Source organism: Vibrio sp. RC586 (genome assembly GCF_000176715.1).
GTDB lineage: Bacteria > Pseudomonadota > Gammaproteobacteria > Enterobacterales > Vibrionaceae > Vibrio.
This window is the reverse complement of the sequence record NZ_ADBD01000013.1, coordinates 748,654-806,324: the sequence shown is the minus strand read 5'-3', so window position 1 is coordinate 806,324 and position 57,671 is coordinate 748,654. Positions and strand designations below refer to the sequence as shown.

General features: G+C 47.8%; 52 protein-coding genes and 1 pseudogene (2 of these 53 only partly in view). 30 read left to right on the top strand and 23 right to left on the bottom strand.

The window, feature by feature from the left end:
- Nucleotides 1-797, top strand: partial view of a beta-galactosidase gene (locus tag VOA_RS01860; protein ID WP_001243586.1) — the 3' portion only. The gene continues 2,278 nt to the left of window position 1, outside the view; 797 of the gene's 3,075 nt are visible here — the last part of the coding sequence; the start codon falls outside the window, past its left edge; the stop codon is at nt 795-797.
- A gap of 11 nt (nt 798-808) precedes the next feature.
- On the opposite strand, the gene VOA_RS01865 is transcribed toward VOA_RS01860, so the two are convergent.
- Nucleotides 809-1,816 (bottom strand): substrate-binding domain-containing protein, encoded by a 1,008-nt coding sequence (locus VOA_RS01865; protein ID WP_000201013.1) that lies wholly within the window; start codon nt 1,814-1,816, stop codon nt 809-811.
- Between the two features lie 158 nt (nt 1,817-1,974).
- Here VOA_RS01865 and VOA_RS01870 point away from each other — a divergent pair, with 158 nt between their 5' ends.
- Nucleotides 1,975-2,319, top strand: a complete 345-nt coding sequence (locus VOA_RS01870) for a tRNA-binding protein (protein WP_000376455.1) — start codon at nt 1,975-1,977, stop codon at nt 2,317-2,319.
- Here the strand turns inward: VOA_RS01870 and VOA_RS01875 are convergent.
- The 3 genes from VOA_RS01875 to VOA_RS01885 all read right to left on the bottom strand — a co-directional run bounded on the left by VOA_RS01875 (nt 2,316) and on the right by VOA_RS01885 (nt 5,386).
- Nucleotides 2,316-2,867: a gamma-glutamylcyclotransferase family protein gene (locus VOA_RS01875; protein ID WP_000275211.1), complete on the bottom strand. Its 552-nt coding sequence runs from the start codon at nt 2,865-2,867 to the stop codon at nt 2,316-2,318. The two genes, VOA_RS01870 and VOA_RS01875, sit on opposite strands and share 4 nt — an antisense overlap.
- 19 nt (nt 2,868-2,886) lie before the next feature.
- A complete protein-coding gene (locus tag VOA_RS01880; RefSeq protein WP_000394863.1) occupies nt 2,887-3,828 on the bottom strand; it encodes a zinc transporter ZntB in 942 nt (313 codons plus the stop codon).
- A 106-nt stretch (nt 3,829-3,934) separates the two neighbouring features.
- Nucleotides 3,935-5,386 carry a RimK family protein gene (locus tag VOA_RS01885; protein WP_001285009.1) on the bottom strand — a complete coding sequence of 484 codons (1,452 nt, stop codon included), beginning with the start codon at nt 5,384-5,386 and terminating at the stop codon, nt 3,935-3,937.
- 79 nt (nt 5,387-5,465) lie between these two features.
- On the opposite strand from VOA_RS01885, the gene VOA_RS01890 reads away from it, so the two are divergent.
- Both VOA_RS01890 and VOA_RS01895 read left to right on the top strand, forming a co-directional pair.
- The gene (locus VOA_RS01890) at nt 5,466-6,557 is read left to right on the top strand and encodes a GNAT family N-acetyltransferase/peptidase C39 family protein (RefSeq protein WP_000354937.1); all 1,092 of its coding nucleotides are present in this window, start codon (nt 5,466-5,468) and stop codon (nt 6,555-6,557) included.
- Nucleotides 6,558-6,720: 163 nt separating this feature from the next.
- On the top strand, nt 6,721-7,905 hold the full coding sequence (locus tag VOA_RS01895) for an NnrS family protein (RefSeq protein ID WP_000608173.1): 1,185 nt from the start codon (nt 6,721-6,723) through the stop codon (nt 7,903-7,905).
- A gap of 80 nt (nt 7,906-7,985) precedes the next feature.
- Here VOA_RS01895 and dapD read toward each other — a convergent pair whose 3' ends face one another.
- From dapD to VOA_RS01910, 3 genes are all read right to left on the bottom strand, one after another.
- Complete coding sequence (gene dapD / locus VOA_RS01900) at nt 7,986-9,017, bottom strand: 2,3,4,5-tetrahydropyridine-2,6-dicarboxylate N-succinyltransferase (protein ID WP_000323004.1); 1,032 nt, start codon at nt 9,015-9,017, stop codon at nt 7,986-7,988.
- 397 nt (nt 9,018-9,414) lie between these two features.
- Nucleotides 9,415-9,723, bottom strand: coding sequence for a YebG family protein (locus tag VOA_RS01905; protein WP_000268538.1), 309 nt, complete (start codon nt 9,721-9,723; stop codon nt 9,415-9,417).
- Between the two features lie 115 nt (nt 9,724-9,838).
- Nucleotides 9,839-10,753 (bottom strand): LysR family transcriptional regulator, encoded by a 915-nt coding sequence (locus tag VOA_RS01910; RefSeq protein ID WP_000146404.1) that lies wholly within the window; start codon nt 10,751-10,753, stop codon nt 9,839-9,841.
- A gap of 110 nt (nt 10,754-10,863) precedes the next feature.
- Here VOA_RS01910 and VOA_RS01915 point away from each other — a divergent pair, with 110 nt between their 5' ends.
- On the top strand, nt 10,864-11,838 hold the full coding sequence (locus VOA_RS01915) for a TDT family transporter (RefSeq protein ID WP_000617206.1): 975 nt from the start codon (nt 10,864-10,866) through the stop codon (nt 11,836-11,838).
- 34 nt (nt 11,839-11,872) lie between these two features.
- On the opposite strand, the gene VOA_RS01920 is transcribed toward VOA_RS01915, so the two are convergent.
- Together VOA_RS01920 and VOA_RS01925 are read right to left on the bottom strand one after the other, a co-directional pair.
- Nucleotides 11,873-12,607, bottom strand: a complete 735-nt coding sequence (locus tag VOA_RS01920; protein ID WP_001190949.1) for an MBL fold metallo-hydrolase — start codon at nt 12,605-12,607, stop codon at nt 11,873-11,875.
- Nucleotides 12,608-12,610: 3 nt separating this feature from the next.
- Nucleotides 12,611-13,207 carry a hypothetical protein gene (locus tag VOA_RS01925; RefSeq protein WP_000227852.1) on the bottom strand — a complete coding sequence of 199 codons (597 nt, stop codon included), beginning with the start codon at nt 13,205-13,207 and terminating at the stop codon, nt 12,611-12,613.
- 166 nt (nt 13,208-13,373) lie between these two features.
- On the opposite strand from VOA_RS01925, the gene recC reads away from it, so the two are divergent.
- The 3 genes from recC (at nt 13,374) to recD (ending at nt 22,828) form a co-directional block, all read left to right on the top strand.
- Nucleotides 13,374-16,820, top strand: a complete 3,447-nt coding sequence (gene recC, locus VOA_RS01930; RefSeq protein ID WP_000495616.1) for an exodeoxyribonuclease V subunit gamma — start codon at nt 13,374-13,376, stop codon at nt 16,818-16,820.
- Nucleotides 16,821-17,084: 264 nt separating this feature from the next.
- A complete protein-coding gene (recB, locus tag VOA_RS01935) occupies nt 17,085-20,711 on the top strand; it encodes an exodeoxyribonuclease V subunit beta (protein WP_001271598.1) in 3,627 nt (1,208 codons plus the stop codon).
- Nucleotides 20,708-22,828, top strand: a complete 2,121-nt coding sequence (gene recD / locus VOA_RS01940) for an exodeoxyribonuclease V subunit alpha (protein ID WP_000971708.1) — start codon at nt 20,708-20,710, stop codon at nt 22,826-22,828. The genes recB and recD overlap by 4 nt, the downstream gene beginning before the upstream one ends.
- 29 nt (nt 22,829-22,857) lie before the next feature.
- Here the strand turns inward: recD and VOA_RS01945 are convergent, their stop codons facing one another.
- On the bottom strand, nt 22,858-23,043 hold the full coding sequence (locus tag VOA_RS01945) for a hypothetical protein (RefSeq protein ID WP_000859479.1): 186 nt from the start codon (nt 23,041-23,043) through the stop codon (nt 22,858-22,860).
- A gap of 232 nt (nt 23,044-23,275) precedes the next feature.
- On the bottom strand, nt 23,276-24,613 hold the full coding sequence (gene argA / locus VOA_RS01950) for an amino-acid N-acetyltransferase (RefSeq protein WP_000702680.1): 1,338 nt from the start codon (nt 24,611-24,613) through the stop codon (nt 23,276-23,278).
- Nucleotides 24,614-24,815: 202 nt separating this feature from the next.
- Here argA and VOA_RS01955 point away from each other — a divergent pair, with 202 nt between their 5' ends.
- From VOA_RS01955 to csdE, 4 genes are all read left to right on the top strand, one after another.
- On the top strand, nt 24,816-25,232 hold the full coding sequence (locus tag VOA_RS01955; RefSeq protein WP_000237548.1) for a DUF2850 domain-containing protein: 417 nt from the start codon (nt 24,816-24,818) through the stop codon (nt 25,230-25,232).
- 70 nt (nt 25,233-25,302) lie between these two features.
- On the top strand, nt 25,303-26,409 hold the full coding sequence (mltA, locus tag VOA_RS01960) for a murein transglycosylase A (RefSeq protein WP_000044353.1): 1,107 nt from the start codon (nt 25,303-25,305) through the stop codon (nt 26,407-26,409).
- 96 nt (nt 26,410-26,505) lie between these two features.
- Complete coding sequence (tcdA, locus tag VOA_RS01965; protein WP_001208560.1) at nt 26,506-27,321, top strand: tRNA cyclic N6-threonylcarbamoyladenosine(37) synthase TcdA; 816 nt, start codon at nt 26,506-26,508, stop codon at nt 27,319-27,321.
- A 7-nt stretch (nt 27,322-27,328) separates the two neighbouring features.
- Nucleotides 27,329-27,760, top strand: coding sequence for a cysteine desulfurase sulfur acceptor subunit CsdE (gene csdE, locus VOA_RS01970; RefSeq protein WP_032468419.1), 432 nt, complete (start codon nt 27,329-27,331; stop codon nt 27,758-27,760).
- 65 nt (nt 27,761-27,825) lie between these two features.
- On the opposite strand, the gene csdA is transcribed toward csdE, so the two are convergent.
- The 4 genes from csdA to VOA_RS01990 all read right to left on the bottom strand — a co-directional run bounded on the left by csdA (nt 27,826) and on the right by VOA_RS01990 (nt 31,455).
- Nucleotides 27,826-29,037 carry a cysteine desulfurase CsdA gene (gene csdA, locus VOA_RS01975; protein ID WP_000933166.1) on the bottom strand — a complete coding sequence of 404 codons (1,212 nt, stop codon included), beginning with the start codon at nt 29,035-29,037 and terminating at the stop codon, nt 27,826-27,828.
- On the bottom strand, nt 29,024-29,629 hold the full coding sequence (locus VOA_RS01980) for a DJ-1 family glyoxalase III (protein WP_000044226.1): 606 nt from the start codon (nt 29,627-29,629) through the stop codon (nt 29,024-29,026). Before VOA_RS01980 ends, csdA begins: the two co-directional genes overlap by 14 nt.
- On the bottom strand, nt 29,626-30,516 hold the full coding sequence (gene panE / locus VOA_RS01985; protein ID WP_001028564.1) for a 2-dehydropantoate 2-reductase: 891 nt from the start codon (nt 30,514-30,516) through the stop codon (nt 29,626-29,628). Before panE ends, VOA_RS01980 begins: the two co-directional genes overlap by 4 nt.
- A gap of 138 nt (nt 30,517-30,654) precedes the next feature.
- A complete protein-coding gene (locus VOA_RS01990; RefSeq protein WP_001232275.1) occupies nt 30,655-31,455 on the bottom strand; it encodes a nucleoside-specific channel-forming Tsx family protein in 801 nt (266 codons plus the stop codon).
- Between the two features lie 327 nt (nt 31,456-31,782).
- On the opposite strand from VOA_RS01990, the gene VOA_RS01995 reads away from it, so the two are divergent.
- The 3 genes from VOA_RS01995 to VOA_RS02005 all read left to right on the top strand — a co-directional run bounded on the left by VOA_RS01995 (nt 31,783) and on the right by VOA_RS02005 (nt 33,717).
- Nucleotides 31,783-32,364 carry an LON peptidase substrate-binding domain-containing protein gene (locus VOA_RS01995; RefSeq protein WP_000391270.1) on the top strand — a complete coding sequence of 194 codons (582 nt, stop codon included), beginning with the start codon at nt 31,783-31,785 and terminating at the stop codon, nt 32,362-32,364.
- A 91-nt stretch (nt 32,365-32,455) separates the two neighbouring features.
- Nucleotides 32,456-33,040: an RNA polymerase sigma factor gene (locus VOA_RS02000; protein WP_000483033.1), complete on the top strand. Its 585-nt coding sequence runs from the start codon at nt 32,456-32,458 to the stop codon at nt 33,038-33,040.
- A complete protein-coding gene (locus VOA_RS02005; RefSeq protein ID WP_000120266.1) occupies nt 33,037-33,717 on the top strand; it encodes a ChrR family anti-sigma-E factor in 681 nt (226 codons plus the stop codon). Before VOA_RS02000 ends, VOA_RS02005 begins: the two co-directional genes overlap by 4 nt.
- 81 nt (nt 33,718-33,798) lie before the next feature.
- On the opposite strand, the gene VOA_RS02010 is transcribed toward VOA_RS02005, so the two are convergent.
- The 4 genes from VOA_RS02010 to VOA_RS02025 form a co-directional block, all read right to left on the bottom strand.
- The gene (locus VOA_RS02010) at nt 33,799-35,187 is read right to left on the bottom strand and encodes an AmpG family muropeptide MFS transporter (protein WP_000250600.1); all 1,389 of its coding nucleotides are present in this window, start codon (nt 35,185-35,187) and stop codon (nt 33,799-33,801) included.
- A gap of 69 nt (nt 35,188-35,256) precedes the next feature.
- A complete protein-coding gene (locus tag VOA_RS02015; protein WP_001140225.1) occupies nt 35,257-35,805 on the bottom strand; it encodes a peptidylprolyl isomerase in 549 nt (182 codons plus the stop codon).
- The gene (locus VOA_RS02020) at nt 35,798-36,373 is read right to left on the bottom strand and encodes a YajG family lipoprotein (protein ID WP_000737550.1); all 576 of its coding nucleotides are present in this window, start codon (nt 36,371-36,373) and stop codon (nt 35,798-35,800) included. The genes VOA_RS02015 and VOA_RS02020 overlap by 8 nt, the downstream gene beginning before the upstream one ends.
- 41 nt (nt 36,374-36,414) lie before the next feature.
- Complete coding sequence (locus VOA_RS02025; RefSeq protein WP_000845876.1) at nt 36,415-37,545, bottom strand: methyltransferase; 1,131 nt, start codon at nt 37,543-37,545, stop codon at nt 36,415-36,417.
- A 163-nt stretch (nt 37,546-37,708) separates the two neighbouring features.
- Between VOA_RS02025 and VOA_RS02030 the strand changes: the two genes are divergently transcribed.
- The 13 genes from VOA_RS02030 (at nt 37,709) to VOA_RS02090 (ending at nt 50,921) form a co-directional block, all read left to right on the top strand.
- Nucleotides 37,709-38,029 (top strand): BolA family protein, encoded by a 321-nt coding sequence (locus tag VOA_RS02030; RefSeq protein WP_000615733.1) that lies wholly within the window; start codon nt 37,709-37,711, stop codon nt 38,027-38,029.
- A 483-nt stretch (nt 38,030-38,512) separates the two neighbouring features.
- A complete protein-coding gene (locus tag VOA_RS02035; protein ID WP_050413533.1) occupies nt 38,513-39,853 on the top strand; it encodes a Na(+)-translocating NADH-quinone reductase subunit A in 1,341 nt (446 codons plus the stop codon).
- A gap of 5 nt (nt 39,854-39,858) precedes the next feature.
- Nucleotides 39,859-41,106, top strand: coding sequence for an NADH:ubiquinone reductase (Na(+)-transporting) subunit B (locus VOA_RS02040; protein ID WP_000523295.1), 1,248 nt, complete (start codon nt 39,859-39,861; stop codon nt 41,104-41,106).
- Nucleotides 41,093-41,866, top strand: a complete 774-nt coding sequence (locus tag VOA_RS02045; RefSeq protein ID WP_000157909.1) for a Na(+)-translocating NADH-quinone reductase subunit C — start codon at nt 41,093-41,095, stop codon at nt 41,864-41,866. The genes VOA_RS02040 and VOA_RS02045 overlap by 14 nt, the downstream gene beginning before the upstream one ends.
- Nucleotides 41,866-42,498 (top strand): NADH:ubiquinone reductase (Na(+)-transporting) subunit D, encoded by a 633-nt coding sequence (locus tag VOA_RS02050; RefSeq protein ID WP_000092892.1) that lies wholly within the window; start codon nt 41,866-41,868, stop codon nt 42,496-42,498. Before VOA_RS02045 ends, VOA_RS02050 begins: the two co-directional genes overlap by 1 nt.
- Nucleotides 42,499-42,505: 7 nt before the next feature.
- Nucleotides 42,506-43,102, top strand: coding sequence for an NADH:ubiquinone reductase (Na(+)-transporting) subunit E (gene nqrE / locus VOA_RS02055; protein ID WP_000401431.1), 597 nt, complete (start codon nt 42,506-42,508; stop codon nt 43,100-43,102).
- A gap of 33 nt (nt 43,103-43,135) precedes the next feature.
- Nucleotides 43,136-44,362, top strand: a complete 1,227-nt coding sequence (gene nqrF, locus VOA_RS02060) for an NADH:ubiquinone reductase (Na(+)-transporting) subunit F (protein WP_000103960.1) — start codon at nt 43,136-43,138, stop codon at nt 44,360-44,362.
- 150 nt (nt 44,363-44,512) lie between these two features.
- On the top strand, nt 44,513-45,517 hold the full coding sequence (locus VOA_RS02065) for an FAD:protein FMN transferase (protein WP_001216666.1): 1,005 nt from the start codon (nt 44,513-44,515) through the stop codon (nt 45,515-45,517).
- A gap of 16 nt (nt 45,518-45,533) precedes the next feature.
- Nucleotides 45,534-45,767, top strand: a complete 234-nt coding sequence (nqrM, locus tag VOA_RS02070) for a (Na+)-NQR maturation NqrM (protein ID WP_001091359.1) — start codon at nt 45,534-45,536, stop codon at nt 45,765-45,767.
- Between the two features lie 109 nt (nt 45,768-45,876).
- Entirely contained in the window at nt 45,877-46,956 is a 1,080-nt protein-coding gene (gene dinB, locus VOA_RS02075; RefSeq protein WP_001153982.1) for a DNA polymerase IV, read from the top strand.
- A 99-nt stretch (nt 46,957-47,055) separates the two neighbouring features.
- Nucleotides 47,056-47,826, top strand: coding sequence for a YggN family protein (locus VOA_RS02080; protein ID WP_001107551.1), 771 nt, complete (start codon nt 47,056-47,058; stop codon nt 47,824-47,826).
- 63 nt (nt 47,827-47,889) lie between these two features.
- Entirely contained in the window at nt 47,890-49,407 is a 1,518-nt protein-coding gene (locus tag VOA_RS02085) for a diguanylate cyclase (RefSeq protein ID WP_000773905.1), read from the top strand.
- A gap of 158 nt (nt 49,408-49,565) precedes the next feature.
- Nucleotides 49,566-50,921, top strand: coding sequence for a sodium-dependent transporter (locus VOA_RS02090; RefSeq protein ID WP_000079478.1), 1,356 nt, complete (start codon nt 49,566-49,568; stop codon nt 50,919-50,921).
- 65 nt (nt 50,922-50,986) lie between these two features.
- Here the strand turns inward: VOA_RS02090 and VOA_RS02095 are convergent, their stop codons facing one another.
- The 4 genes and pseudogenes from VOA_RS02095 to VOA_RS02100 all read right to left on the bottom strand — a co-directional run bounded on the left by VOA_RS02095 (nt 50,987) and on the right by VOA_RS02100 (nt 55,086).
- The gene (locus VOA_RS02095) at nt 50,987-52,075 is read right to left on the bottom strand and encodes a succinylglutamate desuccinylase/aspartoacylase family protein (RefSeq protein ID WP_009356162.1); all 1,089 of its coding nucleotides are present in this window, start codon (nt 52,073-52,075) and stop codon (nt 50,987-50,989) included.
- A pseudogene (gene rimK, locus VOA_RS0118705) lies at nt 52,035-52,939 on the bottom strand (30S ribosomal protein S6--L-glutamate ligase). The gene VOA_RS02095 and the pseudogene rimK overlap by 41 nt, the downstream one beginning before the upstream one ends.
- Nucleotides 52,936-53,379: an ATP-dependent zinc protease family protein gene (locus VOA_RS0118700; protein WP_000660267.1), complete on the bottom strand. Its 444-nt coding sequence runs from the start codon at nt 53,377-53,379 to the stop codon at nt 52,936-52,938. The pseudogene rimK and the gene VOA_RS0118700 overlap by 4 nt, the downstream one beginning before the upstream one ends.
- Nucleotides 53,380-53,613: 234 nt before the next feature.
- Nucleotides 53,614-55,086 carry an aminoacyl-histidine dipeptidase gene (locus VOA_RS02100; RefSeq protein ID WP_001288792.1) on the bottom strand — a complete coding sequence of 491 codons (1,473 nt, stop codon included), beginning with the start codon at nt 55,084-55,086 and terminating at the stop codon, nt 53,614-53,616.
- An 873-nt stretch (nt 55,087-55,959) separates the two neighbouring features.
- Between VOA_RS02100 and VOA_RS02105 the strand changes: the two genes are divergently transcribed.
- Both VOA_RS02105 and gpt read left to right on the top strand, forming a co-directional pair.
- Nucleotides 55,960-57,252, top strand: coding sequence for an NCS2 family permease (locus VOA_RS02105; protein WP_000890422.1), 1,293 nt, complete (start codon nt 55,960-55,962; stop codon nt 57,250-57,252).
- Between the two features lie 37 nt (nt 57,253-57,289).
- Nucleotides 57,290-57,671, top strand: the 5' portion of a protein-coding gene (gene gpt, locus VOA_RS02110; RefSeq protein ID WP_000037415.1) for a xanthine phosphoribosyltransferase. 83 nt of this gene lie beyond the right edge of the window; 382 of the gene's 465 nt are visible here — the first part of the coding sequence; its start codon is at nt 57,290-57,292; its stop codon lies off the right edge, out of view.

Genomic DNA, 57,671 nt, shown 5'->3' with positions numbered 1-57,671 from the left:
TATTGGAGCAGTGGTGGAAAAGTGGTCAGCCCGTATTGAGTGAGCCGCTGCGCGATAATTTTTACCGCGCGGTGCTGGATAATGATATTGGTACCAGCGAAGCGCAGCACCTTGACCCGAATAGCTGGATCGCACGTTGGCATGCGGCGGGCTTCGATAAGCTGCGTGCGGTATGTGATGATCTTCGCGTCACCACCTTGAACGAGAGTGTCGAAGTGGTGGTCGATGTCGCCCATTACCATCAGCAAGCGTTAGCACTTCGTACCCGTTGGCGTTACCAAATCTTCGGTGATGCGCAGGTAGAGCTGAATATTGAGGTGAGGGTGTGTGCCGATTTGCCGCCGCTGCCAAGAGTGGGATTAACGCTCGCATTGCCAGTGGCAGAAACCCCAGTTTCTTGGTTTGGTCGCGGGCCGCATGAGAGTTATCCAGATCGTTTACAAGCGGCGCATGTGGGACGATACACTGCCACGGTGGATGAGCTGCATACACCGTACATTTTCCCGAGCGAAAATGGTTTGCGCTGTGATACTCGCCAGCTACAAGTAGGCGCTTTGGTGGTGGAAGGGCATTTTCACTTCTCGCTCAGTCGCTACTCACAAGCGATGTTGGATAAAGCCAAACACAGCAACGAGTTGGTGGTGGGGGATAAGTTGTATCTCAATCTGGATGCGCAGCATATGGGTGTGGGCGGCGATGATTCGTGGAGCCAAAGTGTGCACCCTGAATTTTTGCTCACTCAGCCGCACTATCAGTATCAGCTCACCTTAAGTGTGAAAGCGTCATCCCCTCAATAAGCCAGAGAGCCTTAAGGCTCTCTTTTTTGTGCCACGCTGTCGCGGCGAACTATGGTGGGCGAAAAGATCATCGGATCATTTTCACGCGGCGCATCGGTTGCCAAAGCAAGAGCCAATTGAGTGGCTTTTTCCGCCATCAGTTGAATTGGGTAACGCACGGTCGTCAGGCGTGGACGCAAGTAGCGCGAAATCAGGGAATCGTCAAAACCGATCACCGAGACATGTTCAGGAACCGAATGCCCATTTTCCTCAAGTACCAACAGGGCTCCGGCGGCCATATTGTCGTTGTAAGCGACCACTGCGGTAAAAGGCAGTGATTTCACCAGCAGGTTGGTCATCGCTTGTTCGCCCCCTTCATTGTCAGGGCTAGCGGTTTCAATGTAGCTGCTGCTTAGGGTGATGCCATGTTCCTTCAAGGCTTGTTGATAGCCTGCAATCCGCTGATCGGCATCTTCTATTTGATGAGAGGAGCTGATGCAAGCTATGTTTCTATGTCCTTGACGGATAAGAAAATCAGTTGCTAAATAAGCACCTTTTTGATTGTCGAGTGAAATACAGCGATCGGCGATCTGTGGAATATGGCGATTGATCAACACCAACGTTTTTACCTCGTTGGCGTACTCAATCAGCTCCTCATCGGGAAGCGCTTTGGAGTGGATGACCAACGCATCACAGCGGCTGTTGATGAGCAGCTCCAGCGCGCGGCGCTCTTCTTCCGCTCGGTGGTAGCCGTTGCCGATCAGCAAATGTTTTCCTTCGCGGTGGGCGACAGTATCGACAGCTTTGACTAAAGTTCCAAAGAAGGGATCAGAAACATCGCTGACCAAGACACCTATGGTATTGGTGCTTTGATTGACTAAAGCGCGAGCGGCGGCGTTCGGACGATAGCCGAGTTTGTGCATCGCACTGGTCACCGCATCAATCGAGGCTTGGCTGGCTTTCGGGGATTTGTTGATGACGCGTGAAACCGTTGCCACAGATACACTGGCTTCACGCGCTACGTCTTTTATGGTTGCCATAAGATTCCTTCTCTATCACAGGCGCAATAGTAGCGCTCCCTGTGAAAACAGCGCAATTGTAACTGAGTACATAAGAGTGAATTGTGAGCCATGACGCTTGTTCAACAGGGATTGGCGTAAAGTGTAAACGTTTTTAATGATTAAGAAGGATAAGAGTTATGGACTCGGCGTTTTTGACGGTAGGGTACGATGATTTTGCGCGGCTGGATTTACGCATTGGCACCATTGTTGAGGCAAAGCTTCATCCTCGTTCGACCCGCAACTATATTGTGCAGATTGCGTTGGGAGAGCAGATGTTGCAAGCCGTCACCGCGTTAGCGCCTTATTACTCGTCAGAACAATTACTCAATCAACAAGTGGTGGTGCTGTGCAATCTCAAACCGAGCTTAGTGGCTGGTGTAGAATCCCACTGCATGCTGCTGTGCGCGGAAACGCAAGATGGAGAAGAGAGTGTATTGCTCACCCCACAACGGATTATCGCCAATGGGGTGAGAATCGTTTAGCGTACAGCGCCAATCAGTTGATCAATCAAGCCATGCTGCTCCGGTGTCACCCCCGCCAAGTTGCCGAATTTGGGGGCGTGGCGTTCATTGTCTAACGGATGTTGCCAGCCCAAGGTTTGCTCGACAAATTGCCGTGCAAACGCTTCGGAAAACTCAAGGCAGCCACTGAGCACGGTATCGACATAGGTTTGCACGATCGGGCTTTGTGAACAGGGCGGTTGATGCTGCTCGGTGACGTAAATCCAAATCGGTTTTTCAGGATCAAAATGCTCTTGTGTGTGAATACGATCTGCGGCTAACGCGATGCGCTGATAACCGCGCTCACGGCGATCAAATTCCGCTAATGCAACCTCATCAATTTCCAACAGCACGCCGTTAATTTGCCCGTCACCTTGATGAACCACTAAGGGCGAAAGAATGTAACTGTCATCGATTTTGCCAAAATAGCGCACTAATCCGGTTGCGCTTGCTGGAATGGCGCGTCCAGTCTGGCCGGTTAAACGGCGTGAGGCAGAATTAATCAGGCTTCCATAGCCAAAGATGTACATGATGAGTTCCTGTAACGATTTACGATTGATTATCAAAAAAACGCAGACGGCGCAAAATCCAAAATTCTAAGCCAAAAATCAGCCCAAGCCCTGCGCAAAACAGCCCAAAGGCAATGGGCGATTCAGTCCCCGGAATACCGCCAACGTTAACGCCTAACAAACCCGTTAAGAAACTGGTCGGCAGGAAAATTGCCGCGATCACTGAAAACAAATACGTGTTCTGGTTCATCTTCTCTGCATGGTATTGGCGCAGCTCACCTTTGATGATTTCCAGCTCACTCAAGAAGAAGTCCAAGGTTTCGTTAATCCGCGTTACTGTGTTGACGCTGTGGCGCAAACGAAAATGTTGGCTCTGCGCAAGGGCCACTTCTGAGGTGAGGTAATCATCCAAAGCGTACTGTTGCGGCTTGATAAAACGTTTGAGTTTAAGTAGCGATTTATGAGTTTGCATCAGTTCATTGCTGAGTTCGAGTTCTTCATCAAACTGGGTGATGCGCTCCTCAATTTGGTCGAGATAGAGGTCGATATTTTTATTCAGTTCATCGACCACTCGCACAATCAATTCAGCTAAGTTTGAAGGCCCTTGGCCTGCTTCTAGCGCTGCACGCACAGTGCTGATCGCTTTAGACGGTGTTTTACGAGTCGAGGTCAACGCGCCGTGATAATAGAGAATACGCACACTGAGCATGTCCGCAGGATCAGCGTTATCATTAAGATTCACTCCACGCAAAATCAGCAGAAAGTTCTGTTCATCATACTGCTCAAACAGGGGGCGAGTATCTTCGGCCAACAAACTGTCGATCACCGAAGAGGGGACATTTTGGTCGAGTAACCACTCGCGAAGTCCTTTAGCATCGCGTTGGCAGTGATACCAATCACCCGCTTGTAGCTGTTGTAATTGAGCGGCGTGGTGTTGTGGGGAGGAATCGCCAAAACGCCAGTGATCGATGAGAAACTCCATGGTTATCCTTGTTTGTCAAATGTTGATAGCAAGAAAGTAACAATGGAGCGATAAAGAGTCAAAGCTCGGAATGTCTCCGAGCTTTGACTAGAGAAGGATAAAAGGTTTAAAAACCACGCATTTGAATGCGGCGTAAGAACTCGGTCATGATGCGATCGTAGAGCAAATCGCCCAAGAAGGCGTCTTCCACATGGTGGTCGATACTTGGATTGTCGTTCACTTCAATTACGTAAACTTGGCCATCAATTTCTTTGAGATCCACGCCGTAAAGGCCACCACCAATCAGGTTTGAGGCTTTCACCGCTACATCGACAACATTTTTTGGCACTTGTTTAAGATCCAGTGTCTCAAAGCCGCCCGCAGTCACTCGGCCGCTGTTGTGGTGCTGGTAAATCTGCCAGTGGCCACGGCTCATCATGTACTTACAAGCAAAAATCGCTTGGCGGTTCATCACCCCGATACGCCAGTCAAAGTCGGTCGGCATAAAGGCTTGCGCCAAAATCAGCGCACTTTTCTCAAACAGGGTGCCGGCTTCTTGCTCCAGCTCTTGTTCATTACGCACTTTCACCACACCGCGAGAGAAAGCACCATCTGGGATTTTCAGCACCATCGGGAAATCCAACTGTTCCATCAGTCCGGTTTTCCACTCAGGGTCAAAACTGCGGATGATCACGCTCTTCGGAGCAGGTACTTTGTTGGTTTCCAACAGCTCAGTCAAAAATACCTTGTTGGTGCATTTCATGATCGATTCAGAGTCATCCATCACCACTAAGCCCATCTTCTCGGCCGTTTTCGCGAAGCGGTAGGTATAGTTGCTGATATTGGTGGTGGCGCGAATAAACAGTCCATCAAATTCCCCCAAACGAGATAAATCATCCGGTGAAATGGTTTCCAAGTTCATACCCAAACGGTTGGCGGCGCGGTGGAAACGTTTGAGTGCAGAAGCATCGGACGGCGGCATTTTCTCATCTGGATCAACCAACATCGCGATGTCGTAGCGGTACTTCTTCTCTTGTTTTGGACGACGCCACACTTTGGTAGAGAACATTTCCAGCGACTCAATGAAGAAATCCTGTTCTGGGTCTTCTAAGTCTTGGAATGGGAAGGGGGCGATTTTGATGATTTGCCATTGCCCTTGGTATTTGTGCATTTCCAGTTCAATCACAGGCACCATGAACTGCTCAAACAGGCGGCGCGCCAGTTTTTCCAAGCCTTTTTGTGGGGTGCGGCCAAAGTAAATCTTAGTGCTGATCACGTCAGTGCCGTTGCTCAGCTTGTGCATCTTGATCAGGCCGGAAGAGAGGAAAAACGGCTGATTGATGTCGTTAATCGCCATCACACGAGGGATGACGCGATGACCGCGCGCTTCCGCCATCAGTGAAACATAGTAGCCACTACTCATGTAGCCGTAATCACGGCACAGGTTAACCACCTGCACACTGCGGTGATTGAATTTCCAGTCAGTATCGAGATACTGATCGACACTAACGACTTGTTCTGATGGGAAATATTGTTGCCAGTCACTGGCTTGATCGGTCACGATTAAAAGGTTAGCCATCGGTGTATTCTTCCTATTGCAATAGGTCTATTATTTGAGTCGCAATCTCGTCAATCCACTCATTATTTAAGGACGTTGAATGGACATTCGTCGTGCCAATAGCGCTGATCTCAATGCGCTCAATGCGTTAGAACAACAGCTTTTTGACGGGGATAGAATTTCTCCTCGCCAAATGAAGCGTTTTTTACATTCCGACCATGCGGCGTTATTCGTGGCAGATGCCGGCGACCAGCTGGCGGGATATGCATTGCTTCTATTTCATCAAGGTACACAGCTATCAAGGTTGTATTCGATTGCCGTAAAACCTGAATTCAGAGGGCAGAGAATTGCTCAGAGTTTAGTCGAGCAATGTGAGCGTGCTGCTCTTGATCAAGGCTCGACTACATTACGGCTGGAAGTGCGTGAAGACAATACCGCCGCATTAAAATTATATGAAAAGATGGGCTATAAAACCTTGAAGTTGCTCATCCATTACTATGACGACTTGTGCGATGGTCGCAGAATGCAAAAAAGGTTAACGCCGAAAGAGTCCAAAGTCTTGCTGCCGATGCCTTTGTATGTGCAAACCACACCGTTTACGTGTGGTGCTGCGTGCCTATTAATGAGTTTTTCTTGTTTGGATAAGGATTTTGAGCCGACTCGCACACAAGAAATGCAACTGTGGCGTGAAGCCACCACGATTTTTATGGCCGCGGGGCATGGTGGCTGCAGTGGTCAGGGGTTGGCGCTGGCCGCCGCAAGACGTGGTTATCATGTTGAGCTGTGGAACCAATCTCGAACAACGCCTTTTATTGATAGCGTGCGTGACCCAAACAAAAAGCAGATTATTGAGTTAGTACACCAAGATTTTTGCCAACAACTTGCCGAACAAGATGTGAGTATGATTGATGCCCCGCCATCGCAAGCCCAGCTTGAGGAGTGGGTAAAGCAAGGCGCTTGTGTACTGTTGTTGATCAGCACCTATCGCTTTGATGGTAAGAAAGAGCCGCACTGGATTGTGCTCAGTGGCTTGAGTGATAAGTTCTTCTTTTTCCATGATCCGCATGCAGAATCGGAAGAACATGTGAGTGGTTCTGGTTATATTCCGGTGGGCAAAGCGGCACTGTCGCAAATCATCGGCTTTGGTAAGCAGAAACAGATCGCTTGTGTGGTGATCACGCCTCGTAAATAAAGGGTGAGTAGAAAATACTTCTAAAAGTCATAATGACTCGATTTTTTGGTGTCATTATGACTTTCTTTGTTTCTAGTTTTTTGATTTTAAAGATGAATCATCTTGGCTTGATTCGTGCTCCATTATTGCTTTGATCTGTGATGAAGTCGGCGAAGGAGCCCAAGTGATCAACATTATCGATAAACGTGTCGAAGAGCGTATTCCTGCTGTGCTGCGGTTGGGATTTCGTCCTTTCTTTTTGCTTGGCAGTGTTTATGCCGTAGTGGCGATTGTAGCTTGGGTATGGATGTTCCAAGCTGGGCAGCCGCAACGATTGCAAGTTCCCGCCCTGTGGTGGCATGTGCATGAAATGCTGTTTGGTTTTGCGATGGCGATTGTGGCCGGATTTCTACTGACTGCCGTACAAAACTGGACGGGCATTAATGGCACGAAAAGCCACCGTTTAGCTGTTATTGTGGCTCTGTGGTTAATGGTGCGTGTATTGTTTTGGATGCCTATACCACTTTGGTTAACATCGAGCATTGAAGCGTTATTTCTATTGGCGGTGGCGTATGAAGTGGGTTTACGTGTAGTGAAGGCTAAAGGTTGGCGCAACCTGTTTTTCATCCCTCTTTTTTTGTTGGCGATTGCGGCTAACTTTGCCAGCTACGCCACCATTAAAGGTATGCCTCCATTCCCGAGCAATGCGGTGTGGCAAGCCATGCTGTGGTGGTTTATGTTGCTGCTTTCGGTGATGGGCGGGCGAGTGATTCCGTTTTTCACCGCAAGACGTTTCCAGTTTACGAAAGCTGAGCCGATTTTGGCTTTGGATGTGATCGCTAACGGTAGCTTACTGGCTCTGTTTATTCTCAGTTTCTTCCCATTGACCATGGCACAACTCGGCCAGCCTTTGATGCTGTTGGCTGGCGTCGCGCAATTGATCCGCTTTTTACGTTGGCAACCTTGGCGTACCTTGAGTGAGCCTTTGGTGTGGTCACTGCATGCTGCCTATCTGTGTATCCCGCTGAGTTTGCTGCTGCGTGGGCTAGTGAATAACGCTTGGCTGAATCACAGCTTGCTGCACTTATTTGCGATTGGTGCGCTGTCTGGCCTAGTTTTAAGCATGATTGCGCGCGTAACTATGGGGCACACGGGGCGAGCGATTTATCAAGGCCCTAACATGCAATGGGCATTTATCGCTTTGTTGCTTGCCGCACTTGTGCGCAGTTTAGGTATGGGGTTGCTACCGCAGCAGTTGCTGATTTGGGTCAACCTAAGCGCTGCACTGTGGGTGATTGCGTTTGCGCTGTTTGTGCTGCGTTTTGGCGCGATGTTGCTCAAGCCGAGAGTGGATGGTCATCCCGGTTAAGCGCATTGAAATGCACAAATTGAGATAAAAAAATGGCTTGGAAATCCAAGCCATTTTCTTTCATCACCAACGTATCAAGATCAGTTGTTCTTGTGCAGTTCGCTGTTGAGTTCAACCGCCGATTTGTTGGCCAGACACTCAATTTGTCCGGTCAGTGAGTTACGACGGAACAGCAGATCAGAAACGCCAGCCAAATCGCGCGCTTTCACGATATCGACTTGGTTGCCATCTTTATCCAGTGTGCGCACTTTAGTGCCAGCCGTCACGTACAAGCCTGATTCCACAGTACAGCGATCGCCAAGTGGGAAGCCCAAGCCTGCGTTGGCACCAAGCAGTGAGTTTTCACCAATCGATACCACTACTTTGCCGCCGCCAGACAGCGTACCCATGATGGATGCGCCGCCGCCGATGTCTGAGCCATTGCCCACCACAACACCCGCAGAAATACGGCCTTCAACCATGCTCACGCCAGAGGTTCCCGCGTTGAAGTTGATGAAGCCTTCATGCATCACAGTGGTGCCTTCACCCACATGTGCGCCCAGACGTACGCGAGAAGTGTCCGCGATACGAATGCCAGTTGGAACCACGTAATCGACCATTTTCGGGAATTTGTCGACGCAATCGACCGTTAGCACACGGCCAGCCAAACGCGCTTCGATCTGGCGCTCCGCCAGTTCTGGCAGATCAATGGGGCCTTCGTTGGTCCATGCGATGTTGTGCAGTAAGCCGAAAATGCCATCCAGCACAGTACCGTGTGGTTTAACCAGTCGGTGAGAAATCAGTTGTAACTTTAGGTAGCCTTCAGCCACGCTTTGTGGCTTGTCATCGCTGGCCAGAATCACCAGCACGAGAGGCTGTTTGGCATTGGCAGCTTTGTCAGCAAACGCAGCGCTTGCGGCTTGTTGATGAGCGGCGAAAACTGCGGCTAATTGCGCGCTTTGTGCCGCGGTGATTTCTAGCGCTTGATTGCCTTCTTGGTAACCGGCGATCGGTGCCAATGCGGCAACCAAAGCGTCGCTAGGAGTCAGAATGGGGGTTGGGAAGAAGGCTTCAATAATTTTTCCATCACGATTTTTGGTTGCGGTTGCTAGGCCTAAAGCAAAGTACGCCATGTGTATTCTCCATCATCAAAAGTGAGCGGTTTACTGTTGTTTTTTTCAGCAGCAAAGGCATTGAGTTGAGCATCCACCGCTCAACCGATAGGTAGTTCATCATAAAGAGTGGATGAGCAGGATAAAAGACCGCAAAGGCAATCCGTCTGTAGAAGAATGCATTTTGTCTTTTTAAAGTGATCCCCGTCCTACTTGAAGTTGTAGCGGTGTTGGCTACGTTCGTTCACCCCAATCACATAGTTTATCTATGCTCATGGGGATGAATTCTCTTGCAGCCTACCTGCAACTCCAAGTAGTTTGGGTATAAAAAGAATCCCGTTCGTTTTTCGCAGTGCTTCGTTTGTGAGCCAACCTCAGCAAATAAAAAACCGCTGGTTTCACTCAGCGGTTTTTGGAATTAAGCAGCGTCGTCGACAGACTCATCTTCATCACTGTCTGCAACTGCTTTCGGCTTTTTGCCCGTCGCTGGAGCCGGTTTGCGTTTGGCGCCCAGTGCACACAGTACGTCTTCTTTGTTTTGAGCCAAGAACATTGCCAGTTCTTCTTGCTTGGCTTCATCTTCGATCAGAGCACTTTTACCCAGCAGCTCGAAAAGCTCGTCTGCCATATCCAGCATTTTGTCATAAGCGTCAGCTTCGGCTTTCGAGGTAAAAGTCATTTTCTCTTCTCCGTTGCGCTCCACCACGTACTTCACGATAACAGCCATGGTTAATCCTCTAGTTTGTCGCTAAAAATAACTGGCTGTTTATACAGTTTTTAGTCAGTAAAGTCCAGTTGCGACCACTAAAATGCGCGCTGAGTCATATCCCTTGATTCGCTGATTAATCGAGCAGCAGTAGGGCGCTTTGGCTCGCCCATTGGGGGCAAAATTCAATGAACTGCCGTAGCAGTGGGTTTTGGTATTTTTCTTTGTGTACCAACATCCAGAAGCGACGTTTCATATCGAGAGGGACATTGAGAATCACCACGCGCCCATCTTGTTGAGGCGTTTTCGCGGCTAATCGAGACAAGCAGCCTAGCCCTAAACCGGAAGAGACACTATTGATCAGCGCTTCGGTGGTATTCAGTTCAAACGCTTCAATCCAGTGTTCAATACGTGGCGCAATCACACGCAAGAAGAACTCGCGCGAGCCAGACCCCGCTTCACGTAGCACCCAATCGCTGTGTTCAAAATCGCTCATCACCAAACGTTCACGCTGAGTCAGTGGATGGTTAGGCGCGCAGATAATGCACATTTCATCTTGGCTAAACTGAGTAGAAATGAGTTCTGGATGTAGCGTCTTGCCTTCAATCAGACCAATGTCGAGTTCGTAATCGACCAGCTTTTGGCACACTTGCGCTGAGTTGGAAATAAATAGGCTTTGCGAAGGGTGCGGATGTAGTTGGCGAAAGGCACTAATCAAATAGGGGGCGACTTGGTTGCCCACGGTATCACTGGCCCCAATCCGCAGTTTACCGGTAAGAACCTGTTGTTCATTAAACAGACGATCAATATCGGTAGTACGTTGCAGCAGCTCATCGGCCAGTGGCAACAGTTTTTGCCCTTCTTGGTTAAGCACCAAGCGGTTATTGACGCGATCAAACAGCGCATGGCCAAGCTGCTTCTCTAGCTCAGACAGCGCGACACTGACCGCAGCTTTGGAGAGGCACAGCACTTCTGCGGCGGCAGTCAAACTTTTGTGTTGGGTTATGGTGGTGAAAACCCGCAATTGTTTGAGCGAAATATGGCTAGCCATGGCGATCGTTTAGTTTTATTGAACATGTGTTAGGAATAATTAGATAGTTGAAAACAAAGTGCAAGCGTAAGATGCGCGTATTAACCGATAACCATCAATAGAGAGACAGTATGATTCGAGCAGCAAAAGCGAAAGTGATGGGAGCGCCGACCCCAATGGCCGGCCTCGCGCTAGGGATTGCGAGCTTGGGATGGAGTTGGGAAAACATGGTACCTGCACAGGGTATCGCGCAGTGGACTGGCGCAGCGATTGCCAGCATTTTGTTGATTGTATTGGCGTTTAAATTCTTGTGGCACGGTCATTTGTTACGTCAAGATTTGGCTCACCCTGTGGTGGGCAGTGTGGTGCCGACCTTTGCGATGGCGACCATGGTGGTGTCGGCATCGCTTGGTCATTTTTACCCAGTGGCCGGTGATGCTTTGTGGCTGTTTGCCGTGGGCTTACACATCCTGTTTTTGGTGAGTTTTTTGTATCACCGGGCTCAAGCGTTTGAACTGCACCACATGGTGCCAAGCTGGTTTGTGCCGCCAGTGGGAATCATTGTGGCTGACGTCTCTTTTTCAGGCAATTCCGCATTAGCGCCGATTGCTTATGTCTGTTTGGTGTTTGGCATGTTGGCTTACGCTGTGATGCTGCCCATGATGATCTATCGTTTTATCTTCACTCAAGAGATCCCAGATGCGGCGAAGCCAACGTTGGCGATCATGGCCGCGCCTGCCAGCCTCTCTCTAGCGGGTTATCTGACAGTCGTGGTTGAGCCTTCTCCTGTGATTGTGGCGCTGCTGTTTGGGATTGCGGTGCTGATGACCGCAATCATTTACTTGGCGTTCACGCGCTTACTGCGCCTGCCCTTTAGCCCCGGCTACGCGGCATTCACCTTTCCGATGGTGATTGGTGCGACCGCGCTGTTTAAAATGGCGCACTGGATGGAAACCATCGGCGTAGCAGAGCGTTATGTAGCTCAAGTACATTGGTTAGCGAGTTTAGAGTTGATTGTGGCAACGATTGTGGTTAGCTATGTCGCACTGCGTTACATGATCGCTTACCGCCCTGCCGCCTTTCGCTCAGCAGAGAGTGTAAAGTAATCTTTGTTTTAGCTAGAGCAGGTCTACTCTTGCTCTAGCTGATTGCAATGCCCACTTCTAATTGCTCAAACCAATCTAAAAAGCGCTTGATATTATCCCCTGTGAAAATGGCCCCATGTTGCGGGCACATCATTTCAATGTCTAACTGTCGAATTTGATGAATCCATGCCAACTTCGCCTTGTTGGAGGGCATCCAACGGCGATGAAAATACTCCATCTTCGGTATATGGCTATCAAAATCCTCGACAAAAAATGGCGAGTTTGGCTCGTCTAGTGCAGCGCCCACATCGCCAGACATCAAAATTTTTGCTTTGGGATCGTAGACCGAAAAGTTGCCAGAAGAATGCAGGTAATGCGCGGGAATAAATTGGATCTCTAATCCAGCTAAGGAGATTTTCCCCCCTTTGTCAGCAATTGGAGCATAGGTGATGGACTCCATTCCAAAATGGCGGATAAAACCTTCCCATAACCAAGGGGAATGCAGTACCGCAGAGGGGAGCGTTTTATCCCATAAACCGAGTGAGGAAATAATGTCCGGATCTTGATGTGAAGCGAAAAGATGAGTGACTTGTTCTAAAGGCACTTCTTTGACCACACAACCCAGCATAGCTGAAAATAGCTCAATGCCACCTGGGTCAAGCAACATGGCTTGTCCTTTGTTCATGATCATGTACTGGTTGGTATCAATAATGCCATCAGGCTTTTGTGGATCACGAGCGAATACGAGCCAACGGTGCTGCTGATTTTCAAACAAAACTTTGCTTTGCATGAATCACCTATTCGAAAAAATATTAAGAGAAAGCATGACGTGTCCTTGAATCGTCTGTGCAAGTTCAGAGACATCCTCAGCAATCAAATTGAGTTGAAGTTGAAATTTATCATCGGTTTGTGAGGCTTCGACGCTGAGCATGACCGAGATGATTTTGGCGATACGTAAATCTTCATACAGATCTTGCAAAAGTTGGTATAAGGTTTTGTATTCACTCTCGAAACGATGATTGAGTTCTTGATAAACGCGCTGATTATTGTGCTTAATGCCATCTAGCCGACTCTGGCAATAGGCTGGCTGATTGGCGTGATAAACCTTTTCTACACGCTCTAATAAGTTAAGTGATCGAGCACTGGCTATCGCGAGTTGGCACAATTGTTGGGCTTGCAGATTGATGACCTTAGAGGTGCTGAGTGTAGAGTTTACGAGGTCATCAATCGCATCGGTAATAGGACGAAACCCTGCCGCGCTTGCCCCGGCACGCAACGCCAAAGCGCGTGCATTACTGGCAACCAGAGATAGTTTATTCGCGATGAGCACGCTACGGTGCAACTCAGCGGCGACCTCTGCGGCGATGACATAAATAGGCTTATCAACCATAAGTTAAGTCATAACTCCTTTGTTTAGCGAGAATGTCAATGACACATGAATAACTATAGTTGGCCTTGTTCAAAATGTTAGTTTTGATTCTGCTGGTAAGTTTTTCGGTGTATCAAGCTCTTATGCTATTCTTGCCATTCCCAAGCTTTGAAACGCCGAGTGCATTGTGTTTACTGTCTACCACTCCAACCAAGTTGAAACGCTGAAGATCCTGTTGGTTCATTTAATCAAGAATGAACCGTTGGACGATCCCTTTATTCCTGAGAGTATTTTGGTGCAAAGCCCCGGTATGTCGCAGTGGCTTAAAATGGCGCTTGCCAGTGAATTAGGGGTTGCGGCGAACCTTGAGTTTCCTCTACCGGCAACGTTTATCTGGCAGATGTTTACTCAAGTGTTGCCCGATGTGCCGCAGCGCAGTGCATTCAATAAAGAAGCCATGAGCTGGCGTTTGATGGAGCTACTGCCAAAGCTGCTTGACCGTGACGAATTTCAACCGCTGCAACGCTATTTACAAGACGATGAAGATGACTCAAAACGCTTCCAATTAGCGGAAAAAATTGCCGATATTTTCGATGGTTACTTGGTGTATCGCCCCGATTGGATTTTAAGTTGGGAAGCGGGTGACGAAGTGGCGGAAATCGCTGACCAACACCCGTGGCAGCCGATTTTGTGGCGTGAACTCTACGCTTATACTCGTGAGCAAGGGCATTCGATTTATCACCGTGCCAACCTCTATCAGCGTTTTATTGAGCAGTTGGCCAGTGGCAATTTTGATCGCAGCGTATGGCCTAAGCGCTTGTTCATCTTCGGTATTTCTGCGCTGCCGCCACGTTATATTGATGCGCTGCGCGCGATGGGTGAGCATATCGACGTGCACCTGATGCTGACCAACCCTTGTCAGCACTATTGGGGCGACATTCGTGACCGAAAATATCTGGCGCGAGTGGCAGCGCAAAAACGCAAAATCCTGCAAATTAATGGTGAGCAAGTCACCATCGGCAGTGAAGTCTCGCCGCTCAAAGGCGATGTAGAAAGTTATCTGCAAGAGTCGCTTCATCTGAATCATGCGGTGGGCAATAGCTTACTGGCTTCGATGGGCAAGATGGGGCGCGATAATCTCTATCTTCTGGCACAAAATGATCAGTCCGAATTAGAGCTGTTTATTGACATTCAACGCGACTCGCTGCTGCATCACATCCAAGCGGATATTTTGCATCTGCAAGAGCATCAAGACGATGCCAAGTTCGCCAGCAGTGGCCATAAACCCAGCATTGCCGCGCAGGATGATTCCCTGCAGATTGCCTTGTGTCACAGCCCAATTCGTGAAGTGGAAGTGCTGCACGACCGACTGCTGGCTGAGTTTGAGCGCGATCCCAGCCTAAAACCGCGCGATGTGATTGTGATGGTGCCGGACATTAACGCCTACGCCCCTTACATTCAGGCGGTGTTTGGCAACGCGCCCGGCGAGCGTTTTATTCCGTTTTCAATTTCCGATCGCAGCGTCGATCAAGAAAGCCCGATCTTAACCGCCTTCTTGCAACTGCTCGCGCTGCCGCAATCGCGCTGTCTGGCGTCAGAACTGCTTGAGCTCCTTGAAACCCCGGCGATTATGGCAAGGTTTGCGATTGACGAAGAAGAGTTTGCCACTGCCAAACGTTGGGTCGAAGAAGCGGGCATTCGTTGGGGGCTGAATAGTGACACTGGCGCAGAGTTTGAACTGCCCGCCAGTGAACAAAATACGTGGCAGTTTGGCATTGAACGTATGTTACTGGGTTACGCCATGCCGGCTGAAGCGGGGTTGTATGAGCTTGGCGGCCAGTGGCTTGCCCCCTATAACCAAGTGCAAGGTATGAGCGCTGAGTTGGCGGGTAAGCTCGCACACTTTGTACAAACGCTCAGCGAGCTGCGTAGCCAACTGGCGCAAACCCAAAGCATGGAACAGTGGCGTTATTGGCTCAACGAACTGTTGGAGCGCTGTTTTAGTGTCGATCTGCAAGGTGAGCTGGCGCTGAAAACCATCCGCGATAGTTTGGTGAACCTAAAACAGCAGCTGGCTGATGCGGGTTACCAACAAGCGATTTCACCGGCCATTATTCGCCAAGTGCTGACCAATAAACTCTCTGGAACTCGGATTAGCCAACGCTTTTTAGCGGGACAAGTGAACTTCTGTACTCTGATGCCGATGCGTTCGATCCCGTTTCGCCGAGTATGCCTGCTCGGCATGAATGATGGGGTTTATCCACCCAATGAAATGGTCGAAGGGTTTGACCTGCGCAATGTGCAGCGCCGAGTCGGCGACCGTTCGCGGCGTGAAGAGTCGCGCTACCTGTTTCTCGAAGCACTACTGTCGGCCAAAGAGCAGCTGTATATCAGCTATGTCGGCCGCTCGATTCAAGATAACAGCGAGCGAGTGCCTTCGGTGTTGGTCAGTGAACTTCTGGAATATTGCGAGCAGAACTACTGCTTGGCAGGCGATGAACATTTAGAAAGTGATGACTCCGGACGTCGCTTGGTTAAGCACTTAACCACCCAGTATCCTATGGTACCGTTTAGCCCGCAGGCGTTTATCGCTGGCAGTTTTGCCCGTGAATGGCTACCTGCCGCGCGCCGCCAAGGGCAGAGTAGTGCCGATTTTCTCACCCCACTGAGTGATTATCTGCTTGAAGTGAGTTGGCCGATGGAGTTGGATCTGGTCGAGCTGCAACGTTTTTGGCGTCTGCCGGTGGAGTATTTCTTCAAACGCCGCTTGAAAGTGAGCTTTGAGCCGCCGCTTGCCGTGATGGAAGATGATGAGCCGTTTGCTTTGGATGGATTGAGCGCGTATCAGCTGCGTGATGAGTTGGTGGAAGATCTGCTGGCTTGCCGCGATGGCGCAGAGCGTGACCAAGTGGTGGCGCAGTTTGCTAAGCAGCAACGAGCGCAAGGCAAGTTGCCGGTGGCGGCGTTTGGCGATCTTGAATTGGCGCAAAGTGCGCAGCAAGCTTTGGCGCTGGCGGAAAAAATTGGCTTTTTGTGTCACCAACCACTGGAAGATGAAGAGATTGATCTACGCTTGCAGCCCTTTGACGATGGCCGAGAAGTCTTACTACGTGGTTGGCTCGTGAAGCGTTATCAATCTGGCTTGGTGCGCGCACGCAGTGGCGCGATTCGCTCGGAAGATTTATTAGCCGCATGGATTGATCATCTTTGCTTGGCGGTGAGCGGCAAAGCCGTCACGACCCATTTGATTGGTTATGAGCGCAAAGAAGGAGTGCAGCACCAAATGCTGCCGCCACTTAATGACGCGCAGCAAGCCAAGGCGCTACTGAGTGAACTGGTGGCGCTGTTTTGCCAAGGCATGAACCAGCCTTTGGCTTATTTCCCGAAAACGGCGTTGGCTTGCGTTGAGGCGGGATTTTCCCGTGGCAAATGGCAGGAAGATGAAGAGAAGTCCTACAAGAAAATGGCGGACACCTTCAACGATAGCTTTTACATCAAGGGTGAAGGCGGTAATCGCTACATCGCGCGTATTTGGCCGCAGTGGAGTGATGAACTGGCAAAATCGCTGCGCCAATTGGCCATCACAGTGCTGCAAACACCGCGTTTACAAGTGCAAGATGCCAAACAGGTTTAATCATGAATGACGTGGGAAGTGGGTGGCCGCCAGAAAATCATTATTGGTGTAGGGCGTTCGCTGTACGGCCACAGGTCAGAGGGACCTAAATTCTTGTGTAACAAATGAATTTGTTAACGTGCGCGCAGTGTAAAGCGCCGCCTTGGCTTGTGCCGTGAAGTGGATCCCATAAGCCCATACTCAATCACGGTTTTTAGTTTAATGCAGAGAAATATTCGTTTTAGGTCACATCTCTGTCATCGGTAGATAGAAGGATTAAGGCTGATGAGTGCCGATTCAAATAAGCTCGCTGTTACGCTCGATACGTTGCGTTTTCCTTTGCATGGAGCGCGGCTGATTGAGGCCTCGGCAGGCACCGGAAAAACCTACACCATTGCCGGACTCTATCTGCGTCTGGTGCTTGGACATGGCTGCGCGGAAACTCGTCACGCGCATCCACTGAGTGTTGATCAAATTCTGGTGGTGACTTTTACCGAAGCGGCCACTGCAGAGCTGCGTGACCGTATTCGTCGCCGCTTGCACGATGCGCGCCTCGCTTTTGCTCGTGGCGCGAGTGACGATCCGCTGCTTCGCTCCCTGCTGGCTGAATTTACCGATCACAACTTAGCCGTCTCTTTGTTGCTGAGTGCCGAGCGGCAGATGGATGAAGCAGCGATTTTCACCATCCACGGTTTTTGCCAACGGATGCTGACGCAAAATGCGTTTGAATCGGGCAGTCGCTTTGAAAATGAATTCGTCACTGATGAAAGTCGTCTCAAAGCGCAAGTGGTGGCCGATTATTGGCGCAGACAGTTCTACCCTTTGCCCATTGCCCTCGCGAGCGAAGTGCGCCGCTTATGGCCTGCACCCTCTGCACTGTTGGCTGAGATTGCCGGTTATCTTTCTGGGCCGCCAGTCAAACTGACCACACCTTTGATGGAAGGGGATTTGGCCGCGCTGCAACAAGCGCAGATAGCGCGCATTAGCGAGATTAAGCAGCACTGGTTAGCGGAGCGAGATGAGATTGAGCCCGCAGTAACTGGCTCTGACCTGCACAAAAATAGCCAAAATGCGCTGCTGCGCCGTTTGCCGATTCTGGATACTTGGGCGCAAAGTGAAACGCAAGATCTGCAAGTACCGTCAGAGCTTGAAGAGTTCACCCAAAGCGGGTTGCTTGCCAAATCGAAGAAAGGCAATCCGCCACAATTAGCGCTGTTTGAACGGATCGAAGCGTTTCTTGCCGAGCCTGTGTCACTCAAAACACCGCTTTTGGTGCATGCGATTCATCACTGTCGTCATTGGTTGGCGAAAGCCAAATCCACCCATCATTGGCTCTCGTTTGATGACTTGCTCACTCAACTCAGCGCTGCTCTGGATAATGATGAGCAAGGGCTATTGGGCGAGCGGATCCGCACGCTTTATCCGGTGGCGATGATCGACGAATTCCAAGATACCGATCCGCTGCAGTACAGCATTTTCAGTCGGCTGTATCTGGGCTATCCGCAGTGTGGATTGCTAATGATCGGCGACCCGAAACAGGCGATTTACGCTTTCCGTGGCGCCGATATTTTCACTTACATCAAAGCGCGCAATCAGGTGAACGCTCACTACACCTTAGGCACGAACTGGCGATCCAGCGCAGCGATGGTGGCGGCCGTGAACCAAGTGTTCAGCTCTGCGACTCATCCGTTTATTTACAGTGATGACATTCCCTTTCAGCCCGTGGCGGCAAGCCCTGGTGCTGATAAGCGCCATTGGTCACTGGAAGGGCAAGTACAACCAGCTTTGACCTATTGGTGGCCGGAAGATCTGGATAAACCACAAAGCAAAACCGATTACTACGCGCAAATGGCCGAGGCGTGTGCGGCGCAAATTCAGCACATTTTGACTGCTTCGGCCTCTGGCGCGGCAACCTTTCATCGCGGCGAGGCGATTGAAGCGGGCGATCTGGCGGTGCTGGTGCGTACCGGTAATGAAGCGCGCATGGTGCGCGATGCACTCAGTCAGCAAGGTATCGCTAGTGTGTATCTTTCCAACCGTGATAGCGTGTTTGCCAGCGATGTGGCGCAAGATATTGAACGCTTGCTGCTCGCCGTGTGGCAGCCAGAAGATGAGCGCTTGCTCCGTGCGGCGGTTGCCTCGAATCTGTTTGCGTTAACCGCCAGCGAGCTGGATGCGCTGAATAACGATGAAAACGAATGGGAACAGTTGATTGCCGAATTTCGTCAATATCGCCGTTTGTGGAGCGAGCGCGGCGTATTGCCGATGCTGCGTGCAGTATTAACTCAGCGCCACATTGCCGAGCGTTGGCTGGCGGAAAGTGAAGGTGAGCGCTGGCTCACCGATTATCTGCACATCAGCGAACTCTTGCAGCAGGCCACGCGTGAGATCGATAGCGATCAGGGTTTACTGCGTTTTCTGACTCAGGCGATGGCGGATGCTGCGCAAGGGCTCGGTGGCAGTGATGAGCAGATCCAGCGTCTCGAATCTGAGCGGCGTCTGGTGCAGATTGTCACCATCCACAAATCAAAAGGGCTTGAGTACCCGCTGGTGTTTTTGCCGTTTGTGATGAGCTATCGCGAGAGCAGCGAAGGCAAATATTACGATGCTGAATCGGCCACTACTTGGGTCGATTTAACCGGCAATGAAGAGGCGTTAGCCAAAGCCGATCAAGAACGTTTGGCAGAAGATTTACGCTTGCTGTATGTGGCGCTCACTCGCGCTGTGTATGGCTGTTTTATTGGGATTGCGCCGCTGCGCAACGGCAATTCGAGCCAAGAGCCGACCTCGGCGCATCGCAGTGCGATGGGGTTTCTGCTGCAAGATGGTCAAGAGGGTGGTATCGCGGATCTGCAGCAAGCGCTGCTTAAACTGTGTGAAAACTTACCGGATGTCGCGCAATGCCCACCACCGAAGCGTTTCGAGCAAGCGTATCAGCCGCCACAACTGGACGAGCGAGAGCTGACTGCCCGTGAGTTAAGCCAAGCGATTGATCGCCGCTGGCGAGTGACCAGTTACTCAGGCTTGGTGATGCAATCGAGTCATGCTCGCCATGATCCTTTGCAAGAGTTGCCCTTGCTTGAAGTAGGCGGTTTTGATCTTGATAGTGCGCAAGAGCGTGATGGAGCGGCGCTGGAATCTGTCGAGCGCTCGATTTTCAATTTCCCGCGTGGTGCACGCCCCGGCACGTTCTTGCATTCGCTGTTTGAAGAGGTGGATTTCCAACAATCGGCGCACAGTGAACCCAATACTAAAATCATCCTTGATTTGATGGAAAGTGAGCAGATTGAAACTGAGTGGCTGCCGGTGTTGCAACAGTTGGTCGACACCGTATTGAGCACGCCACTGGATGGTAAAGTACTGCGCTTACAACAGATTATGGCCGCCCAGCGCCTGACCGAGTTGGAGTTTTTACTGCCGATCGAAGTGTTGGATGCGCCAACCCTGAATCGCATCACCCAGCGCCATGATCCGCTCTCGGCACACGCGGGTGATCTCGGTTTTCACTCGGTGCAAGGCATGCTCAAAGGTTTTATCGATCTGGTGTTTCAATATCAGGGGCGCTATTACGTGCTGGACTGGAAATCCAACCATTTGGGTGACGATCCAGCAGCGTATCATCCACAGCGTTTGGGCAGTGCGATGGCCGATCATCGTTACGATCTGCAATACCAAATTTACGCGTTAGCGCTGCATCGCTTTTTGCGCAGCCGTTTAGCTCATTACGACTACGAGCAGCATTTCGGCGGCGTGTTTTATCTCTTCTTACGCGGGATGGATGGGCGCAGCGATCAAGGCGTGTTCCATACCAAGCCAAGCTTGGCCTTGTTAGATGAGTTGGATGGATTGATTGCAGGGCGCGAGCTGGCACAAAGAGCGAGTAAAGCTGGGCAGATGGAGCTTGATTTATGATGTTTTGGGATAGCGAAGTAGCGAAACGTCTGCTGGCACAAGGCGCGCTGCGTCCTTTGGATGTGCAGTTTGCCCGCTTTATTGGCAAGCAAGCGGTACTGGCTGGGCACAACGCTGCAGAAAGCGAGCTTTTGAGTGTACTGAGCGCGGCGCTGAGTGCGGAACTTGGGCGTGGGCACATCTGTTTGCCGCTGTGGGATGCTCACGGTAATCGCTGCGATCTGGCGGCACTGGTTGGTCTTTATGGTGAAGCGAGTTTGCAGCACAGTGAGCGCTGGTTAGCGGTAGACTGGCAAGCCTTACTACAAGCCTCGCCTTTGGTGGGGCAGCAAGGTGAAGCGGTGCCGTTAATGTTTGATGGTGCAAGGCTCTATCTGCATCGCTACTGGCATTATGAAAAGCAACTGGCGGCGCGATTGACTGAGCTAGCAGCACCCCAACGTTTAACCAGTGCTGAACTGGCTAACTTGCGTGAACGCCTTAATACCTTATTTGCCCGCGACTATTTAGGCTTGTGGCAGGCACTACAGCAAAAGCCGTTGAGTTCGGTCGAGCGGATTCAACTGCTGAATGATCGATTGGATGTGGTGGAGTCGGACGCGCTGGATTGGCCTGCGATTGAAGCCGTGGTCGAAAAAGCGCAGCGCGCCGCGGATTTGCAACCGTTAGAGCAGCTTATTCCGCTTACTCACTGCTTAAACTGGCAAAAAGTGGCGGCCGCTGTCGCGCTCACGCGCCGTTTTGCGGTGATTTCCGGTGGGCCGGGAACCGGCAAAACCACCACAGTGACCAAGCTTCTGGCGGCACTGATTAGCCAAAGTATGGCGCAAGGTAAAGTGCCAGAGATCAAATTGATCGCTCCAACCGGCAAAGCCGCGGCGCGTTTAACCGAATCGATGGGTAAAGCGGTGAGTCAGCTGGCGATAGAGCCTGAGATCGCCGCGGCGATCCCGAGCACTTCTAGCACCATTCACCGTTTGCTTGGCGCGATTCCGGGCAGTGCTGAGTTTCGTCATCACGCACGCAATCCACTCCATCTTGATCTGTTGGTAGTCGATGAAGCGTCCATGGTCGATCTGCCTTTGATGGTGAAACTGGTCGAAGCCTTGCCGAAGCACGCTCGTTTGATTTTGCTGGGCGATAAAGATCAGTTGGCCTCGGTGGAAGCGGGGGCGGTGCTCGGTGATATTTGCACCTTCCTGAGCCAAGGTTACGGCAATGAGCAGGGGGCGCAGTTGGCTGAACTGACGGGTTTTGCCACTCTGCGCCAAACTGCCAGTAAGACGGTGAATCCGGTGGCGGATTGCTTATGTATGCTGCAAAAAAGCTACCGTTTTGATGCGCGCTCTGGCATTGGTCAATTGGCGAAAGCGATCAACAGCGGATCTCCGGCGCGCGTTGAAGCGGTGTGGCAGCAATCGTTCAGCGATATTGAACATTTTGCGCTCAGTGGCGAGCATTATCAGCAACTGCTGCAAACGTTAGTACAGGCTTATCGTCCTTATCTGAGCTTGCTCAATCAGCCGGCTGAACAATTTGAGTCGACAAAACAAAGCATGCTCACACTCGCCAAATCAGCACTCGATGCGTTTAGTCGCTGCCGATTGCTCTGTGCGCTGCGTGAAGGCGATTTTGGGGTGATGGGGCTGAACACTCGCATCGAACGAGCATTGAATGCTCACAAGCTGATTAAAACTCAAGAAGAGATCTGGTACCACGGGCGGCCGATCATGGTCACGCGCAACGATCATGGCTTGGGTTTATACAATGGCGATATTGGCTTGTGTATGCGCGATCGTGAAGATGATCAGGGCAGACTGAAAGTCTATTTTGAGTTGCCAGATGGCAGCATCAAAGCCGTGTTACCGAGCCGAGTACCGCAACATGAAACGGCGTATGCGATGACCATACATAAATCGCAAGGCAGTGAATTTGATTTAACTTTACTGATACTACCGCCGGATTACAGCCCGATTTTGACGCGCGAGTTGGTTTATACAGGAATCACAAGGGCGAAAAAACAGCTTAAATTGTATTGTGATAACAAGGTGTTGCAGCGGGCGATTAAAGTGAAAACCCAAAGGGCAAGTGGGCTAGTGGCAAGGTTGGAGCAGTAAATGCTCCGCCATTCCGTGGCGGCACAGCATTAGACGTTAGCAAAAGCTTTGGTAAAAGTGATACTGCGGATCTGGTAACGTTTACAAGATTCTAGGAGGAAGGTTTTTAAATTGTCACTGGCGGGAAACACACAGTGCACATCGACTCCTGAGAGAAACTCTGCGTCAGCCATATCCCAGAAGCTTTGTAGAGAGTTACAAATAACGGTTTTCATAGACGATTTGCTCTTAGATACATGATAAATGTAGTAGTAAAAGCAATCCATGCGTGAATTGAGAGAGGTCTCAAGCGTCAAATCCTGACAATATTGCTGAACAAAATTTAATCAAAAACGCGCGCATTCTATCGACCTCTTACCTAAAATAAAAGCGAAAAATGCACAAAAAAGATGCAACAAAGTGCATTAATATTTCATATCTTTTCATATGCATTTCAAGCTGTTGAATTTAAAGCTGCAGCATCAAAATTTTTGAGCGGCGTTGGTAGTTATATAAGCTCTTTTTGGCCATCGGCAGAGCTTCCACATCAGCTTCAATAAAGCCTTGTTCGCGGAACCAGTGTGTGCTGTGAGTAGTCAGCACAAACAGGTGACGAATACCCATCTGCTTTGCTTGATGCTTGGTGTGCACCAACAAATGCAGGCCACGGTGACCGTCACGATATTCAGGATGAATGGCCACACAAGCCATCTCTGCCATCCGTTCTTCTGGGTAGGGGTAGAGTGCCGAGCAACCAATCACTAAACCATCTTTGTCGATGATGGTGAACTTGTGGATCTCTTGCTCCAGTTGCTCACGAGATCGACGCACCAGAATGCCTTGCTCTTCCAGTGGACGAATCAAATCAAAAATACCACCGATATCATCAATGGTCGCTTCGCGGATCTGCTCGGCACTGGCCATCACGATCTGGGTGCCGATACCATCAAACGAGAACAGCTCTTGGATCAACGCGCCATCTTCTTTGTAGCTCACCAAGTGACTGCGTGGCACACCGGCGCGGCACGCTTTTAAAGCGGCGCGCAAAAAACGCATGGTGCTGAAGCACTCTTCATCATCTGGCGCGCACTCTTGCTCCATGTTTTTGACGAGGCGTTCAACATCGCTCGGGAAGAGTTCGGCAATCGCGTTGCCTTTGGCATCGATGATCCCTTGCTGTGGGCAAAACCCGATCAGCTTGTCGGCTTTAAGTTTAATCGCCACTTGTGTGGCCACTTCTTCGGAAAGCAGATTGAAACACTCACCGGTGACTGAGCTGGTAATCGGGCCAAGCAGAACAATCGAACCTAAATCCAACATGCGGTTGATGCCTTCTACATCAATCCGGCGAATGCGTCCGCTGTGGCAGTAATCGACACCATCATCTATACCTAGTGGTTGAGAGATGATGAAATTGCCGCTCACAACGTTGAGTTGAGTGCCCGCCATCGGCGTATTGTTCAGGCTCATGGAAAGACGCGCGGTGATCGCGTGTTGCAGTTGTCCGGCGGCTTGCATCACTAAGCCTAGCGATTGTTCATCAGTGATCCGCACGCCTTTGTGGTAAGGCGTATCACGTTGATTTTTTTCAAGGATTTGATTGATTTGTGGACGAGCTCCGTGCACGAGTACCACTTTAACGCCAAGGCTGTGCAGCAGTGCGATGTCGCTAATAATGTTGGGGAAGTTTTTATCGGCAATAGCCTCTCCCCCGAGCATGACGACCATGGTTTTTCCACGATGGGCGTTTACATAGGGCGCTGACTGGCGAAATCCTTTGACGAGAGCAGTACTGCGAATTTTCACGGCTGAACATCCTTGGTGTTTAAATATGCGCAAATAATGACTTTTTATTCTTTTTTGAGCAAGCGGTTTTTTATATGACCGGATGAGAAATCAACTCATTTCAAATCCTGTTCATGCAGATTAGAACGGATGCAAAACAGCGGTATGACAAAACCGTGAACTGTGATGAGTCGTAATGGCTGAGTTGTCGAGATGAGCCAAGATGGTGAAAGCAAAACATCAAGCGAACCGAAAAAATGTCGGCTTAAGCAAAGAGCGCTTACTGTTGTTAATTGCTCTATTGGGCTCGGCCTATGTTTTTATGCTGTACAGCAATATTTTTGGACGATTGCAGGATCAGTGGTTTCCGAAATCGGAGCTGTATGGCTTGTGGATAGAGCAAAATGTTGCCCCATACGCCGCACAGAAGATCAGGATCAGCTCACAAGGCGTTGTAATGAATGGAAGGTTGGTAACCACTCACTTTGAGTACGATGGGAATCTGCTGGAATTTATGGTTAATGACCAGAAGTATGCATTCGACATCCAGTTAGAGAAGAAAATCATGAAGCAACATTCATCATCAAATTATCAAGCTGTCTACCAATTGTCAGAAAACGTAAAAAATAACCGTTATTAACAAAACCTCAATTGCACAGTTACGTTGAGTTTGTCATCCTCTTGGCAAACTCAAACCATGGATCTCTTTTGTGAGTAAACGTCTTTTTTCTCTTGTTAGTTTGGCGCTGTTATTTGGTTGTGCACAACAATCGACGGATCGCGCACAGCAATACCAGCAACAAACTTTCCCGCAAATTCTCAATCGTGCCGATGTCGTTGAATCGAACAAACCACGCGACTATACCGAATTCAGCAAACAAAGTGACTTGGTGGTACAAGGTTCAGCTTCGTTGGCTAAACTTTATCAGCCTCTGTATGAGCAGTTGAATGAGTGGGTACTACAAAGTGGCGACCCAGCGACACTGGCTCAATTTGGTATTCAAGCCGCTCAGTTGGGGGGCGGTGATAAGCAAGGCAATGTGCTGTTCACTGGCTATTTTTCGCCTGTTATTGAACTGAGACATCAGCCAAATAGTGAATTCAAATACCCTGTTTATGGATTGCCAAAGTGTAATAAAGACTGCCCAACCCGCAGTGAGATTTATCAAGGCGCGCTGGAAGGCAAAGGCTTGGAATTGGGTTATGCCGCCAACTTGATTGATCCGTTTATCATGGAAGTACAGGGCAGTGGTTTTGTGCATTTTGGTGATGACGATACTTTGGAATACTTCGCTTACGCCGGAAAAAACAATAAAGCCTATGTGAGCATTGGTAAAGTGCTGATTGAACGTGGTTTGGTTGAGCGAGAGAAAATGTCGCTCAAAGCGATCAAAGATTGGGTGCTTGCTAACGATGAAGAAACGGTGCGCGAACTGTTAGAGCAGAACCCTTCTTTTGTGTTCTTCAAACCACGTGCAGCAGCTCCAGTAACCGGAAGTGCAGGGATTCAGTTATTGCCGATGGCATCGGTTGCGGGTGATCGTTCGATTTTCCCAATGGGTACGCCGATTCTGGCTGAAGTGCCGCTATTGAATGCTGATGGTACTTGGTCTGGTGCACATCAACTGCGTTTGTTGATCGTGCTCGATACGGGTGGTGCGGTAAAACAAAACCATCTCGACTTGTACCACGGCATGGGACCACGTGCTGGGTTAGAGGCGGGGCACTATAAGCACTTTGGTCGTGTGTGGAAGCTCGGGTTAGAAAATTCGCCCACCCAAGCACCGTGGGCATTGCCGCCGGAAAAACAAAAATAGTTTTGCCTCTATTGAGTGGGTGGCAAACTGGACATTCTTGTGAAGAGTGCGTATAAATCGCACTCTTTATTTTTCAGCTAGAGTGGAAATGTGGTTATGCGTGAACTCGATACTCCTGCCTCCGACAGTTACAACCAACGTTTTGGTGGTACGCGCCGTCTGTATGGTTATAACGAAGTCGACATTTTACGTGCCGCGCACGTGTGTGTGATTGGGATTGGTGGTGTGGGTTCATGGGCCGTTGAAGCTCTGGCTCGAACAGGTATTGGCGAGTTGACCCTAATCGATATGGATGATGTGTGTGTCACTAACATCAACCGTCAAATCCATGCCATGACCGGTACGATTGGCAAAAGCAAAATCGAAGTGATGGCGGAGCGCGTTAAGCTCATCAACCCAGAATGCAAAGTCAATTTGGTTGATGATTTCATCACGCCGGATAATCAACATCTTTATCTCAGCAAATCGTTTGATTACGTGTTAGATGCGATTGATAGCTTGAAAGCCAAAGCTTCTCTGTTGGCGTATTGCCGCAGCAATAAAATCAAAGTGATCACGGTAGGTGGTGCGGGCGGACAAACCGATCCCACCCAAATTACCGTGGCGGATTTGACCAAGACGATTCAAGATCCGCTTGCGAAAAAGCTCAAAGATCGTCTGCGTCAGCACCACAACTTTCCAACCAATCCAGCGCGTAAATTTGGTATTGATTGTGTGTTCTCGACCGAGCAACTCAAATACCCACAAGCGGATGGCTCGGTATGTGCCACTAAATCCACTGCGGAAGGTCCAAAACGTATGGATTGCGCCAGCGGATTTGGCGCAGCGACGGTAGTAACGGCGACGTTTGGTTTTGTCGCGGTAGCACGCATCGTCGATAAACTGATTCAAAAGCATAAAGTGAAGGAGTAAGGGTATGATGAGTTCATTTCCTGCTCATCCCTTTGGTGATGACATTAATGCACAAACCGTCTTAGAAACCATGCAAACACTGCACGGTTGGGAAGATCGTTATCGCCAGATCATTCAATGGGGCAAACTGCTGCCTGTGATGCCTGAAGCGCTGAAAAGTGAGCAGGTTCTTGTCTCTGGCTGTGAAAGTGAAGTGTGGCTAGTGGCCGAGCAGCAAGGTGAGCCGTGGTTTTTCTGCGCGGATTCCGATGCACGGATTGTGCGCGGTTTGATTGCGATTGTGTTGGCGGCGTTGAATGGTAAAACTTCTGCAGAAATTAGCGCATTTTCGATGGATGACTATTTTGCCCAGCTTGGTTTGCTGGCGCATTTAAGCCCATCACGCGGCAACGGCTTGCAAGCGATAGTCGCGACAATTCAGGCTAAGGCCAAGAACTAACCACCTACTTTTCCAATGAAAAGAGCCTCATCGTGATGAGGCTCTTTTACTATTGATGCTCAGGTTTACAGCAGATCCACCGCTTTATGAATGGCGGCGATCAAACGTTCTACCTCTTCTGCGCTGTTGTATACCCCAAACGAGATTCGCACCGTCCCTTTGACGCCAAACGCATCCATCAAAGGATGAGCACAGTGATGCCCGGCACGAACGGCAATTCCTTGCTGATCGAGCAAGGTGGCGAGATCTTGATGATGCACGCCATCCATCACTAAGCTCAGCACACTGGCGTTAGGCTGATAACCGAGCACGCGAATATCATCGATTTGCGAAATAGCTTGGTAAGCTTGCTGTTGCAGTTGGTGTAAGTGCGCTTCCACGGCGGTGCGATCAAGGCTTTGATACCAATGAATCGCGGTGGCGAGAGCAATGGCACCCGCGACATTCGGCGTGCCAGCTTCAAATTTTCCGGGTAGACCGGTAAAGGTCGTACCGCCAAACGAGACCTTTTCAACCATCTTGCCACCGCCATGCCAAGGTGGCATCGCTTCTAAAAGCGCCGTTTTGCCATACAGCACACCAATGCCCGCTGGCGCATACAGCTTATGGCCGGAGAAAACATAAAAATCTGCATCCAGAGTGCGAACATCCACGGTTTCATGGACTACGCCTTGTGCACCATCCACCACCACAATCGCACCTTGTTGATGCGCGGCTTGGATCACCGTTTCAATCGGCTGACGAGTTCCCGTGACATTAGTGACGTGAGCTAGAGCCACGATCTTGCAGCGCGGTGACAGCATTTTCTGAAAGGCTTCAAGACCAAATTCACCCGTTGCTGTCATCGGGATTTTGACCACTTTCGCGCCCGTTTGCTCAGCGACCATTTGCCACGGCACGATATTGGCATGGTGTTCGGTTTCACTTACCAAAATTTCATCGCCAGCTTGCAATGTGCTGCGGGCATAACTTTGTGCGATGAGGTTGAGTGCTTCGGTGGCGCCACGCGTCCAGATAATGTTTTTGCTGCTCGGCGCACCTATAAACTGCGCGACTTGTTCACGCGCTGCTTCAAATTGGCTGGTGGCTTGCGCCGTCAAACTGTGGCTACCGCGATGCACATTGGCATTGTGCTGGCTGTAGTAGTGGCTGATGGCATCAATCACACATTGCGGTTTTTGCGTAGTGGCAGCACTGTCGAGATAGATCAGTGGGTTGCCGTTGACGGTTTGTTGCAGCGCCGGAAACTGCGCGCGGATTGCATCAAGATTGAGCATCAATAAAACCTGAAAGTTCGGTCAGTTGTTGAGGGTGAAGCGCCATTGGAGCCGCGACTTGTTGAGCCAATTCCGCTCCAGCGAGCAGTGCAATCATGGCGAGCGCAAACTCCAGCGCGGTGCCCGGCCCTTGGCTGGTGAGCAAATGTTGCGTGGCATAGTAACAGACGCGCTGACGACTCAGACGCTCTGAGGGAATATGGTCAAAAAAGTTGGGGTGACAAGTCATGCGTGCGCCGACAAATTTCTGCTGTTTGGCGAAAACCAGTGCAGGTGTCGCGCAAATCGCGGCAACCAGTTTGCCTTGTTGTGAGAATGCATCTATCAGTGCAAGTAGCGGTGTACTATCGGCAAACGCTTGCGCTCCGCCCACACCTCCGGGCAGTGCCAGTGCATCAAAATCTTCCGCAGAGAGGGCATCCAGTGTTTGCTGTGCTGTCAGCCATACACCGCGTGAACCTTGTACTTGCAAATCTTCGCCGATAGCCGCCATAGTGACTTGAAAGCCAGCCCGCACCAAAGTATCAACAATAATGACACTCTCCATTTCCTCGCTGCCATTGGCAATCGGGACTAAAATTCGTTTGCTCATGCCTTGATCCAACTCTGCTCTAAAGTTTTGATTTGATGATATAACTGGCTATTTGCCGGAGTCGCAATACCATGTTGTTCACCTTTGCGCACCACATAACCTGTAATAAAGTCTATCTCGGTTGGCCGTTGGTGGAAAACATCTTGATGCATCGAGGAACGATTAGCCGCAGTCGCTTGGATGACTTGATAAACCAAATCACGCAGTGCGGTTTCATCACAGTTCACCGCTTCTGCTCGCATAACGGCTGTCACCTCATCTAAAATAGCGGCGATGGTCGGCGCAAATTCAGGTACATCTAATGCACCGTTTGAGCATTGATGAATCGCCGTGAGCGGATTAATCGCGCAATTCACCGCCAGTTTATGCCACAGAGCGTGTTGGATTTCTGGATTCCATGTCACTGGAGCGAGTGCGTGATTAAAAACGTCTGCGATAAAATCACAACGTGCACCGAGGGCATTAAAAGAACCCACTTGGGTTTGGCCGAATCCCGTATGGCGGACTTGGTTGAGGGTGGTTTTGAGAGCACCGTGAGTTGTAGTGGCGAGCAATACCGGAAAATGAACCAAAGATTCGTTGATGGCTTCGATTGCGCCCATACCGTTGTGCATAAACAACAACATAGTATCGCGATTCAGATGAGGCAGAAGGGGCAACAGAGCGGCTTCCACTTGCCAAACTTTGACAGTGATCAGCAGTAAATCGGCGTTGGTTAGCGTGTCTCTGTTTTGATTGCTGAACAGAACTGGCTCACCATCGTCAAGTTGTAATTCTAACGTTGGTTGAGATTGGCGGCTCCAGAGTGCCACTTGGTGACCCGCACGATGCAGATGCAATGCCCACAGAGAACCGACCGCACCTGGGCCAAGTACCACAATATTCATCTCTATCCCCTGCTGAAAACCGAATGCGCCAAGGATAGCGAGGGGAGTTTTGAAAGCAATAAAAAATGGCGCGAAGTCGCGCCATTTTTGCTATTCAGGCTCTTTTCCTGTTTAGGAAGGAGTGTGCAGTTTCTACAATTAGAACTTGTAAGTTACTGCTACGTAATGACCAAAGCCTGTTGATTTGAAGCCATCGGTATCTTTGATTCCGTAAACGTCTTTGTAGCCTTTTAGACCGTAACCTACAGCGAAACGATCTGAATGCCAGTAGATACCGTTAAACATTGCGCCACCACTGCTGGCTGTTGAGTATTCATCTTTTAGGCCAAATTGGTAATCAATATAACCTTGGTAAGAGATGAATGAACCGTTCTCGAAGAAGTAGAAAGGCTTGAACCAGTTAGTCGAGATTTGGAAGCCGTTCCAATCTTTGCGGTTGCCATCATAAGTACCGTATAGGTTCAGGCCAACTTTGCCAAACCATGGAACCATCACATCAGAACCAAGACCAATTTTCTGGTTGTTTACAGAAAATGGGTTAGTGGCAAAGTCTGTACCGTCCCATTCGAACAGTGATGCAACGTAAACTTCTTGTACCGGACCGAAAGACATATCAACGCCAGTAAGTGCATCTAGAGACATACGTGGCGCAAACTTCATGAAGATTTTTGGATCGCCAACTTTGTCACTGCTTTTGTTCGTTGCTAAGTTAAACACGTCAACGTAACCGTACAGATCAAAGATGCCAGAACGACCGCCAAATTCCATTTCCAGATAATCATGAGATGATTTGCCTGGAAGTTCGTCGAATGCACCCATTAGGTTAAATTGCATCCACTTGTAATCGTTTTTGTGGATATCGCCATCTGAATAGTCAGCAGCCATAACAGGTGCTGAAGTCGCTGCTAATAGGCTCAAAGCAAGAAGTGATTTACGCATAAAGGGAACTCTCTATAAGTGTGTTGTGTATGGCGGCTGTTTAACGACAGCTCGTTCAACTGGCGGGCATAATAACGATAAAAATCGCAATTAAAAGTGATAAGAAGTGCAAAATTAAAGCTTTCGAGTGATGTTAATCACATCTTTGTGAATTGGTTTTGAACTTATTTTATATTTCATGAAATTGCATTTTTATTGTGATTTTGATCAATTCTTGCGTGAGATTGCAAAATGTTTATCGTGATCGATAAACCAACAATTTTGGTGAGTGATCGGCAAATGGACTCTTTTCGTATACCTAAGTGAATTTATGAAAAGGAGTGAGTAATGGAAGAGATAATGTTGTTTCCACTTAGCTCCATCGTACTTCCTGAAGGAAAAATGAAGCTGCGTATTTTTGAGCCCCGCTACCAGCGGATGGTGGCTCAATGCAGTAAAACGGGCAGTGGATTTGGCCTTTGCTTGTTCGATAGTAAGTCGAATAAAAATGCAAACGAATTATCTAAGTTTGGGACTTTAGTCAAAATCGTTGATTTTGAAACGTTAAGCGATGGTCTGCTGGGTATCACCGTGGTTGGCATGCGCCGCTTTGTGATTCGTAAAGTTCGGGTTGAGTATGATGGCTTACGTATCGCAACGGTGCAGTGGTTGCCCGATTGGCCGAGTCAGGAGTTGTTAGCGAGGGAGCGTTTTTTAGGTGAACAACTGCAAGAAGTGTATCGACAGTTTCCACAAATCGGGGAACTACACAGCTTGTGTTTTTTCGATGATGCGAGTTGGGTCTGTCAACGTTGGCTTGAGCTGCTACCTTTAAGTAACGATCAATTTGATGTATTAGTGGGAAAAACAGATTGCCATGCGGCCTTGGCTTTTTTGCAACGCACCATCGAATCGTATTTGGATACTTGAATAAATTTGTTGGTTAGGATTGATCTTGAGTGGTAACCCTGACGTATAGGCTAGCAAGGGTGTCTGCGTGAGTCATAAAGGATGCGTTTCTATGTTTAATCCATCACCTCATACGTTTGGTCGCCAAGAGTGGCTCGACTGTATGGAAAAGGTCAAAACCAGAGATAAGCAGGCGTTTGCTCTGGTTTTTAGCTATTACTCGCCCAAACTGAAGCAGTTTGTGATGAAGCATGTCGGGAGTGAGCAGGTGGCGCTGGAGTTGGTTCAAGAAACCATGGCCACGGTTTGGCAAAAAGCGAGTTTATTTGATGGACAGAAAAGCTCATTAGCGACTTGGATTTATACCATAGCGCGTAACCTGAGTTATGACTTGCTACGTCGACAAAAAGGGCGTGATGCCTATGTGCTTGCCGATGATATCTGGCCTGACGAATATTGTCCTCCCGACTTAGTTGACTACTACGCCCCGGAGCAAGATCTTCTCAAAGAACAAGTTAGGAAGTTTCTTGACCGATTACCCGAATCTCAGCAACAGGTGATCAAAGCGGTTTATTTAGAGGAAATACCACAACAGGATGTGGCTGATATGCTCGATATCCCTTTGGGCACGGTGAAGTCACGTCTGCGCCTTGCGGTCGAAAAGTTAAGATTATCAATGGATGCGGAGTCTGTATGAGTTATCACCCCGATTATGCTTTGCTCGCCAATTACGTTGAGGGCGATTTAGATTGTGCGCATGGTCTTGCCATTACGGCTCATCTAGAGATTTGCCCACATTGCCGCGATATTGTGCATGAAATTGAAGGCGAATTGGGTGAGCGGCTCAATCAGCAATCAGCACTGGCCGCAGCTTTGCCTGCAGAAGCTGATTGGCAACATATGTTTGATTCGATCGTGGCGTTACCTCAACACCCAACTGCTCCGATAACGGTAAAATCGTGTCCAACCTTGGTAAAGGTCAACGGTAAGCAGATCGCTATTCCCAAGGCTCTGGCTCGCCTCGTGAAACAAGAACAAGCGTGGCGGAGTTATGGCGGCAAAGTGTTTAGTTTACCTTTGCGATCAGAAGAGAATGTACGAATGAATCTGATGTACATCAGCCAAGGTGTTTCGATTCCGCAACATACTCACAAGGGATTTGAGTCAACCTTGGTGCTGCATGGTGGATTCAGTGATGAAAACGGTCATTATGAAGTGGGTGACTTTATTCAGCATGACGGGCAAGTTTGCCACTCCCCTCGTACGCCGCAAGGGCAAGACTGCCTCTGTTTAACGGTACTGACTGAGCCGATGGTGTTCACCCAAGGGGTGGCGCGGATCTTTAACCTCTTTGGAAAAGGGCTCTATCCGTAATTGGGGCGATGTCATGGAAAGTTGAAAGGGAGCTGCTTGGCTCCCTTTGATTGAGTCCATTTAACAAGATAGATAATCGTTCTATTGGGCGATGTTATCCTCTGGTGTTGGATCTTCCTTATGCTGTTTGGCTTTTTCCAACATCAAGGTAAAGTCATTGCGCAGTGAATAAAGCATGATCAAACTCGGGATCACCATCACCGCGGTCAAAATAAAGAACAGCGACCAATCATTAAGGTAATCCGCTAATTCTCCACTAAATGAAGCGATCGTTGTCCTGCCTAAGTTACCCAGAGAGGCAAGCAAAGCATATTGGGTTGCTGAAAATGCTTGCCCTGTCATTAAGGTTAGAAACGACACAAAGGCCACTGTGGAAAAGGCCGAAGTAAAGTTATCGACGACTAATGTCGCTAAAAACAGGTGTTCATTAGGACCGACTTTGGCGATCCAGGCAAACATCAAGTTACTCGACGCCATAGCGATACCACCAATCATCAGGCCTCGCACAATCCCGAATTTGATATTGACTAGGCTGCCAAGTAAGGTAAACAAAATGGTGATACCCCAACCGAGCAGCTTAGAGTAGTAGCCGATCTGCTCGTTGCTAAAACCAATTTCTTTATAAAAGGCAATCGACATACGACCCAAAAAGGCTTCACCGATTTTGAACAGGAACACAAACAGCAGTAGTGTCAGCGCAACGCGAAAACCATTACGACGGAAAAAATCGATAAACGGCTCGAATACCGTAACGGTTAACCAACGAAGAATTCGATTGCTAACGATCTGTTGGTGGCGTTCTTCGGCAAGTTGCTGTAATTGATCTCGCTGGGTCTGTGGCTCACCTACCAGCAAAGTAAACAGCATTAATAACCCAACCACTCCCGCCATAATGTAGTAAACCCCATTCCAACCCATGCTATCGGCATTCACGAACGCAAAATAGCCTGGCAGAGAGTACCCTGTCGACCAACCGATCACCGCCATTGCAGAGGCTTGGGGGAGTTTGCTCGATTCACTTTTTGAGAAGGAATCAATTCGGAAAGCATCGATTGCCACATCTTGCGTGGCTGAAGCAATCGCAATCCCCAAAGCGAACATGGAGGTGAGTATCAGATTATTGGCTGGGTTAATGCCCGCGATCAGCAAAGTACCTATTAAAATGATGCACTGGCAAAAAAAGATCCAACTTCGGCGCTGACCAAGCATCGAGTGCAGAATGGGTAACTTGACTCTATCGACTAGCGGAGCCCAGAGAAAGTTAATCGCGTACACCGTAAATATACTGCCGAAATAACCGATGGCAGCGCGGCTGAGTCCGGCATCTTTCAACCAGCCAGTCATGTTGGAACCAATCAATACCCATGGGAAGCCGCTGGCACAACCCAGCATAAATACCCAAAGCAAGCGTCGATCAAAATAGCTAACAATCAATTCTAGCCAAGAATGGGACCGGGGCTGTTGAACCATAACGAGTCCTTTATGAGAATGATTAGGAAGATAGTCGCACTCCCGCTACTGGGAGTGCGGTGAGGTCATTTAAGGTAAGAGGATGACTTTGTTGATGATGATAGGAGTAATAGGCACGTTTTGCATCCGACCTTTATTTTGAGTAGGTTGCTGAGCCATTTTTTCAATCACATCAAATCCTTCAGTCACTTGACCAAATACGGCATAACCTGGGGGTTGGGCGGCGTAGTTCAAAAAGTCATTATCGACCAAGTTGATGTAAAACTGGCGAGTCGCAGAATGTGGATTCTGAGTTCGAGCCATCGCAATGGTCGCTGTATCGTTGCGTAAACCATTACTGGCTTCATTGGCGATCGGGGCGTAGGTTGGCAGTTGGTTGAGGTTTGCATCAAAGCCACCACCCTGCGCCATAAACCCAGGGATCACTCGATGAAATTGGCTGCCCACATAACTACCATCATCCACGTAGCGTAAGAAGTTTGCTACCGAAACGGGAGCTTTCTCTTGATTTAGCTCCACGGTGAAATTCCCAAGTGAGGTTTCTACTTCCACTTTAGGTCCCGCCCAAACACAACTGCTCAGCAGTGCTGTTGCAGCCCACAGCCATGACTTAGCCATTGAAACGCTCCTGCATGTAGCTTTGCAGCTCAGTATCGTTGGCAATCTCTTTCAATACCAAGTTAATCATGTCATTGAGTACGGTTTCGATTTCATCGTTGGAGGCGCTCAGCATACCAGTACGTTTTGCTGTACCTGCATAGCTTTTTACGAGCTTGCCTTTTGGTGTTTCCGCGGTGATCTCTAGTGTTACACTACCATCCATCTCATTTTCAATCATAGAGTGTTTCACCGATACCAACAGCTCTTGGATTTCCAAAGTGATGGTGTTTTCGCTGTTTACGCTGAGACGGAAACCTTGCGAGCCTAGCTGTTCTGCCAGCGCATTCTCTAAAGTGATGCGAACGTTTTGGCGAGGGTGAATCGGCTCAATATTGTTACGGCCACTATCAACCAAAGCCACATACTGCGCAGAACGTACATCTTTACTCACCAGAGAAAAGCTACTGTTTGTCACAATTGCATTTTGGCTTAATGCTGCTTGAGGCGTTACGTTGATTTGGCTCTGCTGAGGAGCAGAACAAGCGGTAAGTAGAGCGATGGAAGCCGCAAGAACCAGTTTTTTCATGGTTAATTCCTTTCGTTTTATTGTGCACACAGCCGCAAGGCTTAAGATTTAATAGCTTGTAAGATAACAAATTTACTGTTGTTGGCGATCACTCTAACATGGCTTTTGCCAAACAATCTTGCCAGTTTTACATCGTAGCCGAGGTGACGATTGCCGATCACCCATAATTTCCCGCCTTTTTTCAGAACTTGCTTTGAGTCACAGAACATCTGCCAAGCAATGTGATCGGTAATCGTCTGTTGTTGATGAAAGGGGGGGTTACACACAATCATTGAGCTGCTTTGTGCTGAAAAACCATCTAAACAGTTGTTAGCGACACATTGGATATCCCGTTCACCAAGATTGTTGTGTAAGTTTTTTTGTGCTGAAGAGATCGCCATAAAGCTTTCGTCAACACAAGTGATCTTCGCTTGTGGGTTCAGTTGCCCAAGACGAACAGATAGCACCCCGTTGCCACAGCCGAGATCAATAAAATCTTCTAGAGTCGGATCTTCTGGTAAATGCTCTAGGATAAATCTGGCTCCCAGATCTAAACTTTCACCCGAATAGACATTCGGTAAATTAGTGAGAGAGATAGCATAAGGCTCAACGCTCCAGCGACAATCTTTGCTCACGTCAGGAATTGGATTCGCAGTGGCTGAACTGAACACTAAACGGTGCTTTTTCCAAGCTAATGATGTTGTGGTCGCGCCTAAGTATTTTTCAAATAGGTTTAGCGTAGAAGTGTGGATCTCCTTCGCTTTGTTTACCGCAATAATCGGTGTGCTAGCCGGAAGGGCTTTGCGCAGCTGGCTGAGGATCCAAATTAAATGGCGATTGCTTTTCGGTAGCTGTAATAACACCACATCAGCATCGGCAGGGATTTCATCCATAGTGGTAAGGAGGTTCACCATAGGGAGCTGATTGTGCTGCAAATTGGCTTGAGTCGCTTGATGGGCAATGTATGAGTCACTCATCATGCTGACTTTATGTTGTTTCGCAAACCAGCAGCTCAAGGCACCAAAGTGATCATTAATGATCACAACATGGCTATTTTGAGGTAGGCCAAGTTGCTCAACATGCTGGATGAGATACTCATCGCCGGCATCCCAAGCTTGCAGGGTGTCATTATTGCGTTTCGGGAATCGATGAAGAGTGAGCGTCTGCTCAAGCAAAGTAAGCTCAGTTTTCATATTGCTCGTGTTTCTAGTAAATTGACGGCGCATTGTCTCAGATGGCGATAAAACAGCAAACTAAAACCTAGGTTTTTGAAATTTAGCCACACGCCAGACCTTCCATGGTCTATTCTCAATTTGTCATGTTGTCGACACACGAGTGTTCAACAAGGAAAGCAATATGATTCAAAATGTTATTGAAAAGAAGCTGAATGATGAATTTCAGCCAAAGTTTCTCAACGTGCTTAATGAAAGCGATATGCACAACGTGCCAAGAGGTTCAGAAAGTCACTTTAAAGTCACGATTATTAGTGAGTGTTTCGAGGGATTGCGACTCGTTGCACGACACCGGTTGGTCAATCAAACCTTGTCGGATGAGTTAGCCAATCATATCCACGCTTTGGCGATTCATACCTATACTCCTGAAGAGTGGCAACAGAAGAATCAGGAGATACCAGAGAGTCCTATGTGTTTGGGTGGTTCACGGAAAAATGCTCAATAAAATGTGCTACAACTATTAACTCTGGTTGTCTCTTGAACGATTTTTTAACACGGTTTAAACAAATTGGCCGGAGCAGACTGACTTTTAGTCGGTTTTACGATATCGATACGATAAATTGTCCTACATAAAATAGGCTTTAGTGAGTTTGTGCGATGCTTCAAAATTATGATGATTTCTTAGCCTTTCGCTCAGGATTCGTTTGAAATTAAACCGTGATTCAGGGCATTGGTCATGGCATCAAGTTCCCAAAAGATGCTAGACTACAGCACCTGACAAATCCCCCACATGATTTGTGATGGGATTTTTAAAAGGATGTTGCGGTTTTAATGGTTAAAGCCATTAAAACGGACACTAACAATGTCGTGTCTACCGAGGTAAGGATTCCGCTAGCGTTGTTCAGTTGTAAGAACAAGGCAAACGGAGTGCGCCTCGAATTTGCGCAATGAAAGAATCTTTTTCCCGATAAAAGTAGTGCAAGTGCGTATGATTACAATAAAAAAGGGTTTGGACCTTCCTATTGCAGGAACTCCTTCCCAGGTGATTAGTGATGGTAAAGCCATCAAAAAAGTCGCCTTGCTTGGCGAAGAGTACGTTGGCATGCGTCCTACTATGCATGTTCGCGTAGGTGATGAAGTAAAAAAAGCTCAGATTCTTTTTGAAGATAAGAAGAATCCGGGTGTGAAATTTACTTCACCAGTCAGCGGTAAAGTGGTTGAAATCAATCGTGGTGCGAAGCGCGTTCTTCAGTCTGTAGTGATTGAAGTAGCGGGTGATGACCAAGTGACATTCGACAAGTTTGAAGCCCATCAGCTAGCTAGTTTGGATCGTGATGCGATCAAAACCCAGCTTGTTGAATCAGGTCTTTGGACTGCTTTCCGTACTCGTCCGTTCAGCAAGGTTCCAGCCGTTGATTCCACTTCTGAAGCCATTTTTGTTACTGCAATGGATACCAATCCATTGGCAGCTGAGCCTACGGTAGTGATCAACGAACAATCGCAAGCCTTCGTAGCGGGTCTCGATGTGCTTTCGGCTCTGACCACTGGCAAAGTGTACGTTTGTAAAAAAGGTACTAGCTTGCCACGCTCTCAACAGTCGAACGTAGAAGAGCATGTCTTTGATGGTCCCCACCCTGCTGGCCTCGCAGGCACACACATGCATTTCCTCTATCCAGTAAGTGCAAGTCATGTCGCGTGGAGTATTAACTATCAGGATGTGATTGCGATTGGTCAATTGTTCCTGACCGGTGAGCTATACAACCAGCGTGTTGTTTCTTTGGCAGGCCCAGTAGTGAACAAACCTCGTTTGGTTCGCACGGTATTGGGTGCATCGCTAGAGCAACTGGTGGATAGCGAAATCATGCCAGGTGAAGTGCGCATTATTTCTGGTTCTGTGTTGTCTGGTACTAAAGCCACTGGACCTCATGCTTATTTAGGCCGTTACCATCTTCAAGTATCTGTCCTGCGTGAAGGGCGTGATAAAGAACTGTTAGGTTGGGCAATGCCTGGTAAGAACAAGTTTTCTGTTACTCGCTCTTTCCTTGGTCATCTTTTCAAAGGTCAAGTGTACAACATGACCACCACAACCAACGGTAGTGATCGTGCCATGGTGCCAATTGGCAACTATGAGAAGGTCATGCCATTGGATATGGAGCCTACCTTGTTGCTTCGTGATCTGTGTGCTGGTGACAGTGACAACGCGATTCGCTTAGGTGCTCTGGAGCTAGATGAAGAAGATCTGGCACTGTGTACGTTCGTTTGTCCAGGCAAATACGAGTACGGTCAGCTCCTGCGTGAGTGCTTAGACAAGATCGAGAAAGAAGGGTAATTTCCATGGGCCTTAAAAAGTTTCTTGAAGACATCGAGCATCATTTTGAGCCAGGCGGCAAACACGAGAAGTGGTTTGCTTTGTATGAAGCTGCGGCAACGCTGTTCTATACACCAGGTCTGGTTACAAAAAGAAGCTCACACGTACGTGATAGCGTCGACCTAAAACGTATCATGATCATGGTTTGGCTTGCAGTATTCCCAGCGATGTTCTGGGGTATGTACAATGCTGGCGGTCAAGCTATTGCTGCACTTAACCACCTTTACTCAGGTGATCAACTAGCCGCGATGGTGGCGGGTAACTGGCACTACTGGCTGACCGAAATGCTTGGCGGAACCATGTCAAGCGATGCCGGTTGGGGCAGTAAAATGCTGTTGGGTGCAACCTACTTCCTACCTATTTATGCCACTGTGTTTCTTGTGGGTGGTTTCTGGGAAGTGTTGTTCTGTATGGTGCGCAAGCATGAAGTCAACGAAGGTTTCTTCGTAACTTCGATTCTGTTTGCTCTGATTGTTCCGCCAACTCTGCCACTTTGGCAAGCCGCACTAGGTATTACCTTTGGTGTTGTGGTTGCTAAAGAAGTGTTTGGTGGTACAGGCCGTAACTTCCTTAACCCAGCGTTAGCTGGCCGTGCTTTCCTGTTCTTTGCTTACCCAGCACAGATTTCAGGTGACCTAGTATGGACTGCAGCGGATGGCTTCTCTGGTGCAACTGCACTGAGCCAATGGGCGCAAGGTGGTGCAGGTGCACTGATCAACAACGCGACTGGCCAAACGATTACTTGGATGGATGCTTTCATCGGTAACATCCCAGGCTCAATCGGTGAAGTTTCAACACTGGCACTGATGATTGGTGCGGCGTTCATCGTATACATGGGCATTGCTTCATGGCGCATTATCGGCGGCGTAATGATTGGTATGATTCTGCTGTCGACACTGTTTAACGTGATTGGCTCTGATACCAACGCAATGTTCAACATGCCTTGGCATTGGCACCTTGTTTTGGGTGGTTTTGCATTCGGTATGTTCTTCATGGCGACTGACCCAGTTTCAGCTTCCTTCACCAATGGTGGTAAGTGGGCTTACGGTATTCTGATTGGCGTAATGTGTGTGCTGATCCGTGTCGTGAACCCAGCGTACCCAGAAGGTATGATGCTGGCGATCCTATTCGCGAACCTATTTGCACCACTGTTTGATCACGTGGTTGTAGAGAGAAATATCAAGCGGAGATTAGCGCGCTATGGCAAGCAATAACGATAGCATTAAAAAGACGCTGTTTGTTGTTATCGCGTTGAGCCTAGTGTGCTCAATCATCGTATCGGCAGCGGCTGTCGGTCTGCGTGACAAGCAAAAAGAAAATGCAGCACTGGATAAGCAGAGCAAAATTCTGCAAGTAGCAGGCATTGAAGCGAAAGGCAGCAAACAAATCGTTGAGCAGTTCAATAAGAACATTGAACCACGTTTGGTTGACTTCACCACTGGTGATTTTGTTGAAGGTGATGCAGCAAACTACGATCAACGTAAAGCAGCAAAAGAAGCCTCTGAATCTATCAAGCTGACCGCTGAACAAGATAAGGCGAAGATCCAACGTCGTGCGAATGTTGGTGTGGTTTATCTCGTGAAAGACGGCGACAAAACTAGCAAGGTGATTCTGCCTGTACATGGTAACGGTCTATGGTCAATGATGTACGCGTTTGTAGCAGTAGAAACGGATGGTAACACCGTTTCAGGTTTGACCTACTACGAACAAGGCGAAACCCCTGGATTGGGTGGCGAAGTTGAAAATCCAGCTTGGCGTGCTCAATGGGTCGGTAAAAAGCTGTTTGATGAAAACCACAAACCTGCGATCAAGATTGTCAAAGGTGGTGCACCACAAGGTTCTGAGCATGGCGTAGACGGTCTGTCTGGCGCAACGCTGACCAGTAATGGTGTACAAAATACCTTCGACTTCTGGTTGGGTGATATGGGCTTTGGTCCATTCCTGACAAAAGTTCGTGACGGAGGTCTTAACTAATGTCTAGCGCAAAAGAGCTGAAAAAGAGTGTGTTAGCACCAGTTCTGGACAACAACCCGATTGCATTGCAAGTTCTGGGTGTGTGTTCTGCACTGGCGGTAACCACTAAGCTGGAAACGGCATTTGTTATGACGTTGGCGGTAATGTTTGTTACTGCATTGTCTAACTTCTTCGTTTCTCTGATCCGTAACCACATTCCTAACAGTGTACGTATTATTGTGCAGATGGCGATTATCGCTTCTTTAGTAATCGTGGTAGACCAGATCCTTAAAGCGTATCTGTACGATATCTCTAAGCAGCTATCGGTATTCGTTGGTCTGATTATCACCAACTGTATCGTAATGGGCCGTGCAGAAGCGTTTGCGATGAAGTCTGCGCCGATCCCTTCTTTCATTGATGGTATTGGCAATGGTTTAGGATATGGTTTCGTGCTGATGTCGGTTGGTTTCTTCCGTGAGCTTCTCGGCTCAGGCAAACTGTTTGGTTTGGAAATTCTACCTCTTATCAGTAATGGTGGTTGGTATCAGCCAAACGGCCTGATGCTACTCGCACCTTCAGCATTCTTCCTGATCGGCTTCATGATTTGGGCGATTCGTACGTTCAAACCAGAACAAGTAGAAGCGAAGGAGTAAGGTTGTCATGGAACATTATATTAGTCTGCTGGTGAAATCGATTTTCATCGAGAACATGGCACTCTCTTTCTTCTTAGGGATGTGTACATTCTTGGCAGTGTCGAAAAAAGTTAAGACATCATTCGGCTTAGGTATTGCGGTAATCGTAGTACTGACTATCTCTGTACCAGTCAACAATCTGGTGTATAACCTAGTGCTCAAGCCTGATGCACTGGTTGAAGGGGTAGATCTAAGCTTCCTGAACTTTATTACCTTTATCGGTGTTATTGCGGCATTAGTACAGATTCTGGAAATGATCCTCGATCGCTTCTTCCCGCCTCTGTATAACGCACTGGGCATCTTCCTACCATTGATCACAGTAAACTGTGCCATCTTTGGTGGTGTGTCTTTCATGGTGCAGCGCGACTACAACTTTGCTGAATCTGTGGTATACGGTTTCGGTTCTGGTGTGGGTTGGATGCTGGCTATAGTCGCTCTTGCAGGTATCCGTGAGAAGATGAAGTATTCAGACGTTCCTCCTGGTCTGCGTGGTTTGGGTATTACCTTTATCACCGCTGGCTTGATGGCGTTGGGCTTCATGTCATTCTCTGGTGTTCAACTGTAAGTCGGGTAAACCGCAGCAATAAAGGAATAGTTAATGTCTACTATTATTTTTGGTGTAGTGATGTTTACCCTGATTATACTGGCGTTGGTTTTGGTGATTCTGTTCGCCAAATCCAAGCTAGTACCAACAGGTGACATTACAATCTCAATCAATGGCGATCCTGAAAAAGCGATCGTAACCCAACCGGGTGGTAAGTTGCTGGGTGCATTGGCTGGTGCCGGTGTATTCGTATCTTCTGCTTGTGGTGGTGGTGGTTCATGCGGCCAATGCCGTGTAAAAATCAAATCGGGTGGCGGTGATATTCTGCCAACAGAACTGGATCACATCAGCAAAGGCGAAGCCCGTGAAGGCGAGCGTTTGGCGTGTCAGGTTGCTGTGAAAACCGATATGGATCTAGAACTGCCAGAAGAAATCTTTGGTGTGAAGAAGTGGGAATGTACGGTTATCTCTAACGATAATAAAGCCACGTTCATCAAAGAGCTGAAACTGCAGATTCCTGATGGCGAATCAGTACCGTTCCGTGCGGGTGGTTACATTCAGATTGAAGCGCCAGCGCACCACATCAAGTATGCTGATTTCGATGTGCCAGAAATGTATCGTGGTGATTGGGACAAGTTTAACTTGTTCCGTTATGAGTCTATCGTAAACGAAGATATCATCCGTGCTTACTCTATGGCGAACTATCCAGAAGAGTTCGGCATCATCATGCTGAACGTGCGTATCGCGACTCCGCCGCCAAATAATCCAAACGTGCCACCAGGCCAAATGTCTTCTTACATTTGGTCACTGAAAGCCGGTGATAAATGTACAATTTCTGGCCCATTCGGTGAGTTCTTCGCGAAAGACACTGATGCAGAAATGGTATTTATCGGTGGTGGTGCAGGTATGGCGCCAATGCGCTCGCATATCTTTGACCAGCTGAAGCGTCTGAAGTCTAAGCGTAAGATGTCTTACTGGTACGGTGCGCGTTCTAAGCGTGAAATGTTCTACGTAGAGGATTTCGATGGCCTAGCGGCTGAGAATGACAACTTCGTATGGCATTGTGCATTGTCGGATCCTCAACCAGAAGATAACTGGACGGGTTACACCGGTTTCATCCATAACGTGTTGTACGAAAACTATCTGCGTGACCATGAAGCACCAGAAGATTGTGAGTACTACATGTGTGGACCTCCGATGATGAACGCGGCAGTAATCAACATGCTGAAAAACCTTGGTGTAGAAGAGGAAAACATCCTACTGGATGACTTCGGTGGTTAATCGATAACTCACTACATCAAATGGCTGGCTCGTTTGAGTCAGCCATTGTTTTTTTACAAATCGGATATTGAAAGTGTCGATCTCATTACATGTAGCGTGCAGTAGTATCGGTATTTCCCATATCAATTTTTAACTCAAAGGAGTAAACAAGTGAGACATTGGCTTGTTGTATTAGCTTCTCTTCTCCTGCTTGCTGGTTGTGAAAAGCCGGTTGAGCAAGTGCATATTAGTGGCCCAACCATGGGAACCACTTACAACATTAAATACATTCAACAGCTGGGCATTGCGGATTCTAAAACACTGCAAACGGAGATCGATCGGCTCCTTGAAGAAGTGAACGATCAGATGTCGACGTATCGTAAAGACTCTGAATTAAGCCGTTTTAACCAGCACACTAGTGCGGAGCCGTTTACGGTTTCAACTCAAACCGCTACGGTTGTGAAAGAAGCGATCCGTTTAAACGGTCTGACTGAAGGAGCGCTAGATGTGACGGTAGGTCCTTTAGTCAACCTTTGGGGATTTGGCCCAGAAGCACGCCCTGATGTGGTACCGACTGATGAAGAGCTGAATACGCGCCGTGCAATCACGGGTATTGAGCATCTGATGGTGGAAGGTAATACACTGAGCAAAGATATTCCTGAGCTGTACGTTGATCTGTCTACCATTGCGAAGGGCTGGGGCGTTGATGTGGTAGCGGATTACATCCAATCCCAAGGTATTGAAAACTATATGGTTGAGATCGGTGGTGAAATTCGTTTGAAAGGATTGAACCGTGATGGGGTTGCTTGGCGAATTGCGATTGAAAAACCGAGTGTGGATGAACGCAGCGTTCAAGAGATCATCGAACCTGGTGATTATGCAATTGCAACATCCGGTGATTACCGTAACTACTTTGAGCAAGATGGCGTTCGTTATTCGCACATCATTGATCCCATTACAGGACGTCCAATTAATAACCGTGTGGTTTCTGTAACTGTGCTAGATAAATCCTGTATGACGGCTGATGGTTTAGCGACTGGTCTAATGGTGATGGGCGAAGAGCGTGGTATGGCGATCGCTGAAGCCAACCAGATCCCAGTCTTGATGATTGTAAAAACGGATGATGGTTTCAAAGAATACGCATCAAGCAGCTTTAAACCGTTTTTAAACAAGTAATAGTGAGCATAAAACAATGAACACATTTTTGATTACTTTTGGTTTCTTTCTTGCTGTTATTGCCGCTATGGCCGTTGGCTACATTTTCCAACGTAAAGTGGTGAAAGGGAGTTGTGGTGGGTTAGGTGCCGTAGGCATCGAAAAAGTGTGCAACTGCCCAGAACCTTGTGATGCACGCAAAAAGCGTGAAGCGAAGGCTGCTGCACGAGCAGAACGCCTTGCGGCTTGGGAAAAAGATCGCATTGCCTAATCAACTCAAATTCAAGTAAAAAGCTCGCCGTGGCGAGCTTTTTTTATAAGAGGCTTTTCTTGCTAGCAACATAATACCATACTGTTTAAATATACAGTTATGGTGTGCTATGCAAGATAGAATCCGAAAAATCATTCATGTCGACATGGACTGCTTTTTTGCTGCGGTAGAAATGCGGGATAATCCCGCATATCGCGATATCCCTCTGGCTGTGGGGGGACATGAAAAGCAACGTGGCGTGATCAGTACTTGTAACTATCAAGCACGAAAGTTCGGTGTTCGTTCGGCTATGCCTACGGCTCAAGCATTAAAGCTTTGTCCACAACTGCATGTTGTTCCTGGGCGTATGCAGATCTATAAAAATGTTTCGCGACAAATCCAAGCCATTTTCCAGCGCTACACCACGGTGATTGAGCCTCTTTCCCTAGACGAAGCTTATCTTGATGTTACAGCATCAACCGCGTATCAAGGCAGTGCAACGCTTATTGCTCAAGCGATTCGGCGTGATATCTGGCAAGAGCTGAATTTAACCGCTTCTGCTGGTGTTGCGCCCATCAAGTTTCTTGCCAAAGTGGCTTCAGATATCAATAAACCGGATGGCTTATATGTCGTGACTCCTGAGCAAGTTCAGGAAATAGTCGATAGCTTACCATTGGAAAAAATCCCCGGAGTAGGCAAGGTTGCTTTAGAGAAACTCCATCAAGCCGGCCTCTATGTTGGCGCTGATGTAAAAAATGCAGATTATCGTCAGATATTGCACCAATTTGGCCGTTTAGGGGCTTCTCTATGGAAAAAGAGTCACGGAATAGATGATCGTGAAGTGGTAACCGAACGTGAGCGTAAATCGGTGGGGGTTGAGTATACCTTTAGCCAAAATATCACAACGTACGAGGAATGTTGGCAGGTCATTGAGCGGAAACTCTACCCTGAATTAGATATGCGTTTGAGCCGAGCACACTCACAGCGAGCGATCATTAAGCAAGGTATCAAAGTGAAGTTTGCGGATTTTCAGTTGACGACAATAGAACATAATCATCCCTCCTTAGAGTTAAGTTACTTCCAGGAACTTTTGGAACAAGTGCTAACGCGCCAACAAGGGCGCGAAATTCGATTGTTAGGGTTGAGCGTGATGTTGAAACCAGAACTGCAAATGAAACAGCTGAGCATGTTTCCCAATGAATTGTTGTAGGTTGGAAAAGATTGTTACTTGATGAATTGAACAATAAATAGCAATTGAGTGTCACTTTTGACGATATATTGGCGTATGATTCATCGGGATTGATTATAGTTGGCAAAAAATCAGCCAGAGAACACCATGAAAAAACACCTTTTAGCTTTATCTTTATTAATGAGTTCATCCACATGGGCTGCACAGTGCCAAGTGGATATACAAAATGAAGTGCACCTGAATACTCAGCGAGTTGAAATATTACGCTCTAGCAGTGATAAAGCACTGATTGATAAGCAAAACAATCTTTATATACAAGGCAAAAAGATGGTTTTGTCAGCGGATCAACAAGCGGCGGTGAGACAATATCGAGAGCTGTTAACGAGCATGCTACCTAAAGCACAGCGTTGGGCGGATGACAGTTTGAAAGTGGCAAATCAATTAGTGGACGAGGTGGCAGTATCTTTAGAAGCTCCACAAGCTTTTGAGAATGTGAAAAAGTCGATGGCAACGTTTTTTGCGCAGGCTAAAGCTCTATATTTTAAAAATGGCGATCTGGTTGTCCCTGCTGAAACCTTTGAATCGATGCAAAATCGTTGGCAACAAGAGCTCTCCAGAGGCCGAGAAATGCTGACTCAGCAGTTTTTTGCCAGTGCATTTGATGTTATGGCGAATAAGATGCAGCAAGAAGGTGGGTTAAATTTGACTCAACTTGGTAAAAACATGGGAGATTTGAAAATCAAGTTGGATGAAAAGGTCAAAGAACAGACGGCGACCTTTGAAAAACAAGGGCAAGAGTGGTGTGACGCTCTCAATAAAATGACTCAGCAAGAACAGCAACTGCATAAAAAAATCCCTCAATTAAAGAACTATCAAGTTTTCACCATCTAAACTGAGAAGAGTGTAATTAGCACTCTTCTTTCTACTGGTAAGCTTTGTTATGACGATGGTGATATGAAATTAAATAACTTTAGCCTACGTTGGTTGACAACGCTTAATGCGTTGGCAGTGGTTGTGGGCTTCTTGGTGTTTTATCTAACCTTCAAATTTTTTTGGTCTCATGATCGCGATATTGAGCAGGCGTTGCAGTTGCAACAAGCCGAATTACAACGCGTTGAAACCATCATTTCATTAGAGCGTAAAGAAACGGGAGCTTCGTTAGCGGATTATGCCGCATGGGATGAGATGGCTGAGTTTATCGCTAAACCCACGAGTGAGTTTATTACCAGTAATATTGGTGACCATGCTTTCACTTCCCAATATCTAGATGGGATTTTCATTTTCGCCCCAGATCAAACTCTTATATGGGGTAAGAAATATGATTCATTTGTCGATCAAAGTGTTACTTACGATTATTTGCTGCCAGATTTCTCAGGGATTTTGCAGCAAGCTCATGCTTTGAGTAAGGAAAAAATATCGACGATGGTGCGCTACATCGTTGTGGGGGGAGAGCCTTATCTGGCCGCAACCGCGCGTGTGTGCAACAGTGAAGGTGAAGATTGTGACAAAGGCTATTTGATTTTTATTAAAAAAGTTCGAGCCCAATTTGCTAAGGTGGTTGAACAAGCGACAGGGGTGGATATTGAAGTTTTAACCTGCGAGAACGATTCACCATTACCCGCAGAAGAGCCTGATGTGTCATACATTAAACAATTGGATTACAGCGGTAATTCAAGTGTGTTGTTTAAAATTAACCATCAAGTGAAACATCCCGCTTTTATTCGCACGCAAGAAGTGGTGGCATTGTTCTCTTTTTCGTTGATGATGTATTTGATCAATTTACTGGTTGTACAGCGACTGGTTCGTCCAATTACTGCAGCAAATCAAGTGTTGCAACAGTTCAAAACATCAGGGGGGAAAATGCCTGATGCAAGCACATTTATCTCCTCTGAAATGAAAGAGTTTGCGGTTACGATCAATCGTATTGTTAGTCAACTTGATGAAAGTCAGCAGGTGTTACGTTGGCAGTCAGAGCATGATCCTTTAACGCGAATTTCAAATCGTCGCCATTTAGAAAAGCAGCTTAAAAGCTTTATGAACGATCGTCAGTATCCACATCTCGTTTTATATTTGATCGATATTGATTATTTCAAACGCTTTAATGACAGCTTTGGGCATCTTGCGGGGGATGAAGCCTTATGTTCCGTTGCCAATATCTTGCAATCATTAGAGTTTTTTGGAGATAAAATTGTCGCTCGTTTTGGGGGGGAAGAGTTTTGTGTTGTGCTCGCTTCTGAGAGTCCGTTCGATGCGGATCGGTTCGCACAGCAAATGCATGATAAAGTTGCTCAGCTTGCAATTGCCAATCCTGTCAATTCAACCTTTCAATCTCTCACCATTAGTATTGGTGCCGTATATGCCTCTTCGCCCCAAATGGAGTCTTACCTGTCTCTCTTTCATCAGGCTGATATGGCGCTTTACCATGCGAAAGAAAGTGGTAGAAACCGATATGTTGTGCGTTGGTTTGAATAAAAAACAAACAATCTTCCAGTGATTTTTTGATTCGAGTCGATAAAAATAAAGCGGCTGGACAATTTTTCAGCGAATGATTCTGCTTAAGATTGAGTCGGTCTGCGCTTTGTATTAATGTACTAGTCAACTAGTGTGTTGGTATCGTGTGAGTCGTCGTAATGGCACAAACAAATTCTCGTGAGACTTTCAGTTCTCGTCTTGGTTTTATCCTCGCTGCTGCTGGAGCAGCCGTTGGTTTAGGTAACATCTGGGGTTTCCCCACCCAAGCAGCTAGCAATGGTGGTGGCGCATTTCTATTGGTGTATCTGGTATTAATTTTTGTGGTTGCTTTCCCCATGTTGGTGGTTGAAATGGCAATCGGCCGTTATGGGCAGGCAAACCCTGTTGATAGCATGCGTGCATTAACACCGAATCCAACCGCAAAGAAAATCGGCGGATTAGTCGGTTGGATTGGGTTGAGTGTACCGAGTGCAGTGCTAGCCTTTTACAGCATTGTCGGAGGCTGGATTATCTGTTTCTTGCTAGGTGCGATGACGGATCTGTTTGGCCTAACAGCGGCGAGTGCTTGGCTGAAAGGTTTTAATGTTGAACGTAATCTGTTTGGTACCGTGGTTTTTTACGTGCTGACCATTTTGATTGTGCAAGGTGGAGTGAAAAAAGGGATTGAGCGTTGGTCAACCAGACTCATGCCAGCGCTGTTTGTGCTGTTTGCGGTGTTGTTTATTTACATCATGACGCAGCAAGGCGCACTGGACGGATTGAAGCATTATCTAATTCCTGATTTTGAAAAAGTGTTGGATCGTAAACTTATCCTAGCGGCGATGGGACAGGGATTCTTCTCATTAACCATTGGCGGATGTTCAATGCTGATCTACGGTTCTTATCTGAGCAAGAAAGAGAACCTGCCGAAAATGGCTATGAGTGTGACCTTGGTGGATACTGCAGTGGCTTTCATTGCGGGTTTGGTAGTGCTGCCTGCTATGTTTGTGGCCATGAATAAAGGGGTAGAGATTTACGCCCAAGATGGTTCTTTACTAAGCTCTGATACCTTGGTGTTTACTGTGTTACCCCTGATGTTTGATAGCTTAGGCATACTTGGGCAGATCTTTGCCATGGTATTTTTCCTTCTGCTGACTATCGCAGCATTGACTTCTTCAATCTCCATGCTTGAGTGTCCAGTGGCTTTAGTGGGTGAGCGTTTTAATACGCGCCGCACGCCAACCAGTTGGGTGCTGGGTAGCTTGATTGCGCTAGTAAGTGTAGTGATTGTATATAACTTTGGTGCGTTGTTTGGTTTGGTAGCAACGTTGGCGACGCAATACCTACAACCGACAGCTGCTCTGCTGTTCTGCCTGTTTGGTGGCTGGGTATGGCACCGTGATGCCAAAATGAAAGAGCTACAAGCGGGATTCCCTGAGTTGCAACAGAGCCTATTTGGCAAAATTTGGCCTTGGTATGTGAAATTTGTCTGTCCAATTTTGGTGGCCACGGTTATCTGGGCTTCGTTTGGTTAAGCACACTCATTTCAAATAATAAAGCCCTCGGTAGGAGGGCTTTTGCAATTCAGCTATTGCCGTATTTAGAGAGTGACAATATGCCCAGTGGTTAAGGGATCTAAATCGGCCTCGGTTAACTCTTCGATGAACTCTCCCACCACCTGCTCAATGATTTCATCATCTTGATGGAAATAGGCGAGATGGAATACGGCATCGCCTTCGTTAACCAAAGGAAGTGTTTGTTGGCCAATGACAATGCCACTCTTGTTAGCGCGGATTTCCACTTCCAGTTTGCCGAGCGGTGAGTTGATGTAAGCTAACACTTGGCCTTTCTCAACCTTATCTCCTAAGGAAACGAGTGTACGCAAAATGCCATCCGCCTCAGCGCGTAGCCAACTGGTGGATTTCGCAATCACAGAGGTGGGTGTTTTTTTGCGACTGGAACGGAGCATTCTAATCGCCTGCATCACTCGTTTAATGCCGATAATCCCAGCGTTAATCGCAATCGGGTCAAAACGCAGTGCTTCACCCGCTTCATAGGTTAATACTGGAATTTGCTGCTTTTCCGCTTCGCTACGCAGCGAGCCATCTCGTAAAGGTGAATCAATGATCACGGGAGTAGCAAATGCTTGCGCAATGCGCAGGGTTTCTTTGCTGCTTAAGTCCGCACGGATTTGTGGCAAGTTAGTCCGATGAATCGCGCCTGTATGCAGATCGAGAATGTAGTCACAACGCTCGGCGACTTGTGAAAAAAAGGTGTGTGCCATGCGCGAAGCTAATGAACCTCTTTCACTACCGGGAAAACAGCGGTTCAAGTCGCGACGATCAGGTAAGTAACGTGATTTATGAATAAAGCCGAAAACGTTGACTATAGGAACGGCAATCAATGTGCCTTTGAGTTTTTTTTCGTCGAGAGTGTTAAGTAGTTGGCGAATAATCTCCACACCGTTGAGTTCATCACCATGAATGGCGGCGTTGATCATCAACACTGGGCCAGGAGCTGAGCCATGGATAACTTCTATCGGAATGGAAAGAGGTGAGTCGGTATACAGTTTGGCAGCTTCGAGCTCGATTACTCGCCGAGATGAAGGGGGAATGGTTTCCCCCAAAAATAAAAAGTCGCTGTGCTTTTTAGCCTTTGCCACGTGTTTTAGTCCTTTTACTGGCTGCATTTTTCTCAATGAATTCCACAATCATTCCGGCAATGTCCTTGCCTGTTGCCGCTTCAATGCCTTCCAAGCCTGGAGATGAGTTAACTTCCATGACCAGTGGGCCGCGAGCGGAACGAAGCAGATCAACCCCCGCCACATTCAACCCCATGATTTTCGCAGCGTCAATCGCGGTTTTACGCTCTTGTGGTGTGATTTTAACTAGAGATGCAGTGCCACCACGGTGCAGGTTAGAGCGAAATTCTCCATCTGCTCCTTGACGTTTCATCGCCGCAATCACTTTATCGCCAATCACAAAGCAGCGAATATCAGCACCGCCTGCTTCTTTGATGTACTCTTGCACCATGATGTTGGCTTTGAGTCCCATAAAGGCTTCAATCACGCTTTCTGCTGCGGTACGTGTTTCGGCTAGCACAACACCGATACCTTGAGTGCCTTCCAGTAGTTTGATGACAACAGGAGCCCCCCCACCATATCGAGCAGGTCTTTCACATCATCAGGCTTACTTGCAAAACCGGTGATCGGCATACCAATACCGCGGCGAGACAGCAACTGCATAGAGCGCAGTTTGTCACGCGAACGAGTGATAGCGACTGACTCATTGGCTGGGTAAACACCCATCATTTCAAATTGACGCAACACTGCGGTGCCGTAAAAAGTGACCGAGGCGCCAATGCGTGGAATGATCGCATCAAAACCCGCTAACTCTTCGCCTTTGTAATGAATTTCCGGTTTTTCGGAGTTGATATTCATGTAGCAGCGCAAGGCATCAATGACACGAACCTCATGGCCTCGCTGTTTGCACGCTTCTATCAAACGCTTGGTTGAATACAGCGAAGCGTTACGCGACAGAATACCAATTTTCATTTACTCGGCTCCTCGAAAGGGATTAAAAAAGATTTTGTAGGATCAACCATGATTCGATGACGCATAGCCGTACGACCTAATAACATACGAAATGCCATGTTTTCCCGATTGGTCAAGGTGATCTCAATTGGCCAAGATTGGCCGCCAAAGCTAATTTCCGATCGAATGACGTAGCGTGTTTCTTCATGGCCGCCGGAATCGCGAACGACACGTTCGTCAATCACCGCCGCTTCACACTCATTCACTAACTCATCATTCTTTTGCATCGGATGGATCCAAAAACGAACCCATGGAGCTCCTTCCTTAGTAAAGCTCTCTACTTTGAACGCGTGCAAGCAAGACGTTCGGGCTCCAGTATCGATTTTCGCTTTAATGCGTTCAATACCTAACCCTGGAAGGCTGAGTTCCTCGCGCCATCCGACAATCATTTTTTCTTTCATCGCAATTTCATTAGTTTGAGAATTTCAGATACCGCTAAGGACAAGCAGCACCCTCGAAACAACCTGCATTTTGCACGTTGTCGCTTGAAGAGAGTTTGGTGAATAACTCTGGGAACTTCAAGGGGGCGAACTCTAGCAGCCAACCTTAAATTCAAGCTAATGAATTAAATTTTCCTTTTCGACAAAAAAAATTGATACAAAAAAGCCGAGTCATTGAACTCGGCTTTTTAAGGATTAGGCTTTTGCTGGAATGTTTGCTAACAATGCCACCATTTGTTGCCAGTAAAGATCTACGGTATCAATTTTTACTTTTTCATCCGGTGAATGTGGGAATTTGATGGTTGGACCGAAGGAAACCATATCCATATTTGGATAAGGTTTTTTGAACAGTCCACACTCAAGACCTGCATGGATCACCATAATGTTGGGTTTATGGCCGTAAATGCCTTCATACATATCACGGAAAATATGCATGATTTCTGAGTCAGCATCTGGCTTCCAGCCCGGATAAGCACCAGAAAGCTCAAGTTCAGCGCCTGCAAGTTCAGCGATTGATTTCAACATGCCTTCCACTTGGTGACGACCTGAATCCATCAATGAACGAATTAAGCACAGCACTTTGAACTGCGTAGCTTCAGTCGTGATCACGCCCACGTTCAGGGAGGTTTCTACCACTCCTGCGATGTCATCACTCATACGAATAACACCGTTCGGGCAGGCGTTTAGAGCGGCAATAAAGCGCTGTTGAGTTTGTGCGGTGAGCACTTCAGTGTGAAGTTCTTTGGCTTCAAGGAAAGATACCAAGTTGGTTTCTACTTTGCCTAGTTCTGCTTTGAGTAACTCAGTGTAGTAGCTAAATAGCGTTTCCAATTCGGCGACGCGATATTCAGGCAGAGCTACAGTAACAAAGGCTTCACGCGGGATTGCGTTACGTAGGCTGCCACCACGGAAATCGACCAGGCACAGATCTAATTCTTTGGCATGCCCAGCTAAAAAGCGCGCCATCAGTTTGTTGGCGTTGCCGCGGCCAGTGTGAATATCACAACCCGAGTGACCGCCTTTTAAACCTTTTAAGATCAACTGACGGCCAACATAACCTGCTGGAATAGCTTCACGTTCAATCGGGAAAGCAAATTCGGCGTTCACGCCGCCTGCACACCCCATGTAAACTTCACCTTCCTGCTCTGAGTCTGTGTTGAGCAGAATATCACCTTCTAACCAACCGTCTTTCAGGCCAAAAGCGCCTGTCATGCCTGCTTCTTCGTCAATGGTTAGCAGAACTTCAATTGGACCATGCTGAATATCTTTAGACGCTAAAACCGCAAGGCAAGAAGCCATACCAATACCGTTATCAGCCCCTAGAGTTGTACCTTTTGCAGTAACCCATTCACCATCGATATAAGCTTGAATCGGATCTTTCGTGAAGTCATGCACTGTGTCTTCATTTTTTTGCGGCACCATATCAATGTGCGCTTGAAGTACCACACCTTTACGATTTTCCATGCCCAGTGTCGCTGGCTTTTTGATAAAAACGTTACCAGTCTCATCACGACGAACGGGCAACCCTTGTTCTTTAGCCCAGTTGATAATGTACTGAGCTAACGCCTCTTCATGTTTTGAAGGGTGCGGAATAGAACAGATAGTGGCAAAAAATGGCCAAATCGGATTTGACGATAACTTACTGATTTCGGTTTGGAACTCAGACACAGATGACTCCTTACTGTAATTTTTCCCGTGTATCCTCTCTGCAGCGCTGAAATATGGTAGAGCATTCGGCTGTAGTAGGTAGGTACTTTCGGAGCACAGCATATCACTGTGCAAAGCAGTGGAGTAGGCTAAAAGTGTTGGGAAAACCGGTTTTACTGATAGATCAATACAGGATTTGGCATGTAGATGTCGTTGAGTGGCTTAAGTTAAATGCATCAGAATACATCTGTGTGTAATCTAATTTTATAGTCCTGTAATTTAATTACCTTAATATTATGCCATAGATCAAATAAATTCATTTTTGTGATTTTAATCACTATTTTTATTGTAATTAATTTTCTTGGTGGTATATTTATGTACAACTTCGCTAGTGAAGAGAAAATGCTCAAAGGATGAGTCCGATTTATCGCCTCCAAGGAACCGAGAAATCAAGTAAATAGTTTTGATTTTAATGGTGATAGTTATGAATAAAGGTTTATCGTCTGTAATGTTCTGGAACCAGCACGCTGTGTACACCGGTAACTTTGCATACCCCCGTAGCTTCGGCTACTGATACGCAATCTTTGCGTCTCGAACAAGTTTTGTTCACCCCTTAATTAGAATTTATTGACAACCAATTTGGTTGATATGATTCACCGCCATCTCACTTGAGGTGGCGTTTTTTTATGTCTAAAAACTCCCTCATTAGATACTGCTCGCAAGATTTTGTTGGCATTGGTCTATTTGCCTATCCACGCATCGACCTTTTTCCCTTTTGCTTAGAAAACCCTCACTCAGTCTGAATTGTGTCTGGAATTTGTTTTTTGATAACTTTATAATCGCCGCCAATCGTTTACGCAACCGTTTACTTTTTTACCACTAAAGGATTCGAACATGCTGGAAAAGCTTTTTAAACTCAGTGAATATCGCACAAACGTGCGCACTGAGGTCCTCGCGGGTGTCACCACCTTTTTGACGATGGCTTACATCATTTTTGTAAACCCAGCGATTTTGTCGGATGCCGGAATGGATCGCGGTGCCGTTTTTGTTGCGACTTGTTTAGCGGCGGCGATTGGCTGTTTCATCATGGGTTTTGTCGCAAACTATCCGATTGCTCAAGCGCCAGGTATGGGGCTAAATGCCTTTTTTACTTACGGTGTGGTTTTGGGCATGGGGCATACATGGCAAGTTGCACTCGCAGCGGTATTCTGCTCAGGTGTGCTGTTTATCCTGCTCAGCTTGTTTAAAATCCGTGAGTGGATCATCAACTCAATTCCACATTCTTTACGCACCGGTATTTCGGCGGGTATTGGTTTGTTTTTGGCGTTCATCGCACTAAAAAATGCGGGTATCGTAGTCGATAATCCAGCGACGCTGGTTTCTCTAGGTGCTATTACATCACTGCACGCTGTGTTGGCTGCTGTAGGTTTCTTCCTGACTATTGGTTTAGTGTATCGCGGTGTGAAAGGGGCCGTGATGATCGCTATTTTAGCGGTAACGGGGCTTGGTTTGGTGTTTGGTGATGTGCAGTGGGGCGGCATTGTTTCTGCGCCACCAAGCATTGCGCCAACCTTCATGCAATTGGATTTCTCTGCTGTATTTGAGCTGGGAATGATTTCAGTGGTGTTTGCTTTCTTGTTTGTTGACCTGTTTGACACGGCTGGCACTTTGGTTGGCGTGGCAACTAAAGCGGATTTGATTGAAAAAGATGGCAAAATCCCACGCCTGAACCGCGCTCTTTTAGCTGACTCTACGGCAACTTCTGTAGGTGCTTTGTTGGGTACATCTAACACCACTTCTTATATTGAAAGTGTCTCTGGTGTAGCTGTGGGTGGCCGTACTGGGTTAACGGCTGTGGTGGTTGGCATTTTGTTCCTTCTTGCATTATTCTTCTCGCCATTAGCGGGTATGATCCCTGCTTATGCAACGGCCGGCGCACTTTTTTATGTTGCTATTCTGATGTTGTCTGGTTTAGTGAGCATTGATTGGCGTGACCTGACTGAAGCGGCACCCACTGTTGTTACCTGTTTGATGATGCCTCTGACATTCTCGATTGCTGAAGGTATCTCACTGGGTTTCATTGCTTATGCAGCAATCAAACTCTTCAGTGGTAAAGGACGCAGCGTTTCTCTCAGTGTTTGGGTCATGGCGGCGATTTTTGTCATCAAGTACATTGCAGCTGCGTAATAGAAGAAGTTATAAAATTTCAATTTAGGTTTATCACATGAGCAAAAAATTCGTTATCACCTGGGACAATATGCAGCATTACTGTCGTGAACTTGCACAACGTCAAATGCCAGCAGAACAATGGAAAGGTATCTTGGGTGTCAGCCGTGGAGGCTTAGTTCCTGCAGCCATTCTCGCTCGTGAGTTGGGTATTCGTTATGTTGATACGGTATGTATCTCTAGCTATGACCACGATCACCAGCGTGATATGACCGTGCTAAAAGCGCCAGAGCATGACGGAGAAGGTTTCCTGATCATTGATGATTTGGTGGATAGCGGCGATACCGCGCGTAAAATCCGTGAAATGTATCCAAAAGCTAAATTTGTTACTGTTTGTGCTAAACCAGCAGGTAAAGACTTGGTTGACGAATATGTGGTTG

Coding starts and splice junctions, on each gene's coding strand:
- VOA_RS01980 (WP_000044226.1), bottom strand. CDS start 29,629: ATGAGCAAACGAATTTTAGTCCCGATTGCCAATGGCAGCGAGGAAATG.
- VOA_RS01890 (WP_000354937.1), top strand. CDS start 5,466: ATGGACATTCGTCGTGCCAATAGCGCTGATCTCAATGCGCTCAATGCG.
- VOA_RS01990 (WP_001232275.1), bottom strand. CDS start 31,455: ATGCGTAAATCACTTCTTGCTTTGAGCCTATTAGCAGCGACTTCAGCA.
- VOA_RS01880 (WP_000394863.1), bottom strand. CDS start 3,828: ATGGAGTTTCTCATCGATCACTGGCGTTTTGGCGATTCCTCCCCACAA.
- dinB (WP_001153982.1), top strand. CDS start 45,877: ATGCAAGATAGAATCCGAAAAATCATTCATGTCGACATGGACTGCTTT.
- nqrE (WP_000401431.1), top strand. CDS start 42,506: ATGGAACATTATATTAGTCTGCTGGTGAAATCGATTTTCATCGAGAAC.
- VOA_RS02095 (WP_009356162.1), bottom strand. CDS start 52,075: ATGCAGCCAGTAAAAGGACTAAAACACGTGGCAAAGGCTAAAAAGCAC.
- VOA_RS02025 (WP_000845876.1), bottom strand. CDS start 37,545: ATGAAAACTGAGCTTACTTTGCTTGAGCAGACGCTCACTCTTCATCGA.
- VOA_RS02000 (WP_000483033.1), top strand. CDS start 32,456: ATGTTTAATCCATCACCTCATACGTTTGGTCGCCAAGAGTGGCTCGAC.
- VOA_RS01955 (WP_000237548.1), top strand. CDS start 24,816: ATGGTGAAAGCAAAACATCAAGCGAACCGAAAAAATGTCGGCTTAAGC.
- VOA_RS02050 (WP_000092892.1), top strand. CDS start 41,866: ATGTCTAGCGCAAAAGAGCTGAAAAAGAGTGTGTTAGCACCAGTTCTG.
- VOA_RS02085 (WP_000773905.1), top strand. CDS start 47,890: ATGAAATTAAATAACTTTAGCCTACGTTGGTTGACAACGCTTAATGCG.
- VOA_RS02105 (WP_000890422.1), top strand. CDS start 55,960: ATGCTGGAAAAGCTTTTTAAACTCAGTGAATATCGCACAAACGTGCGC.
- VOA_RS02010 (WP_000250600.1), bottom strand. CDS start 35,187: ATGGTTCAACAGCCCCGGTCCCATTCTTGGCTAGAATTGATTGTTAGC.
- tcdA (WP_001208560.1), top strand. CDS start 26,506: ATGCGTGAACTCGATACTCCTGCCTCCGACAGTTACAACCAACGTTTT.
- VOA_RS01925 (WP_000227852.1), bottom strand. CDS start 13,207: ATGGTTGATAAGCCTATTTATGTCATCGCCGCAGAGGTCGCCGCTGAG.
- VOA_RS02035 (WP_050413533.1), top strand. CDS start 38,513: ATGATTACAATAAAAAAGGGTTTGGACCTTCCTATTGCAGGAACTCCT.
- VOA_RS01920 (WP_001190949.1), bottom strand. CDS start 12,607: ATGCAAAGCAAAGTTTTGTTTGAAAATCAGCAGCACCGTTGGCTCGTA.
- VOA_RS02090 (WP_000079478.1), top strand. CDS start 49,566: ATGGCACAAACAAATTCTCGTGAGACTTTCAGTTCTCGTCTTGGTTTT.
- panE (WP_001028564.1), bottom strand. CDS start 30,516: ATGAATATTGTGGTACTTGGCCCAGGTGCGGTCGGTTCTCTGTGGGCA.
- recB (WP_001271598.1), top strand. CDS start 17,085: ATGAGTGCCGATTCAAATAAGCTCGCTGTTACGCTCGATACGTTGCGT.
- VOA_RS01905 (WP_000268538.1), bottom strand. CDS start 9,723: ATGGCTGTTATCGTGAAGTACGTGGTGGAGCGCAACGGAGAAGAGAAA.
- VOA_RS01870 (WP_000376455.1), top strand. CDS start 1,975: ATGGACTCGGCGTTTTTGACGGTAGGGTACGATGATTTTGCGCGGCTG.
- recD (WP_000971708.1), top strand. CDS start 20,708: ATGATGTTTTGGGATAGCGAAGTAGCGAAACGTCTGCTGGCACAAGGC.
- VOA_RS02045 (WP_000157909.1), top strand. CDS start 41,093: ATGGCAAGCAATAACGATAGCATTAAAAAGACGCTGTTTGTTGTTATC.
- VOA_RS01910 (WP_000146404.1), bottom strand. CDS start 10,753: ATGGCTAGCCATATTTCGCTCAAACAATTGCGGGTTTTCACCACCATA.
- VOA_RS01865 (WP_000201013.1), bottom strand. CDS start 1,816: ATGGCAACCATAAAAGACGTAGCGCGTGAAGCCAGTGTATCTGTGGCA.
- VOA_RS01875 (WP_000275211.1), bottom strand. CDS start 2,867: ATGTACATCTTTGGCTATGGAAGCCTGATTAATTCTGCCTCACGCCGT.
- csdA (WP_000933166.1), bottom strand. CDS start 29,037: ATGCTCAATCTTGATGCAATCCGCGCGCAGTTTCCGGCGCTGCAACAA.
- VOA_RS02015 (WP_001140225.1), bottom strand. CDS start 35,805: ATGGCTAAGTCATGGCTGTGGGCTGCAACAGCACTGCTGAGCAGTTGT.
- VOA_RS0118700 (WP_000660267.1), bottom strand. CDS start 53,379: ATGAAAGAAAAAATGATTGTCGGATGGCGCGAGGAACTCAGCCTTCCA.
- VOA_RS01885 (WP_001285009.1), bottom strand. CDS start 5,386: ATGGCTAACCTTTTAATCGTGACCGATCAAGCCAGTGACTGGCAACAA.
- VOA_RS02020 (WP_000737550.1), bottom strand. CDS start 36,373: ATGAAAAAACTGGTTCTTGCGGCTTCCATCGCTCTACTTACCGCTTGT.
- VOA_RS01945 (WP_000859479.1), bottom strand. CDS start 23,043: ATGAAAACCGTTATTTGTAACTCTCTACAAAGCTTCTGGGATATGGCT.
- dapD (WP_000323004.1), bottom strand. CDS start 9,017: ATGGCGTACTTTGCTTTAGGCCTAGCAACCGCAACCAAAAATCGTGAT.
- VOA_RS01995 (WP_000391270.1), top strand. CDS start 31,783: ATGGAAGAGATAATGTTGTTTCCACTTAGCTCCATCGTACTTCCTGAA.
- nqrF (WP_000103960.1), top strand. CDS start 43,136: ATGTCTACTATTATTTTTGGTGTAGTGATGTTTACCCTGATTATACTG.
- csdE (WP_032468419.1), top strand. CDS start 27,329: ATGAGTTCATTTCCTGCTCATCCCTTTGGTGATGACATTAATGCACAA.
- nqrM (WP_001091359.1), top strand. CDS start 45,534: ATGAACACATTTTTGATTACTTTTGGTTTCTTTCTTGCTGTTATTGCC.
- VOA_RS02030 (WP_000615733.1), top strand. CDS start 37,709: ATGATTCAAAATGTTATTGAAAAGAAGCTGAATGATGAATTTCAGCCA.
- VOA_RS01915 (WP_000617206.1), top strand. CDS start 10,864: ATGATTCGAGCAGCAAAAGCGAAAGTGATGGGAGCGCCGACCCCAATG.
- VOA_RS02005 (WP_000120266.1), top strand. CDS start 33,037: ATGAGTTATCACCCCGATTATGCTTTGCTCGCCAATTACGTTGAGGGC.
- VOA_RS02040 (WP_000523295.1), top strand. CDS start 39,859: ATGGGCCTTAAAAAGTTTCTTGAAGACATCGAGCATCATTTTGAGCCA.